General features: G+C 41.8%; 40 protein-coding genes, 2 pseudogenes and 1 CRISPR repeat array. Of the genes and pseudogenes, 16 read left to right on the top strand and 26 right to left on the bottom strand.

Translation table 11 applies throughout. The annotated features are described in order from the left end of the window. Positions 1-154: 154 nt before the first annotated feature. The 4 genes and pseudogenes from HWQ36_RS15775 to HWQ36_RS15760 form a co-directional block, all read right to left on the bottom strand. A complete protein-coding gene (locus tag HWQ36_RS15775) occupies positions 155-379 on the bottom strand; it encodes a type II toxin-antitoxin system HicB family antitoxin (RefSeq protein ID WP_292704487.1) in 225 nt (74 codons plus the stop codon). Between the two features lie 11 nt (positions 380-390). Next, the gene (locus HWQ36_RS15770; protein WP_366829105.1) at positions 391-636 is read right to left on the bottom strand and encodes a type II toxin-antitoxin system HicA family toxin; all 246 of its coding nucleotides are present in this window, start codon (positions 634-636) and stop codon (positions 391-393) included. A 63-nt stretch (positions 637-699) separates the two neighbouring features. Next, a complete protein-coding gene (locus HWQ36_RS15765) occupies positions 700-951 on the bottom strand; it encodes a type II toxin-antitoxin system HicB family antitoxin (protein WP_292704484.1) in 252 nt (83 codons plus the stop codon). Next, a pseudogene (locus tag HWQ36_RS15760) lies at positions 951-1,067 on the bottom strand (type II toxin-antitoxin system HicA family toxin); the annotation flags it as partial. The gene HWQ36_RS15765 and the pseudogene HWQ36_RS15760, both read right to left, overlap by 1 nt. A gap of 291 nt (positions 1,068-1,358) precedes the next feature. Between HWQ36_RS15760 and HWQ36_RS15755 the strand changes: the two are divergent. Next, positions 1,359-1,490: pseudogene (locus tag HWQ36_RS15755) on the top strand (RNA-guided endonuclease TnpB family protein); the annotation flags it as partial. Positions 1,491-1,634: 144 nt separating this feature from the next. Beyond that, positions 1,635-3,389, top strand: coding sequence for an arginine--tRNA ligase (gene argS / locus HWQ36_RS15750; RefSeq protein ID WP_292704481.1), 1,755 nt, complete (start codon positions 1,635-1,637; stop codon positions 3,387-3,389). A gap of 251 nt (positions 3,390-3,640) precedes the next feature. On the opposite strand, the gene HWQ36_RS15745 is transcribed toward argS, so the two are convergent. Further along, positions 3,641-3,763, bottom strand: a complete 123-nt coding sequence (locus tag HWQ36_RS15745; RefSeq protein WP_292704478.1) for a hypothetical protein — start codon at positions 3,761-3,763, stop codon at positions 3,641-3,643. Between the two features lie 51 nt (positions 3,764-3,814). Beyond that, positions 3,815-4,048: a hypothetical protein gene (locus HWQ36_RS15740; protein ID WP_292704476.1), complete on the bottom strand. Its 234-nt coding sequence runs from the start codon at positions 4,046-4,048 to the stop codon at positions 3,815-3,817. A 160-nt stretch (positions 4,049-4,208) separates the two neighbouring features. Here HWQ36_RS15740 and HWQ36_RS15735 point away from each other — a divergent pair, with 160 nt between their 5' ends. After that, entirely contained in the window at positions 4,209-6,416 is a 2,208-nt protein-coding gene (locus HWQ36_RS15735) for a flavin-dependent dehydrogenase (RefSeq protein ID WP_292704474.1), read from the top strand. A gap of 127 nt (positions 6,417-6,543) precedes the next feature. Here the strand turns inward: HWQ36_RS15735 and HWQ36_RS15730 are convergent, their stop codons facing one another. Beyond that, complete coding sequence (locus tag HWQ36_RS15730; RefSeq protein ID WP_292704472.1) at positions 6,544-8,091, bottom strand: hypothetical protein; 1,548 nt, start codon at positions 8,089-8,091, stop codon at positions 6,544-6,546. Positions 8,092-9,188: 1,097 nt separating this feature from the next. On the opposite strand from HWQ36_RS15730, the gene HWQ36_RS15725 reads away from it, so the two are divergent. Further along, positions 9,189-9,974: a cupin domain-containing protein gene (locus tag HWQ36_RS15725; protein WP_292704470.1), complete on the top strand. Its 786-nt coding sequence runs from the start codon at positions 9,189-9,191 to the stop codon at positions 9,972-9,974. A 549-nt stretch (positions 9,975-10,523) separates the two neighbouring features. Next, positions 10,524-11,576, top strand: coding sequence for a threonine aldolase family protein (locus HWQ36_RS15720; RefSeq protein ID WP_292704468.1), 1,053 nt, complete (start codon positions 10,524-10,526; stop codon positions 11,574-11,576). Positions 11,577-11,635: 59 nt separating this feature from the next. Here HWQ36_RS15720 and HWQ36_RS15715 read toward each other — a convergent pair whose 3' ends face one another. After that, a complete protein-coding gene (locus HWQ36_RS15715) occupies positions 11,636-13,135 on the bottom strand; it encodes an Ig-like domain-containing protein (protein ID WP_292704466.1) in 1,500 nt (499 codons plus the stop codon). Positions 13,136-13,221: 86 nt separating this feature from the next. Between HWQ36_RS15715 and HWQ36_RS15710 the strand changes: the two genes are divergently transcribed. Further along, positions 13,222-13,383: a hypothetical protein gene (locus HWQ36_RS15710; RefSeq protein WP_292698506.1), complete on the top strand. Its 162-nt coding sequence runs from the start codon at positions 13,222-13,224 to the stop codon at positions 13,381-13,383. Between the two features lie 10 nt (positions 13,384-13,393). On the opposite strand, the gene HWQ36_RS15705 is transcribed toward HWQ36_RS15710, so the two are convergent. From HWQ36_RS15705 to HWQ36_RS15685, 5 genes are all read right to left on the bottom strand, one after another. Further along, complete coding sequence (locus HWQ36_RS15705) at positions 13,394-14,152, bottom strand: TIGR03943 family protein (protein ID WP_292704458.1); 759 nt, start codon at positions 14,150-14,152, stop codon at positions 13,394-13,396. A 112-nt stretch (positions 14,153-14,264) separates the two neighbouring features. Continuing rightward, complete coding sequence (locus HWQ36_RS15700; protein WP_292704457.1) at positions 14,265-15,320, bottom strand: permease; 1,056 nt, start codon at positions 15,318-15,320, stop codon at positions 14,265-14,267. 654 nt (positions 15,321-15,974) lie between these two features. Further along, positions 15,975-17,042, bottom strand: a complete 1,068-nt coding sequence (locus HWQ36_RS15695) for a WD40 repeat domain-containing protein (RefSeq protein ID WP_292704456.1) — start codon at positions 17,040-17,042, stop codon at positions 15,975-15,977. A 96-nt stretch (positions 17,043-17,138) separates the two neighbouring features. Continuing rightward, the gene (locus tag HWQ36_RS15690) at positions 17,139-17,432 is read right to left on the bottom strand and encodes a hypothetical protein (RefSeq protein ID WP_012410339.1); all 294 of its coding nucleotides are present in this window, start codon (positions 17,430-17,432) and stop codon (positions 17,139-17,141) included. Positions 17,433-17,758: 326 nt separating this feature from the next. Then, positions 17,759-17,929: a chlorophyll a/b-binding protein gene (locus tag HWQ36_RS15685; protein WP_292704455.1), complete on the bottom strand. Its 171-nt coding sequence runs from the start codon at positions 17,927-17,929 to the stop codon at positions 17,759-17,761. 947 nt (positions 17,930-18,876) lie between these two features. Between HWQ36_RS15685 and ald the strand changes: the two genes are divergently transcribed. Further along, positions 18,877-19,968: an alanine dehydrogenase gene (gene ald, locus HWQ36_RS15680; RefSeq protein ID WP_292704454.1), complete on the top strand. Its 1,092-nt coding sequence runs from the start codon at positions 18,877-18,879 to the stop codon at positions 19,966-19,968. 301 nt (positions 19,969-20,269) lie between these two features. Continuing rightward, positions 20,270-21,867: direct repeats of the CRISPR family, unit length 37 nt; unit sequence ATTGCAATTCATCAAAATCCCTATTAGGGATTGAAAC. Between the two features lie 173 nt (positions 21,868-22,040). Here ald and dusB read toward each other — a convergent pair. The 3 genes from dusB to HWQ36_RS15665 all read right to left on the bottom strand — a co-directional run bounded on the left by dusB (position 22,041) and on the right by HWQ36_RS15665 (position 24,997). Further along, positions 22,041-23,096: a tRNA dihydrouridine synthase DusB gene (gene dusB / locus HWQ36_RS15675; protein ID WP_292704453.1), complete on the bottom strand. Its 1,056-nt coding sequence runs from the start codon at positions 23,094-23,096 to the stop codon at positions 22,041-22,043. 76 nt (positions 23,097-23,172) lie between these two features. Further along, on the bottom strand, positions 23,173-24,018 hold the full coding sequence (locus HWQ36_RS15670; protein ID WP_292704452.1) for an Rpn family recombination-promoting nuclease/putative transposase: 846 nt from the start codon (positions 24,016-24,018) through the stop codon (positions 23,173-23,175). A gap of 121 nt (positions 24,019-24,139) precedes the next feature. Further along, positions 24,140-24,997, bottom strand: coding sequence for a fatty acid desaturase (locus tag HWQ36_RS15665; RefSeq protein ID WP_292704451.1), 858 nt, complete (start codon positions 24,995-24,997; stop codon positions 24,140-24,142). Positions 24,998-25,225: 228 nt separating this feature from the next. Here HWQ36_RS15665 and HWQ36_RS15660 point away from each other — a divergent pair, with 228 nt between their 5' ends. Continuing rightward, entirely contained in the window at positions 25,226-26,455 is a 1,230-nt protein-coding gene (locus HWQ36_RS15660; RefSeq protein WP_292704450.1) for a TetR family transcriptional regulator, read from the top strand. Between the two features lie 132 nt (positions 26,456-26,587). Here HWQ36_RS15660 and HWQ36_RS15655 read toward each other — a convergent pair whose 3' ends face one another. The 3 genes from HWQ36_RS15655 to HWQ36_RS15645 are packed head-to-tail and all read right to left on the bottom strand — an operon-like array spanning position 26,588 to position 27,252. Continuing rightward, positions 26,588-26,872 carry a type II toxin-antitoxin system mRNA interferase toxin, RelE/StbE family gene (locus HWQ36_RS15655; protein ID WP_292704449.1) on the bottom strand — a complete coding sequence of 95 codons (285 nt, stop codon included), beginning with the start codon at positions 26,870-26,872 and terminating at the stop codon, positions 26,588-26,590. Next, complete coding sequence (locus tag HWQ36_RS15650) at positions 26,869-27,093, bottom strand: hypothetical protein (protein WP_292704448.1); 225 nt, start codon at positions 27,091-27,093, stop codon at positions 26,869-26,871. Before HWQ36_RS15650 ends, HWQ36_RS15655 begins: the two co-directional genes overlap by 4 nt. Positions 27,094-27,105: 12 nt before the next feature. Beyond that, the gene (locus HWQ36_RS15645) at positions 27,106-27,252 is read right to left on the bottom strand and encodes a hypothetical protein (RefSeq protein WP_292704447.1); all 147 of its coding nucleotides are present in this window, start codon (positions 27,250-27,252) and stop codon (positions 27,106-27,108) included. A 120-nt stretch (positions 27,253-27,372) separates the two neighbouring features. Here HWQ36_RS15645 and HWQ36_RS15640 point away from each other — a divergent pair, with 120 nt between their 5' ends. Both HWQ36_RS15640 and HWQ36_RS15635 read left to right on the top strand, forming a co-directional pair. After that, positions 27,373-27,702, top strand: a complete 330-nt coding sequence (locus HWQ36_RS15640) for a hypothetical protein (RefSeq protein WP_292704446.1) — start codon at positions 27,373-27,375, stop codon at positions 27,700-27,702. A gap of 85 nt (positions 27,703-27,787) precedes the next feature. Beyond that, positions 27,788-27,985 carry a hypothetical protein gene (locus HWQ36_RS15635; protein ID WP_292704445.1) on the top strand — a complete coding sequence of 66 codons (198 nt, stop codon included), beginning with the start codon at positions 27,788-27,790 and terminating at the stop codon, positions 27,983-27,985. Positions 27,986-28,051: 66 nt separating this feature from the next. On the opposite strand, the gene HWQ36_RS15630 is transcribed toward HWQ36_RS15635, so the two are convergent. Next, positions 28,052-29,887 (bottom strand): DUF1565 domain-containing protein, encoded by a 1,836-nt coding sequence (locus HWQ36_RS15630; RefSeq protein WP_292704444.1) that lies wholly within the window; start codon positions 29,885-29,887, stop codon positions 28,052-28,054. Positions 29,888-30,276: 389 nt separating this feature from the next. Here HWQ36_RS15630 and HWQ36_RS15625 point away from each other — a divergent pair, with 389 nt between their 5' ends. The 3 genes from HWQ36_RS15625 (at position 30,277) to thiS (ending at position 32,131) form a co-directional block, all read left to right on the top strand. Beyond that, positions 30,277-30,414 (top strand): hypothetical protein, encoded by a 138-nt coding sequence (locus HWQ36_RS15625; protein ID WP_292704443.1) that lies wholly within the window; start codon positions 30,277-30,279, stop codon positions 30,412-30,414. Positions 30,415-30,725: 311 nt separating this feature from the next. Next, positions 30,726-31,841 (top strand): thiamine phosphate synthase, encoded by a 1,116-nt coding sequence (locus HWQ36_RS15620; protein ID WP_292704442.1) that lies wholly within the window; start codon positions 30,726-30,728, stop codon positions 31,839-31,841. Positions 31,842-31,918: 77 nt separating this feature from the next. Next, entirely contained in the window at positions 31,919-32,131 is a 213-nt protein-coding gene (thiS, locus tag HWQ36_RS15615) for a sulfur carrier protein ThiS (protein ID WP_292704489.1), read from the top strand. Here the strand turns inward: thiS and blaOXA are convergent. Both blaOXA and HWQ36_RS15605 read right to left on the bottom strand, forming a co-directional pair. Next, on the bottom strand, positions 32,128-32,982 hold the full coding sequence (gene blaOXA / locus HWQ36_RS15610) for a class D beta-lactamase (RefSeq protein ID WP_366829107.1): 855 nt from the start codon (positions 32,980-32,982) through the stop codon (positions 32,128-32,130). The two genes, thiS and blaOXA, sit on opposite strands and share 4 nt — an antisense overlap. A 146-nt stretch (positions 32,983-33,128) precedes the next feature. Next, complete coding sequence (locus HWQ36_RS15605; protein WP_292704439.1) at positions 33,129-34,361, bottom strand: glycosyltransferase family 4 protein; 1,233 nt, start codon at positions 34,359-34,361, stop codon at positions 33,129-33,131. Between the two features lie 861 nt (positions 34,362-35,222). Between HWQ36_RS15605 and HWQ36_RS15600 the strand changes: the two genes are divergently transcribed. Both HWQ36_RS15600 and HWQ36_RS15595 read left to right on the top strand, forming a co-directional pair. Continuing rightward, positions 35,223-36,206, top strand: a complete 984-nt coding sequence (locus tag HWQ36_RS15600) for a DUF1517 domain-containing protein (RefSeq protein ID WP_292704437.1) — start codon at positions 35,223-35,225, stop codon at positions 36,204-36,206. A 329-nt stretch (positions 36,207-36,535) separates the two neighbouring features. Further along, positions 36,536-36,916, top strand: a complete 381-nt coding sequence (locus tag HWQ36_RS15595) for a calcium-binding protein (RefSeq protein ID WP_292704435.1) — start codon at positions 36,536-36,538, stop codon at positions 36,914-36,916. A 344-nt stretch (positions 36,917-37,260) separates the two neighbouring features. Here the strand turns inward: HWQ36_RS15595 and HWQ36_RS15590 are convergent, their stop codons facing one another. The 3 genes from HWQ36_RS15590 to folB all read right to left on the bottom strand — a co-directional run bounded on the left by HWQ36_RS15590 (position 37,261) and on the right by folB (position 40,803). After that, positions 37,261-37,821 carry a sugar O-acetyltransferase gene (locus HWQ36_RS15590; RefSeq protein ID WP_292704433.1) on the bottom strand — a complete coding sequence of 187 codons (561 nt, stop codon included), beginning with the start codon at positions 37,819-37,821 and terminating at the stop codon, positions 37,261-37,263. Positions 37,822-37,865: 44 nt separating this feature from the next. Beyond that, the gene (locus tag HWQ36_RS15585) at positions 37,866-39,149 is read right to left on the bottom strand and encodes a diguanylate cyclase (RefSeq protein WP_292704431.1); all 1,284 of its coding nucleotides are present in this window, start codon (positions 39,147-39,149) and stop codon (positions 37,866-37,868) included. 1,285 nt (positions 39,150-40,434) lie between these two features. After that, a complete protein-coding gene (gene folB, locus HWQ36_RS15580) occupies positions 40,435-40,803 on the bottom strand; it encodes a dihydroneopterin aldolase (RefSeq protein ID WP_163936207.1) in 369 nt (122 codons plus the stop codon). A gap of 266 nt (positions 40,804-41,069) precedes the next feature. Between folB and menD the strand changes: the two genes are divergently transcribed. Beyond that, positions 41,070-42,830, top strand: coding sequence for a 2-succinyl-5-enolpyruvyl-6-hydroxy-3-cyclohexene-1-carboxylic-acid synthase (gene menD / locus HWQ36_RS15575; RefSeq protein ID WP_292704425.1), 1,761 nt, complete (start codon positions 41,070-41,072; stop codon positions 42,828-42,830). A gap of 67 nt (positions 42,831-42,897) precedes the next feature. Here menD and HWQ36_RS15570 read toward each other — a convergent pair whose 3' ends face one another. Further along, positions 42,898-43,581: a DUF6615 family protein gene (locus HWQ36_RS15570; protein WP_292704422.1), complete on the bottom strand. Its 684-nt coding sequence runs from the start codon at positions 43,579-43,581 to the stop codon at positions 42,898-42,900. Positions 43,582-43,688: the final 107 nt, after the last annotated feature.

Raw genomic sequence — 43,688 nt, 5'->3', positions numbered from 1 at the left:
TTGGTTGGTCGTGGCTACCTGAATAAATCTCTACCCCGAAATTTTGAGCGGATACTGCTTAATGATGTTGTGAAAGTGCGGTGCGATCGCATCATCACATAGACTTAAATATTATAGAAGGATTGTTTAGAGCTAATTTAGTGGTTTTCTATAATTATGTTTTGCTGTAGTTTGCAACTTCAACCTCATGAGCGATACTTGTAGGTTTAGGGATAGGTAAACCATCTTCTAGCATTCCTTCTAGATGAAATTCAATAGCTTCTGCAATCATCTGCTTGACTTCTTCTAAGGTTGCACCTGTAGTTACACAACCTGGTAAATCAGGGACATAAGCAGAGTAATTACTATCCGCCTTTTCAATCACCACTACGTAATGCATTGCCGTTCTCCTTATAACTGTGCTTGCCTCCAGATACTACTGAGAGTACCAGGGGCTAAGTCGTCAGACAATTTACCTGGAACTGTAACTAAACCTGGTTTACCCTGATGCTTGAACTGTCGATGACTACCTTTAGTTCTAGCAAGATACCAACCATCAGCTTCCACTCGTTTGATTACATCACGTACTTTCATGTTACTACTTATCTGTACAGGGAAAATTTCTGTTACAGATAGAGTCGCTAATTGAGAAGTCAAAAGTCAATAAGATTTCCTATTTTCGGACAATTTTCTCATTTGGGAAATATTTTTTAGGGTTTTTTAACCTACGTTCGTGTAGCTTTCCGTAGGAAAGGTGCTGTAGTTTGCAACTTCAACCTCATGAGCGATGCTTATAGGTTTAGGGATAGGTAAACCATCTTCTAGCATTCCTTCTAGATGAAATTCAATAGCTTCTGCAATCATCTGCTTGACTTCTTCTAAAGTTTCACCCACAGCCACACAACCTGGTAAATCAGGGACATAAGCGCCGTAGCTAGTTTCTCCCTTTTCAATCACAACTGTATAATGCATCAGTCTTCCTCTAATTGAGCTTGTCTCCAGATATTTTTAAGAGTACCAATTGGCACATCCACATTTGGCTTACCAGACACTGTTACAATACTCGGTTTATCTGGATGTTTGAACTGTCAATGACTACCTTTGGTTCTAGCAAGATACCAACCATCAGCTTCTAGTCGTTTAATGACTTCGTGTACTTTCATGGTAGTACTTATCTGTAGAGTCTAAATTTCTGTTACAGATAGAGTCGCTAATTGAGAAGTCACAAGTCAATCAGATTTCCTATTTTCGGGAAATTTCCTCATTTTGGGAATATTTTATAGGGTGCGTTAACGAAGTGTAACGCACCTTCCTACTGGAAATGCAGCCCAATCAAACCATTGGAGCAGTTGAGTTTTTAGCAATGCCTGTGATAGTTTAGAAATAAATTGGCTCGAAAACGCTTCAAGGTAAGTCGCCAGCGTTAAAACTTTGCTGTAAAAACAGCAAGGTTATTGTTTATGTTTAGCGACCTCGTAGCGCATGAAGACTTGAAAGTGCAAAATATGGTCAGCTAAACACAGTTTTGTAAAAAAAGATACTTTTGCAAACAGCTTGTTGATTTTTCAACTCTCTTCAGAATCTCCAGATTTCTAAAGTGAATAATCAAGCTTTTCCAGAGCTACATTCCCTCTCTCAACAGATAAAATTTATATATGAACGCTACACAAGAAAAACTAAAAGTTCAGCTTGAACAGGCAATAGTTGCGGCTTTTGGCCCTGATTTCGCGGGAGTAGATCCAATTTTGGTTTCTGCTAGTAATCCTAAATTTGGTGATTATCAGGCGAATGTGGCTTTATCCCTGAGTAAAAAGAAAGGATTGCAACCAAGAGCGATCGCAGGTGCGATCGTTGATAAATTAGATGTATCCGAAATCTGTGAACCGCCGGAAATCGCTGGTCCAGGATTTATCAATCTCAAACTGAAAACACCATATTTAGAAGCACAACTAAATGCGATTCAAGCCGATCCCAGACTGGGAGTTCCAGCCGCGAAAACGCCGAAGCGGGAAATTGTGGATTTTTCCAGTCCGAATATTGCCAAAGAAATGCACGTTGGACACTTGCGTTCGACGATTATTGGTGATTCCATCGCTCGGATTTTAGAATTTCTTGGACACGATGTGCTGCGGTTAAATCATGTAGGTGATTGGGGTACGCAGTTTGGCATGTTAATCGCCTATCTGCGGGAAGTTTACCCAGATGCGCTTACCACCGCTAATGCTTTAGATATTGGTGATTTAGTCTCTTTTTATCGTAAAGCCAAACTGCGGTTTGATGAAGATGCAGCTTTTCAAGAAACAGCACGGCAAGAAGTTGTCAGATTACAAGCAGGTGCAGAAGATACACTCCATGCCTGGAAACTGCTATGCGAACAGTCACGGCGAGAGTTTCAAATAATTTATGAGTTGCTTGATATCAAATTAATTGAACGCGGAGAATCTTTCTATAACCCTTTGCTATCTGGCGTTGTGGAAGATTTAGATAAATCTGGCTTACTGGTAGAAAATCAGGGTGCAAAATGCGTTTTTCTGGAAGGATTTACAAATAGAGAAGGTGAACCTTTACCTTTAATTGTGCAGAAATCAGATGGCGGTTATAACTACGCCACAACTGATTTAGCATCCCTCCGCTACCGGATTCAGCAGGATGAAGCAAAGCGAATAATTTATGTAACCGATGCTGGACAAGGAAACCATTTTGCCCAATTTTTCCAGGTAGCACGCAAAGCCGGCTGGATTCCCGATGATGTGGAATTAGTACATGTGCCCTTTGGGTTGGTGCTTGGGGAAGATGGTAGAAGATACAGAACTCGTTCTGGGGATAGTGTGCGGTTGCGGGATTTATTAGATGAAGCTGTTTCTCGTGCCCATGCTGACCTAAAAAGTAGATTACAAAAAGAAGAACGTCAAGAAACTGAAGAATTTATTAATGAAGTTGCTAGAGTAGTTGGAATCAGTGCAGTTAAATATGCAGACTTAAGCCAAAATCGCACCAGTAACTACATTTTCAGCTACGACAAAATGCTGGATCTCAAAGGTAATACTGCGCCCTATATGCTGTATGTTTATGCGCGGATTCATGGGATTAGCCGCAAGGGTAATATTAACTTTAAAGAGTTGGGAAATAATGCCGTTTTGTTGCAGCATGAAACAGAATTAGCGCTAGCAAAATATTTACTTCAACTGGATGAAGTTATTAGTAGTGTAGAGCAAGACTTGCTGCCTAATCGTTTATGTGAGTATTTGTTTGAACTAAGTCAGAAGTTTAACCAATTCTACGATCGCTGTCCCATACTACAAGCCGAGGAACCGCAGAGGACATCCCGCTTGGTTTTATGTGATTTGACTGCTAGAACTCTGAAGTTGGGATTGTCTTTGTTGGGAATTCAGGTATTGGAGAGAATGTAATATACAGCAGTTTTCTTTTGCATGAAGTACAAGGAGCTACGGGTTTTGAGGCAGGAGGCAGGAGGCAGGTGGCAGGAGGTAGCAACTCTATATATAATGCGTGAGTCCTGCATTTGTACCTCACTTACTTGCAAAGTCCTGTATTTTTTAACTTATAGGCGCTTCACCTTCCCGCAGGGGCTTTCAGAACGTTGTAAAATTCATTAGCAACGTAAAACGCTGATATGGTTAATTTGGTGGCTTCTGCGCCATCAATACCAAAATAGCAAGCCAATTGCCAATTCCCTACTGACAATTATTGTTACTCCTATACCTAAAATGCGATGCCTACGGTGGGCAAAGCCAACGCCAATATTCCAAATATTTAGTTGCATACCTAAATATCTAATGCTGCGACAAAAATTTCCTTTATATTATGCAAGGTTTTAGGAGAACTTTTCCCAGGATTGGGCAACTAATTGGCTTAACCAGCGACGTTGTTGCTGATCCAGCAGTGGATCGTCTGCTAGCAACTGAGCGGTTAATTCTTCCAAAGATTGACCCTGAGCGCGGACAATTTTAATGACTCCAGCGATCGCAGCTGCAACGAGTTCTTCATCAATCGGCTGTTGTCGCAAGGCAACAATTTCTTGGGGACTGTCTGGAATGGGATAATTCATGGCGTGGGTTTACAGAAATACAAAATGAACAATAAATTCAACAAATTTTTAAAATTGCTTTACTGAATCTTTACGAAACTAATTGCGCGGAGTTTACCTTACTTTGTGCCTTCATAAAATCTGTCTTAGTGAGTAGATTGATCGGAGATGTCAGCAAACGATGAGAGAAATCCTTTATTTAGAAGTTCCAACCCCAGATATAGAAACCGTGCGTAGCTGGCTACAAACAGATTTTGAACCTGGAAATGGAGAAAAAGTGCTTACTTCGGAAGGCTTTCGCCTCAAAATCCCCAGTGCTAGTACACCTGCTGGGGCGGCTCTTTCCGAAAACTTGCCTGTGGAACTTTCGGTATTTGTCTGGTCGGTGCAACGAACTACCTATCTGAAAGTGTTTCGTTGGGCAGAACAACCCTTTCCTAATGAGGGACAAATTCTGCAACGCCTAACCAAAGAAATCAGAAGCCGTTTTCCGCATCATTATCCAGAACCGCCAGCGATTGATTTATCCCAACAATCGATTTTTGCTGCGCTAGCCTCTGCTTACCCCCTCACAGTCAAGTATTTTCAGAAAATGCCCAACGGTGAATACGATCTAACACGTGCCTACTGGTGGGAACAACGATGGCGCGAAGGGGTACGGAATCCGCAGCAGCCGCGTCAAGTTGTGTTTTCCAATCAAGGGGAAAGGGGAGTTGGGGAGCAGGGAGGACAAGGGGGACAAGGGGGAATTATTGAACAAGTCTCTCCCTTGTCTCCCCCCTCTTTCTTGTCTCCCTTGTCTCTTATTCATGCCCCATGCCCTATGCCCCATGCCCAGTACGACATCATCTACATCGGCGGCGCACTAGGCGCAATTCATGCAGCACTGATGGCAAAACTGGGATATAAAGTCCTGCTGGTGGAACGAATGCCCTTTGGCCGGATGAACCGAGAATGGAATATTTCTCGTGATGAGATTCAAAGCTTGGTTAACCTGGGTTTAGTCACCCCCGCTGAGTTAGAAACCATCATTGCTAGGGAATACAAAGATGGATTCAATAAGTTTTTTGATGCGAATAATCCATCCAAACTGCGATCGCCCGTTCTGCACACACCCACAGTCCTAAATTTAGGCTTAGATTCCGAAAAATGGCTCCAAATGTGTGGGCAAAAGCTGCAAGCCGCAGGCGGCGAAATCTGGGATGAAACAGAATTTATGCGTGCAGATATTGATATATCACAAGTTCTGTTGAAAGTAAAGCACTTACCTAGTCAGGTTGAAAAACAAGTAAGTGGACGACTGCTAATAGATGCAATGGGAACTGCGTCACCCATTGCTTGGCAGTTAAATGGTGGTCGTGCCTTTGATAGCGTCTGCCCGACAGTAGGAGCGGCAATTGAGAGCGGATTTGAGCCGGGAGTATGGGATTCTCAATATGGGGACGTTCTTTATAGTCATGGGGATATTTCGCGGGGAAGGCAGTTGATTTGGGAACTGTTTCCCGCAGCAGATGATGAATTGACGATTTATTTATTTCATTACCATGAAGTCAATGCTGAAAATCCTGGTTCCTTGCTAGAGATGTACGAGGACTTTTTCACGATTTTGCCAGAGTATCGCAGGTGCGATATGGACAAATTGGTATGGAAAAAGCCGACATTTGGGTATATACCAGGACATTTTAGTGTCGGAAGTAGCGATCGCACAGTTGCCTTCGATCGATTGATTGCGATCGGCGATGCCGCATCACTCCAATCTCCCCTCGTCTTCACCGGTTTTGGTTCGCTAGTTCGCAACTTAGAGCGCTTAACAACGCTTTTGGATACTGCTCTCAAACATGACTTATTGAGTTTCCGCCACTTGAATCAAATTCGGGCTTACCAAAGCAACGTTTCCGTCACTTGGCTATTTTCCAAAGGCATGATGGTACCCACTGGGAAATTCTTACCACCCCAGCGCATTAACTCCATGCTCAACACCTTCTTTGGACTGTTAGCAGACGAACCCCAAGAAGTAGCAGATAACTTCATCAAAGATAGGTGTGATTGGTTAACCTTTAACCGCCTAGCACTCAAAGCCGCTAGAAAAAATCCTGCCTTACTTTTATGGATTTGGGAACTGGCTGGGCCTAGAGATTTAATGAGATGGCTTGGTAGTTATTTCAACTTCGGTCGTCATGCCCTTGTTAGCGCTTTGCTAAGTCCGTGGTTCGGGCGCTTCTTAAACCGGGTAGGTTTTTGGCTAGAACCCCGAAATCCGGGCTTGTGGCTGTGGCTATTGGCGATTAATTATGCGATCGCCACAGGCAAACCGCGATCGCGCGCTCAAGTAGCCAAAGCCAACCCAGAAGCCATAATTCCGAAGTCAGAAGCAAGGATTCTTAATTAGTCATTGGGCATTGGGCATGAAGAAGAGACAAGAGAGACAAGGAAGAGGGGGGAGACAAGGGAGAGACTTGTTCAATAATTCCCCTTGTCCCCCTGCTCCCCTGCTCCCTCATCCCCACTCCCCACTCCTAACTCTTGGGGCGAAAATTCGGTAATTCCACAGATGCCAATGACTTACGCCCCTTGGGTGGACGCTGGGGATAAACCACAGGTGAAGGTGAATTGGCATCATCAGTGCTATCACCTAATGACTCTGGGGAAAAATCATTTTCTGATAATTCCAACTGTGACAATTGGGAAACTTCTGACCAGTAATCTTCAGTGTTTCCAACAGGCGGCTCAGTGTGCAAGGAAGTAGAGGAAACTAATAAGTCATTGGCTGGTGAAAGTACAGAATCTGTCGTCCCAGAAGTCGAGGTAGTTGCAGGGGGATTGATTTCTGCCTCTAAATCTTTCTCCTGTGGATTTTCTGTTTCCTCATCGTCTTCCAATATTGTTGCTAAAGTCTCCCAGATAGGGGCATTATTACCATCCACATCTGTTTTCGCAGCAGGCGGTGGTGATGCAGATTCAGACTGGGAGGTGAAAAACATTTGGATTAGACTATCTAATTGCTGATCTAAATTGGGTGATCCTGAAGTTGAAACAGCTTCAGGTGTATCTGGGGAATCGTCAATTTTTGCAGAGGGGGTAGGAGCTTCTGCTGGTTTTGGGGTATTTTGCTTAACTGACCAGTTCCAAGAAGATGATGGCGGTGGAGTCGATTCATTTTTTTGGAATGGGATTGGTGCTGACGGTTCGCCCCAAGAATCATCTTCATTTTCAGTCAAGGATTCTGATTCTGCTGACCAAGGTTGAATTGGCCGGGCGTTAGGAAACAAAGACCGAGCTTTTCTAGAAAATCTTCCTTGTCCGCTAGTTATGTCTTTGGGGTGTTGTGCAGTATCTTCTAAGGAGTCATAGCTAGGAACCGATGTATCTAAACATTTTTCTAGAGCTGCTTTAAATTGCAGCGTCTGGCGTTGTTGTCGCATCAGTCTAGTACGTAACTCCCGACAAACAGTTTCAGACTGCAATAACTGCTCAGACTGTTCGCTGTTATTAGTGTGTAACAACGTACATTCTCGCTCTAGCTGGGCAAGGCGTTGCTGGCTAATTTGTAGCTGTGCATTATAACTATCAGTGAAAATTTCCTGGCGTTGAACAGTTTGTACAGCAGTTTCTAATTGTTGAAATAAAGATTTTATCTGTTCTTGAGCCGCAGCCAGTTCCTGAGTATGTTGGTTGAGCATCGACTCAGTAACGCTAGAGCGCGTTTTCTGCCACTGCAAAACCTTTTCAGACTCAGCTAGATTGTCTTTTAGCTGCTCTACTTGTTCATACAAGTTATTGTTAGCTGCACGCAATTCTTCGTTCAATGCCAGCAGATTCTGAAATTCTGAATCAATAAGTGCTTGCTTGCCGCTTTCTGGCTCTGCAACCCAGTCCTGCTGGGTGGTATCTTTTGAAAATTGTGTATCTTCAGCCGGCATGAGGAGTGGCAGTTGTTTAACTACCATATTGTCATTAGGCACAACTGAGTAAAAGGGACAACTCGCCTGCTCGGATTGTGGCGAATTAGCAGAATTTAGGGATTCCATCACAGCCCCCTTATTTGAGGTGTCAGCTTCATTCATCACTATTGACCCACCTGCCTAAAAATATCAGCAGTGCTGGCATTAGCATTGCTTATCAACTTTGTCTAACCAGGGTTTGCTCTAGAAGCTAAGTTTAACTCTCTCCAAGCACCAGCAATTAGTTATCAATTGGTGTTCCCTATTTTGGATCTAGACTGATGCCGTTATAACACTACGATGCTCTGCCCCGTCAAGAAGAGGCGGGGGGAACAGGGCAGGCAGCAGGGAGATTAAAACAGTAGTGCCTCTGTCCCACGGAAGTTTTTTTACATGAAAAACTGTTTCACCATACACTTTATTTTCTATAATCGCATCTATCTTAAGATTTAAATTTAAAATGTCTTCTTCAATACATTTTTATACTGACTCATTTATTACTTAGGATAGATGTCAGTACAAGTATCTATTATTTAGATGATAATTCTGTTATTTTGAGCGATCGCTATTTAAGTGACTTCCAGTCAAAAAACACCCCATTATCGGATAGCACAGATGTGCTACCCGATAAATGTACAAATAATTTGGGATCATTTATTTTTTGTCAGTCCTAATGTCGGCAAACAACTAAGAGCTTCTGCCATAGCTACAATGTTAGGAAACCCTGACTAATACGAATAAATACTTACAAACTAAAGTTAAAGAAGTAACAACATCTATAAGTGAATTAATAAAACTTTTTTAAAGAGTAATCTCAGCTTAGTACGGGCTTTTTTATCAGTAAATACACTACTAGTAAGCAATTTCAGGTTTAATTAGTTATAAACTTTTCTATTAACTTGTCTTCAATATATCAAGTTTGTTTAATGACTACGAAAAAATTGTTTAAAGTATACTTAGCTACTTAAATTTTTTGTTTACAATGTATCTTATTTGAAATAGTAGCACTACAAAATAAGTGTTAATACGGATACCCTTTTTAATTGATTTATTAAAGAATAATTGGAATAACCGAGTTTTCTCTTAGAAACGAAGTAATTATAAAGACTATATTACTGGCGCTTGATATGATGACAGCGCCAAACAAAGCATTGTGGCAATTAGGCTTTTTCAAAGAAATCAAATATTAAGTAAAGCAACAAAAATAACACAGATAGATTATGCAGCACGTAACCGAAACGCCACTACAAAAACAAGTCCAAAACATTGCTCTTGAGTCCGAAGTATTTAGCATTCCGATGGAGGACTACCAAAAGTTTTACTGTCAACAATTCCTAGAGGCGACAAAACTTGACTACACGATGGCAGGGCATCCATCGAGTGCTTTTTGGGTTATCAATTCTATCAAAGTTAATGAGAGTGAAAAAGACACGCACTTTCTATTTGTTTCAGAGGGCGAAGTTACTCTCAACAGCAGTAACGGAGAGTTCTTATTGCGAAAAAACTGCTTTGCCGCAGTTCCAGGGAATTTTTCTTTAGATGGTAAAGCCCAAGTGTTAGTTGCAACGCGACTCAACTACACTGGACTTTTCACAATTGGGGGGCCTATTGAACCATTAGGGCGATTGAATTATATTGATGGCTGCTCTTCAACGGTTCTGATTAATCCTTTAAGACGTGGAGAACCATGCTTGAATTTCCTCTACGTTCCTCCTGGTGTATCGCAAACTCCCCATACCCATCCCTCATTGCGGATTGGGCTTGTCGCAGAGGGTAGTGGAACTTGTCAAGTGGAGGAAGGAACGTTCAAAATGGAGATGGGAACGGTCTTCTGTCTTCCAGAAAACAAGTTACATAGCTTCAGTGCAATTGATAATTCCTTAAGAATCATTATCTATCATCCAGATTCTGATGTAGGTCCAACTGATGATTCTCATACGATGCTGAATAATACTTTTGTTGGAGAAAAGTCAGCCAAAGTTCTGGATGCGATTAGAACAAAATAGGATTTACGCAAAACGGGGTAGGGGCAATGGACTCGCTCACCGCTTTGCGTCTACATAAAAGACTTCCAACAAATAAATTGCCCACCCCACAAGAAGTAGTTGAGTATTTTTTTATTTGTCAGTTCCTAAATTGCCCCTAGCATAAAATCTTTCTTTTCGGCTATTGTTTGCGTAAGTGCTACAAAATAACCACGCTCATCAGGATTGCCTTTTCATTCGAGTATTGTAAAGGCAATCTTGTGTTATTGATAGCGGTTTTCACCGAAGAAGCAGAGGGGAAGGGAGCTCTTAGCCGGGGGAGCAAGCCCAACACTCTGCGCGGAATGAAGGGGGAGCATGGGTACGAAGCCCCGCCCTGGAAGGGCGATTTGACGCAAGCCGCGAGTCCAAGCTCCGTCTCAGTCTCTCAAGAATAGCCCCCTGCCCCCTGCTCCCCTGCCTCTTTTGACATCAGTAGAACACAACTTTTCTGATGAAGCCAACTAGACTAAATGAGCATCTCTGATTTGTGCAACTGTAAACCACTATATACCTGCTTTAGGAGTGCTGATGATTCTGCTGACAAGCGATACTGAAACAAAGCCGACACAGGCCATGCGACAGGCGATCGCCACTGCTGAAGTTGGAGATGAACAAAAAGGAGAAGATCCGACTGTTAACCAATTACTAGAAAGGGTTGCAGATTTACTAGGCAAAGAAGCCGCTCTTTTCTTTGCCTGTGGAACCATTTGCAACTTTGTGTCAATCAAGACCCATACTCGCCCTGCTGATGTGGTGCTAGTAGAACAGATGGCACACATTATTCGAGCTGAATCGGGGGGTGCAGCGATGACTTCTGGTGTACTCATGGAACCGATCGCTAGCGATCGAGGAATTTTTACAGTCGATGCTCTGGCTCAATCACTTGAAAGAGTCGCAACTGCTCCTTACCTTTACTCTGCAATTCCCCGCTTATTGTGTGTTGAGCAAACGCACAATTTTGGAGGGGGTTCGGTTTGGCGGCTCAATGAACTACGTGAGGTTTGCGAGTTCTCCCGTCAAAAAGGTTTAGCTACCCACATGGACGGGGCACGACTTTTAAATGCAGTTGTTGCATCTCAAACTACAGCCAAAGATTTTGCTGCCTGTGTTGATTCTGTGTGGATTGACTTTACTAAAGGACTGGGCGCACCAATTGGTGCTGTTCTTGCGGGTACACGGGAATTCATCTCGGAAGCACGTCGATATAAACACATTTTTGGTGGCGCAATGCGTCAAGCTGGCATTGTCGCAGCAGGTTGTCTCTATGCACTTGACCATCATGTTGAACGTCTACAAGAAGACCACGACAACGCAGCTTATCTGGCTCAACGACTGAGTGAAATCGAAGGAATTACAGTTCGAGATCCAAAACCTGAGACAAACATTGTTTTCTTTGATGTTTCAAGACTAGGACTCGACAACGCCATGTTTCTCACTCTGTTACAACAGGGTGGTGTGAAAATGGGAGCCGTTGGTCATTCTATTCGGGCAGTCACTCATTTGGATGTTTCGCGGGCTGATCTCAATTTTGCGGTTGATGCTATTTCCAAAGTTGCGAAATCCTCGTCGTCACTAAAATAATGAAAAATTCTTAACCACTCTGTTTTATCCCCCTTGCTCCCTGCTCCCTTGCCTCTATTTCAAGGTAGCCATCGGGGACGAAATCCAGCTAAGGGGAGTTGTTCTGGTCTAATTTCAACAGTCGCAGCATCAGCGATGGGCAACAGAGGCATTAACCACAGGCTACTGGTAGCAATAACATCTCCATCATCAGTTTTTAAAGTGTTTGTGGGTAATGACGCTGGGGGGTTTGTCTGCGGGACTACTTGGTCAAATAACAAGCCTAAACCGTCAGAAGATAAACTCATTTGCACATTCCGTTGAGCGGGAGGCAGTACTAGCAGGGGTTTCTGTTGCCCGGTTTTCAGATCAATTGCCACCACATAAGGCTGTTCTATGTATTGTTCCTTAGATACTAGCTGTGTCAGCAGGCAGTAGAGGGTGGGTGAGGCGATGTCAAATTGGCAACTGAGAATTGAGCCTGTAGTTTTTAATAGTTGTTTCTGTACACCTTGGTTTGTCACTAAAAACAAATCTCGCGTGTAATCTGTATTAAACTTTACCATCGCTGCTTGAGAGCCATCTTTAGAGAAAGCCTGTACCAAACCAAACTGCGGCAGAAAATCTAAAGGTTTACTGGCATCACCTTGCAGTGGTAAGATTGCTGCTCCCTGTCCTTGGGCAACTGCTACGGCTTTACTATCTGGCGTAACCATAAAGTCTCCCCCTGGTTGGCTTTTCAGACGTTTAGGGGTGGGTTTTTCTGCTGAACCGTCGCTGGTTGCTGGCATGAACCACAGTCCAAAGTCGCCGGGATTTGTTTTGTTTCCGCGCTGGATGACAATAGTTTGCCCATCAGGTGATAAATCAAATTTCAGGTTTTGATAATCTTTACTATCTAAAACTAGGTCAACTTTGCCTCCTGGTTGTGCTTCTTGTCCAGATTTACTAGAAACACCTGTTGTCACTGTGTACAGTTGAGCAGAAAGTAAGTCTTCATTTTTGGTGGCGCGAGCCGAAAATAAAATTTTCTCTCCATCTGGAAATGACTCGAAGTCCATTGCTATCAAGTCTTTGGGGGTAAGTACCCTTTTTTGCTCTTGGGTTAAGTTGTATAGAACTAATCGCCCCTGTTCTTCTTGATTGGTTCCTATGTAAAGAATGACGCGATCGCGTGTGCGGAAGCTACTTGTAAAAGGCTGGATCAACCGATTTTTGCCCTCTTGCTGTGCAAACTTATCTTTGGCTCCCTGTAACTGCAATTTATAATTCGTGCCATAAGGTGCTGGTGTTAACAGCGTATAAACCATTCGCCGCCCTGCCCAACTGAATTTACCTACTAGGGGTGGCTCGATTTTTAAGTTATCCTCTACACTTTTTGTTTCCATTGGGCGGCTGAAGGTGAGGGTGAAGGAGTTATCTTCCGCCCCAATCTGTTGATTTTGCCAGGTAAAGTCCCGCACACGAGCAGTTACCACATCACCTTGCAATATGATTAACCCAATCAGCAAACTTAGCAGTAGCATCAGTGCGATCGCTATCCGATCCAGTGGTTGGATAAATGCTTTAGATTTTGTCATTTGTCATTTGTCATCAATAAATAACTAACGCTCTTTTATGACTCTCGTGGGATAAAAATCATCCACCCTTATTTTTAAGGACTTTGATGAACTTAGGCGTAGGTTGGGTTGAGGAACGAAACCCAACACCAACAATCTCTGATTTTGTTGGGGTTTCACTAAAGTTCAAACGCCACTTGCTTCAAGCCGGGAAACCCGGACAACGCAGTGGCTCCCCAACCTACGAATATTTTATTTTTTCGGAGTAATAAAAGAGCGCTAATAACTATAAGGATTCTGGGGTTGAGGAATCTTTTTGAGAAAAGTAGCGGCAATGGTAAGTTGGCGTTTACCTGCCAAATTTTCTGTCATCATTTGTCCTTCTACTTCCAGCCAAGTGTCAGGGGAATAAGGTTCTTGATTGGTTGGGATTTTGACAGGTAATCCCACAGGGTAAGCATCTGCTGCACAGCAGGTTAAGACAAATCGGGCTAAGAATAAATATTCTTTTCCTATATCTGGCGGGTGGATGACAAATCCCTGAACTTTGACTTTTTGACCTGTATATGTATCGGGTTCTGGATAGACATTGACAGTGCGTACCCAGTCTACAAGCGATCGCTCCTCTGGACGAACAGTAGCCCGAAAAGCTTGAGGTTTGACGCGTGTAGCTCCTAATAAATCAGCCGTTACACCCCTTTGGAGGGCTTTGTCACTAGCAAAAACTTGCGGTGTAATAATAAAACCTAGAATCGCTGTAATCAACAATAAAAAACTACCCCAACCAGGGGGAAATAAACTAATATGCTGGTTTGACGTAACATCACGGCGACGGCGCTGCCAAAGTTCCTGCATCTTGAAGAAACCAATAACAATCAAGCTGATACCAGTCACAACCACGAACCAAATGTAATTGGGGTGAATCAACAGATTCAGCTTGTTAGTTAGCCAATATCTCAACATCAAAATGCCCCAAGATGTAATTGCTAGGGCATCCAGCCAAGAAAGTAACAGATTTGGGATTTTAGATTTAGTCATTGGTCACTTGTCATTGGTCATTTGTCATTGGTCATTTGTGATTGGTCATTGGTCATTGGTCATTAGCAAAGGACAAAGAACGAATGACGAAGGACGAATGACAAAGATTTTTTTAAAAAACGTGCAAGTTGAGGAAAAGAGTTAACACAAATGTTAATTGTGCTGCTAAGGCAAATAAGTAAAAGACAGTTTTTGGTTTAAAAATAGATAACATCAAACCAACGCTTTTGATGTCAATCATTGGGCCAAATACCAGAAATGCCAACAATGAGCCACTACTAAAGGTGGAGGCAAAAGATAGGGCAAAGAAAGAATCGACTGTAGAACAAATTGACACCACTACTGCTAATATCAGCATGACCACAATCGAGCTAATAGGCCCAGCACCCAAACTGAGAATTAATTCACGGGGAGCTAATACTTGAATCGCAGCAGCGATCGCACTTCCTAAAATCATCACTCCGCCCAATTCCCTGAATTCTTGGACGCTATTATCTACCACTAGGCGCAGTTTATCTGCAAGGGGTTTATTGGTATTAGAAATTGGGGTAGTCGCCTGTACAAAATTAGCATCTATCCGCAGAGGTACACCTGCTTTTCCTCCTAAGATATAAGTCCCGGATTGCAAGATATTTGGTATCGCTTCTTGCTGTTCTACTTGGTAACGTTTACCACGGCGTTTGGTTTCAGGCTGCGCGGGTGGATTAAACTTCATATACCGAGCGATCGCAGGTTGGATTATCGGATTTAAGTCCTTTTGAAAACTGAAAGCAAAACCAATAATTGTGGCAATTGCTAGAGAAAATACGACTCGTAAGACCACTATTTCTGGCTGATCTCGAAATGCTGTCCAAGTTGACCAAATTACAATTGGGTTAATTGTTGGCGCTGCTAGCAAAAAACCAATGGCAACTGGTGTGGGTACTCCCTGAATCAGGAACCGCCGCGCTACCGGTACATTCCCGCACTCACACACCGGAAATAAAAAGCCGATCATGCTACCAACTAAAGCACCTAGTAGCGGATTTTTGGGCATTTTTTCTACTAATTTGCGCTCATCAACAAAAAATAGCAGCAAACTGGAGAATAAAACCCCAAGAAGCAAAAAAGGCATCGCCTCGACTAGCAGACTTAGAAATATCGTAAAACCATTGTTCAGTTGATTCATGTGCGTCGCAGTCAAAAGCGGTTTTTAGTTTTAGGGTTCTGCCTAGTCATTCTATCGAAATGGGGATCAAAAGCAGTTCGGGAAAATTAAACATCATTTAAGTAGCAAGTTATCTTACGTTTCAAATAGCGCTTAAACGCTACAAACCTTTGCTTCAGCCAAGATAGTAATTTTTACCTGAGTGCATTTACTGACGATGACCAGTTCTAAGATTGTCTAAGTTCAGAAATTGTTCCGATTATAGAGGGCAAGTAGCTGCATAGATGATTTGAAGTTACCTATGTTTATACTTACAGTAATTTGCTGGATAAGATATTAGCTCGGCTGTATTTTCATCAAGTATTCATAGTTATTCAACAATTGGCGATACCGAATAGCCCGTCGTAGACATCGCTCTTAGTTGCTACAATGACTGATTTTGGGTAGTTCTGGCAAAATCTAATCTGAGCTTTGCTTGATTTTTTACTATAAAAACTCTAAAAAGGCAAGACAAAAGTTTAGCGAACACGGTAAATGCTTGCAATACCTTGTGCTAATCGCTCTTTTGTATAAAAGTCGTTATTAGGCTAGCAGTCTGTCAACCGAAGTTTGAAGGATAAAGGAACGAACCGCAAAGACGCGAAGTACGCGAAGGAAGAAGAGAAATTGAAGAATTTATTTACGTTTTTGTGGAGTTCCCCAAATTTTGATTTGTTGATCGAATCCGCCACTGGCAAGAATTTTACCATTGGGACTAAAAGCGATCGCACTTACCCAGTCTGTATGTCCATTCAGTGTATTTATTAACTCACCTGTGGTTAAATTCCACAGTTTAATCCCATCTTTGCCGGCACTAGCAAGGGTTTGTCCATCGGGATTAATGGCGATCGCATTTACCCAGTTATTATGTCCTGTGAGGGTGCGGACTAATTCTCCAGTATTAATATTCCACAGTTTGACTGTGCGATCGCGGCTAGCACTCACTAATGTTTCTCCATCTGGTGTAAACATGACAGCGCTAACAACATTAGAATGAGCGACAAATTCACTGATTAATTTACCAGTACTCAAGCTCCATACCTTGATTACACCCTTACTATCACCACTAACCAAAGTCTGTCCATCAGGGCTAATGGCTAGAGTATAAATCAAATTATCGAAGCGTACTAGAGTCCCTAAAGGGCGCTGCTGTAGTAAATCCCATATCCGAATCCCATCCAAAGCTCCACTAATGAGAACTTTACTATCAGGAGACACCGCTAAAGATAATACATTACTGGTATGTCCGACAAAAGAGCGGCTAAATTTAAAATTTTTCAGGTTCCAGAGATTAATCGTGTTGTCATCACTACAACTAGCGAGGGTTTGTCCATCTGGTGAAATCACTAAAGACTCTACGGCTGCTTTGTGTGCTTTATTAATATCCGCCAACTTTTTGCCATTTGCTAGATTCCACAGGCGAATAATCCCCTCATTTTCTGCACCTCCACTCGCAAGAATTCTGTTATCTGGACTGAAAGCGAGAGATTTAACAGTTCCCTTATGTCCTGTGAGTGTGTAAAGCAGTTGGGCATTAGCAAAGCTGTTAGTAGTTTGGGAGTTTGGTGTTAACTCAATTGCAGCATGAGCTTGATGAATGTAAAACCCTTCCCAGATAGTCACTGGAAGGGCGACGGCTGCCATAAATGACAAGATAATATACGGACGCAGAAAATTATCCCCACCTCTTCCCTCACTACTCACACTTTTTCCTCACTTTTTATATACAAACAAACCACTTAGAACTATGAATTATCAACTCATAACGGGCTAAACCCTAGCTATCCGCTAACAGCACTCTTAAAGAGGTGGTTTTTTCTTAGAAACGCTTAACATTGGTAAAGGCGCACTAGAAGAACGAGAGGGCAAATAATGTTGCACCACAGGTTCCTCTGGTAGAGGACGGCGCTGCTGGAAACGCCACAACTTAAAGGCTAGCGCTATGCCTGTTGTTCCCAAACCAAAAGCGAACAACGACCAGCTATCATTCAATCCGCCAATCAGGGCATCTATAGCGCCCATCGTCACCAATACACTGATTAGTGGCTCTTTTCGGTAGGTTGACTTCAAAAAACGAGGTAATACAGCATTCATCACAGCTTGGTTGGTTCCAGTTCAGCTTTTGTGTATATTTACCAAGAATACCTCACCCTTAATTTGCCTTTCTCATCTAAGGCAGACACTAATTATGATTTTCTTTAGTAGGGGAGGAAGTATACTTATTAATTGCCTTGCATATACTAGTTGCAAGTCTATGATATTTCCATCACAAATAGGTATTTTGATTCCTCTCTTGCTTACATTCTAGTGCAAAGCCCTTCGCTATCAATTGCCAAAGTCAAAACCAACTGGTTGTTCCAGCTGGTTGAAACTCTTTTAACTACTAGCTTACAACTTGCACCTTGTGCTGGTTGGTGGCACTACTTCAGACCCAGCCATGATAGCACCCCTTGATTAGTGACATATTCAATCACCAGCATCAAAGCGAAGCCAATCATTGCGGCTCGACCATTCAAGCGTTCAGCATATTCGTTAAAGCCAAACTTCGGCTCTTGTAGTTTAGGTGTAATTGTTGGTTGTGTTTGTGTCATTTTTAAGAAACCTTTTTTTGCAAACGGGAGTTGATATGAGACTTCACAGGCAATACGGTTCTGTTAACGTTATTAATCTTTTGAAGATCCCCCCAACCCCCCCTTAAAAAGCTACCGTGTATACACAAGTCAGCAGACCTCTCCCCAAACCCCTCTCCGACGCGGAGAGGGGCTTTGAATCTTACTCCCCTTCCCTCGCAGGGAAGGGGCTGGGGGTTAGGTCTGGGAGCGCTTTGAGCAAAATAAGTCACTTGTGTGTACACGGTAGCCTTAAAAAGGGGGGCTTTTAACCCTCTTTTACCCCCTTTTTAAGGGGGTCGCCGCAGGCGGGGGGATCTTAACCGAACTGTATTGACTTCACAGTAATTGTCAGGTATAAGCGGTAAAGGTTAAAGGAATTGACTAATTTTTTGGGAGCATCCCGTTTTGGCAGATCGCCCTCAGACTAGAAGTCTGGGGCTATACAAACTAAACCCGCCTGCGCGGGTTTCAGAGAGTCCGCGTAGGCGGACTTCGTTTGTGTAGCCGCGTAAAGCCTTTGGCATAGCTTCGCTTAGCGCGTCAGCGTGCCGGAGGCTCTATTCCAATCGCCCAGTGTTTCTTGCCATTTGTGGATGCTCCCAATTTTTTCCCCTTCACCTTTACCCTAAACTTGGTAACTTATGAGCTAATTGCAGTGCTTGAATGCCAAGATGACTCGATCAATTCAGCAAAAGCTTCTTAGTAGGGAGCTATACAATCGCTCTTTTAATAAATTGTTACTATTCTTTATATATTGTATAAATACTGGGGTAATAGTCAAGGGCTTAAGTTTGGGGCTACTCAAATTAAATTCAGAAACTTAGAACCGAGATTAGCTATCTGTAATACAGCTATCTGCAATAGATCAGTAGCAAGCTTGAGATTCGCAGGCTAGAGTTAAACAAAAAAATTATCAGAGGCGATATATGGAAATCGGCGTTCCAAAGGAAAATAAGGATCAAGAATTTCGTGTAGGGTTAAGTCCTTCTAGTGTGCGGGTGCTGCGAGAAAATGGTCATAGCATCTTTGTAGAGACACAAGCAGGTAATGGTGCTGGATTCTCAGATGATGACTACAGAAGTGCTGGAGCCGAGATTGTCCCCACATCAGAAACGGCTTGGAATCGGGAATTGGTTGTGAAAGTCAAAGAGCCGTTGAAATCTGAGTATAAATTTTTGCAGAAAGGGCAAATATTATTTACTTATTTACATTTAGCCGCCGATCGCAAATTGACAGAGCATTTAATTGATTGTGGCACAACTGCGATCGCTTACGAAACTGTAGAACAACCTGGTGCAAACAAACTTCCTTTGCTCACCCCCATGAGCGTGATTGCCGGTCGGTTAGCAGTACAATTTGGGGCCAGATTTCTAGAACGTCAGCAAGGTGGTAAAGGATTACTTTTAGGCGGTGTCCCAGGAGTCAAAGCAGGTAAAGTAGTAATTTTAGGTGGCGGCGTTGTCGGCACAGAAGCAGCTAAAATTGCTGTGGGTATGGGTGCGATCGTGCAGATTTTAGATGTGAGTGTCGATCGCTTATCTTACCTAGAAACCTTGTTTGGCTCTAGGGTGGAATTGCTTTACAGCAACTCTGCTCATATTGAAGCCGCAGTCATTGAAGCCGATTTACTCATCGGTGCAGTTTTAGTGTTAGGACGTAGGGCCCCAACATTAGTATCGCGCGAATTAGTTAAACAAATGCGTCCTGGTTCGGTAATAGTTGATGTAGCTGTTGACCAAGGTGGTTGTATAGAAACTTTACGCGCCACATCTCACACAAATCCGGTATATGTTGAAGAGGGTGTGGTACATTATGGCGTTCCCAATATGCCAGGAGCAGTACCTTGGACAGCAACTCAGGCACTCAATAACAGTACATTACCTTATATCGTCCAGTTGGCGAACTTGGGAATTATGGCGCTAGAAGTTAACCCAGCTTTAGCGAAGGGTGTGAATGTGCAGAATCATCGCTTAGTGCATCCGGCTGTGCAAGAGGTATTCCCTGATTTGGTAAATTAAGGTGTGCAAGTATTAGGCGATCGCTTATTTTGATAGAGGTAGCGATCGGTAATTAGACTAATTTTCTTACCTTATGCGCGGATGGGTAGGTGTACAAAATGAGAAGGGGCAAAAAATGGCTGCTGCTCCATCTATACAATGCTTTCAGGGCAATAGTATTTTCAACCCATCCGCGCACCTTACGGGGACTGGCTTTCAGCGATTTGTATCTTGTGCTATTACTATTTGCTGTGTTATGATTCACTCATTCGCGCAACTGCACCTTGAAAACCAAATACAGCAGGGCTTTTAGACACCGGCGATTGCAATTCATCAAAATCCCTATTAGGGATTGAAACCAAGCCTACGCAAGGTAAGAGTACCTGTGCCAGATTGCAATTCATCAAAATCCCTATTAGGGATTGAAACGTAGAGTATACCCAGACGATGACGTGTATGTAAAATTGCAATTCATCAAAATCCCTATTAGGGATTGAAACGAATCTTGCGATTCCCCATCCAGCCGGAAAAAATTGCAATTCATCAAAATCCCTATTAGGGATTGAAACGGAAACAAAAAATTGGAAGTGGTGATTGATGATTGCAATTCATCAAAATCCCTATTAGGGATTGAAACAGGACTAAATCACCCATTCACCCCAATGAAATTGAGATTGCAATTCATCAAAATCCCTATTAGGGATTGAAACAAGATACGCAAACTTAGTTCTCTTTAGGAACGAATTGCAATTCATCAAAATCCCTATTAGGGATTGAAACGTCTCTGAAATACATTTAGAATATCCAGAGCAGATTGCAATTCATCAAAATCCCTATTAGGGATTGAAACTTGTTCCTGGGGGTATTAGAGTTTTTGGGCTACATTGCAATTCATCAAAATCCCTATTAGGGATTGAAACAAAAGCTTAACCATACTTATGATGAGAGTCAGATGGATTGCAATTCATCAAAATCCCTATTAGGGATTGAAACATCTGCTGGATGGGATGGTCAAAGTGGTGTTTGGATTGCAATTCATCAAAATCCCTATTAGGGATTGAAACAAGTTGACCCTAATTTATTCTGGCAGTTAATGATTGCAATTCATCAAAATCCCTATTAGGGATTGAAACCAATCAGATGTTATTGGCGTGGGTGCTAAGGTTACTATTGCAATTCATCAAAATCCCTATTAGGGATTGAAACCATTAGTGTTTATGTTGTATGTATTTAATATAGAATTGCAATTCATCAAAATCCCTATTAGGGATTGAAACATAATATTTTATTTATAAACTATACCTACATTATAATTGCAATTCATCAAAATCCCTATTAGGGATTGAAACGCAACTCTATCGCTGCTTTCATATCGTTTATTTGATTGCAATTCATCAAAATCCCTATTAGGGATTGAAACATCTAAAATATTGTTTAAGTTATTAATAATTCATTGCAATTCATCAAAATCCCTATTAGGGATTGAAACTACTAGGTAATAACAAAGCAATACCTGGGCAGAGATTGCAATTCATCAAAATCCCTATTAGGGATTGAAACACAAATCTATCATGATGAATTAGCGACTCAGCAAATTGCAATTCATCAAAATCCCTATTAGGGATTGAAACATGACATCCCACCTCTACCACATGAGCGTGGGATGATTGCAATTCATCAAAATCCCTATTAGGGATTGAAACACAAAAAAATTAACCTCTGCTCAACGAAAGCGCTATATTGCAATTCATCAAAATCCCTATTAGGGATTGAAACTTTGGGCGTGATGTGACAAAAACTGACTTTTGTCATTATTGCAATTAACTAAAATCCCTATTAGGGATTGAAACTAATAAACAAAGGGGAGATATTAAATCCGACTAATTGCTATTCATCAAAATCCTTATTAGGGATTGAAACAACTTATCACAGAGTCTCATATAAATAAGTAGAAGGATGCAAAATGCCGATTCTTCAGACTTCGCAGACTCGCTCTAAGCGAAGCCATGCCGGAGGCTTTACGCTGCGCTATGCGCCAGTCGTATAAAACTCATTCTGACTCCTGACTCCTGAATTCTGTTTCGATAAATTTTTCAAAACATCACCAAACTACCTTGAGTTTCTTCTTCTAATTCATAACCATCAGCCAGTTTTTCAATTGCTTGGTCAAGCATGGCCAAACCTTGATCTACCTTTTCAACCAAACTTAGCTGTCCTCGGAGTTCGGCAGCACCTACGAAACCCTTAGCATACCAAGTCATGTGCTTACGGGCTTGACGCACGCCGCGATCGCCTTTATATTCCCATAAGGCTTGTAAATGATCTCTTGCACATTCCAAACGCTGAATCGGAGTAGGTGTTGGTAATATCTCCCCAGTTTTCAGGAAGCGATCAATTTCTCCCACCAAAAACGGATAACCCAAAGTCCCACGGGAACACATCACACCATCAGCACCAGTTTGCTCTAAACATTTCACCGCCGCTTCAACGGAAAAAATATCTCCATTCCCAATTACTGGAATAGAAAGCACTTCTTTTACACGAGTAATCCATTCCCAACGAGCATTGCCATTGTATCCTTGAGCGCGGGTTCGTCCGTGGACTGTAATCATTTTTGCCCCAGCATCTTCCATCCGCTTGGCAAAGTCGAGAATAGTAATTTCGTTGTCATTCCAGCCAATACGGGTTTTGACTGTCACAGGTACATCAACAGCTTTTACCACTTCGCGTACAATTGCTTCTGCTACTTCTGGTTGCCGCAACAACGAAGAACCGCCACCATTTTTAGTGATTTTATTTACCGGACAACCCATATTAATATCAACAGTATCAGCACCTTCCGCCACTGCCTTTATTGCTGCTTCTGCCAAGAAATCTGGACGGCAATCAAATAGTTGAACGCTAATTGGGCGTTCGTTGGGATCTACCTCCATGATTTTGGGTAACTGCTTAACATAATGCAACCCCGTAGCATTCACCATTTCGGTATACATCATCGAATCTGGCGCATAGCGACGCACGAGACGGCGAAACACCATATCTGTCACCCCAGATAGAGGCGACTGGAGAACCCGACTTTTTACCTCAAAGGAGCCAATCTTTAAGGGTTGGGAGAGTCTAGCTTGAAGAATGGGAGAGAGCGAAATCATATAAAAAATTAAGAATTATGGGAATGGAAAATAACAGGAATATTTAGGGGTATCTGTGAGCAGTGGTAATTGTAGGTTAGGTATCCTGACTTGGAGGCTGTTTTTGCATTTCTTGCTGAACTTCCTCTAAACTCAAACCTAACTCTTTTGCTGTTTCTTCAAAACTCAATCCCAATTTCAATAACAAAGGTATCATTCTAAACTTTTCTTCACGCGCTCCTTCTTGTTTACCCTCTTTCTTGCCTTCTTCCTTGCCCTCTTGTTTACCCTCTTCCTTGCCTTCTTGATAAACTCGTGTTTGTTTCAAATCACTTAGCCCAAACATACCTTCAATCTCCTCTCGACTCATCGCCGGAAACTTATAAACCAAAATTGTCTCTATTAATTCTAGTAATTGCCGCCGTTGTGGTTCAATGTTGATTTCTTGCTGAGTTCTGTCTATTAACTGCCTAGCAGCTGTAATTGCTGTCTCCTCTTCATCGACCACTAATTTCATCGTAGCAATTCCAACTGGCAATGATGCAGTTTCACCTAATTCATTAAGATAAATACGACTGATACGCTTGCTAGTGAAAAATTCACTGTAATTCTTGATATCTGCTGTATCTAGACTGCGATTCGGATAGATAACTACTCCTCGCCAAGAATTTTTAGGTTTATTTTGGCGTAAGTATAAACAAATTTCGGAAAATAAGCGTGAATAAATTTCTGTGTCAGTTTGAAACTGGACTTCAACAAAATAAATTGGATTTTCTTCCCCTTGTGTTGGGAAAAAAACACCATCTATACGGAATGCAGTTTGCTTGATTTCAATTGAGGAGAATTTATAACCCTCTGCCGTTTGGGGTGGATTACCAATTAATTCAAAAAAGATGCCAGGAAGTTCTTGAAAAAAGCGGTAAAAAATGCTGTCAGTTTTCACGCTTGATGTATTACGGTGATTTAAACGGTTAGATTTTACCGTGAAATACTACTGATAAAAATTATTAAGCCGACTGCGGGAAGCAATCGGCATAACAAATTCCTGATAATTTAGTTGCAATTTAGCCGTGAGTTGCACCTTGAGGAGGACGCGAGACAACTTTTTTGGCTAAACCCAAAGTCTGCAATACTAAGATGCTCCACCAAGTAACATCAATTTCCCACCAAGACAACCCAGATTTTGCCATGTGGGGATAAGTATGATGGTTGTTGTGCCATCCTTCTCCATAAGTGACGAGAGATACCCACCAAAGATTACGAGCGCCATCATTAGCATCAAAGGTGCGATAACCCCACAGGTGTGATGCTGAGTTGACAAACCAGGTTGAGTGCCAAAGCAAGACACATCTGAGAAACACTCCGTAGAATACAAAAGGCCATCCTCCTAAAGCATATAGGAGTAGTGCGAAGGGTATTTGCAACAGCAAGAAGTAGCGATCTAGCCAGCAATAAAAGGGTTGTCTGGCTAAATCAGGGGCATATTTTTTATAGGTGTCATAGTCAAAAAATTCTGGGCGCGGGTAGAAAATCCACAATATATGGCTCCACCAAAACCCTCTTTGAGCAGAGTAGGGGTCTAAGTTGATATCTTCTGTGTGGGCGTGATGCTGGCGGTGTCCACCTACCCAAAAAATTGGCCCACCTTGCAAGGCCAGCGCTCCAATGAGGGCGATCGCATACTCTAACCACTTGGGGACTTGGAAACTCTTATGGCTCAGTAGTCTATGATATCCCAGGCAAATACCAATGCTCCCGAATAACCAGTGGAGAAACACTAGCAAACCTAATGCTGGCCAGGAGAAGAACCAAGGAGCCAGAAGTGCTAAGGCATGAAATGTAGCAAAAAATACTACATTTGTCCAACTGAGTTGAGGTGAGTTGCCTCTCTCAGGGGCGATCGCCCCAAAATTTGCGGTCATAAAAATTCCTGTTGATGGATGATGAAGCAATTTGCCTTTTCTCGGATGCCACCCCACAAGGGATTTACCCGCTCTGTATACTAGTTCGTTACAGTGAACCAGCGCGGTCTTGGGGGTTTCCCCCATTAGCGACTGGTGAACCCGTAGGGTAGAGTAAAGCAAGTATCACTTACATTTGTTATGCTAGCAGAACTCTGATACCCCTGCAAGTGCCACTTGCATTTTTCTATGTCGTCTCACCTCATCTCCACTCGTCAACGCCTAATTCAAGCTGCACTTGAGTTGTTTTCTGCTCAGGGAGTTAGCGCTACCACAACCCGGCAAATTGCTGAAAAAGCCGAAGTCAATGAAGTGACTCTATTTCGGAATTTTGGCAATAAGCATGGACTGCTTTTAGCTGTGCTGGAAGAGTCCGCAGCCTTTAAGGATTTAGGTGAATCCCTGGTGCGGCGGGCAACGCCTCCTGGCAATGTCTACCAAGCTTTGAAAGATTATGCAAGTGATAGCTTGCACGCATTAGAACGAGTACCAGAGTTTGTCCGGTCTGTGGTAGGTGAAGCCGACCAATTCCCGGCAGAAAATCGCCGCGCACTAGGCAGGGGAGTCACAGAGGCAAACCGTTATGTAGCTCAGTATTTAGCTACTGTAATCCAGCAAGGACACCTAAATACTTATTTACCCGCAGAAAAATTAGCTAGTTTGCTAAATGGGATGATCTTGGGATATGCCGTAATTGAGTTCACCAGCGAATTTCATGAACTTTGGGAGGATCGGGATGATTTTCTCGAAAATTTGGTGGAGTTGTTTTTACATGGAGCTATGTCATCCTCAGCAGAATCAGCAATAAACTGCTTACAAGGAGGCTTCAGCAGCACAGAAGTAGCGGATTTACCAGCTAGTTTAGTTCACGAAATTCTGCAACAAGCAAGGATTTCGGGAATCCGAGATTATGCCTTAGCTTATGTGTTATTCGGGGCTGGGTTATCCACCACAGAAATAATTCGCTTGGAGCGATCGCACCAAATCTACGATCCTCAAGGGCACTTCCTGCAAATTACAATCCCCGGATTTGTCCGTCAAGTGCCAGTAAATCAGTGGATTTTGGGCAAACGCTACGGTTCTTTTACCAATAATCCTTTAATTAAATGGCTGAAAAGTCGTAAAGATGCTCAAACAGCCATGTTTTTGAATGAAACAGGTAAACCCATGACAGAATCAGAGCTTGAGACACGCTGGCAAGTATGGAGTGAGAGACTATTAACTCCCCAAGGACAAGCGCCTGCGATCGCTCAGGCTCAACAAACCTGGCGCGTAGAAATGCTAATGCGGGGAATCACCTTGGAAAACCTGATTATTTTAACAGGTTGCGATCGCACCCAATTACAACCTTATGTCCGCCGAGCCAAAGAAAAATCCGCCCTAGAGCAAGCTACCCGTTTGGATCATAAGCCAGGATAGAGAGTGGGGATGAAGCAGATGGGTTTTTTTGCCAGTTTCCTCTATGTCAAGAAGTTGAATCTGGAGAGCTTGATCTGTGCCGAGGCCGATCCTTTGAGTAGGAAAAATTGCCAATCGATAAAAGAACCGTTTCTAATACACATCATCATGGTTGCCGAGATTTAGCAGGAGAATTGCCTCTTCGCCTTCCTCTGGGTGAGCTACAAATTCAAAAAGAATGCGATAGTTGTAGTCAATTGAGCAAGCCCAAATTCCAGCAAACTCACCTGAAAGCTTATGAGTTTTCAACGTGGGATGGAAAGGATCTGCGCCAAGTTGTTCTAGGGTTTCTTCAATCATGGAGCGTAGTTGAGGATTTTGACGCACCATGCGCTTAAAAGCACGCAGGGATTTTGAACTCCAGGCAATTTCTCTCAAGCATCCAACTCCGCTAAAAAGTCTTTCACAGAACCGTATTTGATTGCGCCTTCTGCAACCTCTTGGCGAATTTCTTGGACTTCTTCCAAAAGCTGCTCGCGTTGTTTACTATGCAACCGTTTTGCTAAAATTTCCAGCAATAACTGCTGTTCTTCTAACGATAAGGCTTCTGCAACATCTATCGCCTGTTGAAGTCGAGAGGTTTGGGAGATATCTGTCATCGTTTACGCCAACTAGGTTAGTAAGACTGATTCAATCATAGTTGCTGCTGTCTTGCGCGGTCGTGGTTTACTAAATTTCTTAGCGTACTTATTTTCCTTTTCTGGCACGGTGATGCCTTTACCTATTGTCCCTACTAGGCGATCGCATTTTCTACTCAATCCAAAATTTTAACGAGTATAACAGTAATGTAATCGAAATTTTAATCTGAGCTTCCCTTAAATAAAAACAACTAACTGTTGACATCTGACCTTTTTTAATTCAATGTATGGGCTATAAGTATGTTAAAAAGAAGAGGAAATAAAAGGATAATTTTTGGATTTTTTTTGCTAATAATATTCCATATAGTCGCCGCTATTTTAGCTTTGGGAATTGCCTCTATGATAGGAAGAAATCCTAGTGGTTATAAGTTAGCTCGTAATATTATAGTTTATGGAATATACGGATTTTTCCTTTGGCAGCTTATATATGTTATTCCACTATGTTTATGGCTGAAAAACAAAGGCAAAATTTATGTAATGAAAGGAGTAATCATCGCAGCAATTATTACTTTTTTAGTTTATTTTGGATGCTTTTTGTTAGTGACTGTAATATTGTTTAGGGTAAGATAATTACCGATTGCTATCAGATATAGAATAGACGATAGCTTTATTATGACAAATCTAGCGCGATCGCCTGACGCGTATCGCTGGTGTTATGGGGATTGCTGAGACTCAAAAAGTGACACTCAAAGCATTAGGAGCGATCGAAGCTTGTGAAATATCCTGGGAGCATCCACAAATGGCAAGAAACACTGGGCGATTGGAAATCGCGGCTACACAAACGAAGTCCGCCTACGCGGACTCTCTGAAACCCGCGCAGGCGGGTTTAGTTTGTATAGCCCCAGACTTCTAGTCTGAGGGCGATCTGCCAAAACGGGATGCTCCCAATATCCTCCGCCTCTTTTGCCCCATGCCTTACTCAATTCAACGGTTCCATAATGGCTCTTAAACCATTGCTAGAGAGTGTCTTGAGCATTTCTTTAGCGTTATATTCACTGCTAAATACTCCTGCTTGCATAACTCTTTGACCCTCCCAAACTGTGGGAAACGCACCAGGAGCAAGCGATCGCACTAAATCTTGATCCCTATCAGTGAAGAGTGGTACTACTACGCGATAACGGATACCAAATTGTGTTGCAGATTTACCGCCATAAGGAATAATTGCAGAACTTGTTTGCATATTGCGAGTATTATTAATGGCAATATTGTTATCAGGAAGTGGTAAAAGTGCTGACGCATTTGGGGCAGTAGCTTCTAGTATTGGTAATGGCTGCTGTGTTTGATTCCTCATGCTGGCAACTGAATTGGATGGGTACTTAGGGGCAGTAAATTCAATCGTATTAGGATCAATCCGCATATAATTCAACTGTGGTGTATTAGGCGGCTGTACTGGACTGGAAGTTGCAATTTGAGTGTCAGTTGGTATTTGTCTCGCCGACAAGCTACTAGGAGTCGGAAATCCGGCAACTTTAGATGTGGGTTGCTGTTGATTGGATATAGGCGTGGCAAGTGGTACATTGGCTGGCACTAATGGCAGTAGTTGACTGTTTAATTGTCCAGAAACAGGATTCTTTGCTGAAATGCTGTTGCTGATTTGCCCATTAGTAGTTTCAGAGATTTCGGGAGATGAGAAGGTGATTTCCCCAGTTGGTGGTATTTCTTGTAATACATTGTTGGGAGCCGATTGAGAATTTTGTGCTGCTAGTGCTATTGTCCCGTTAATATCTACCTTGCCAGTGATGCGATCGCTCACAAGATTATTTCCGCCAGCAGAAATCACCTGTTTAGCAGCGCTGGCGTTAATATCATAGCGGGCATTATTTTGAAATTGATTACCCCCAGGTTCCGATGCACTACCCAAATCTGGCATTGCTTGCGCGATCGCAACTAAACCATCTTCTTTATTATCTTGAATAATATTATTCCGTAAAATCGGGTGGGACTTTGCTTGCACTACAATTCCCGATCTATTGTTCTGAATTTGATTGCCTATGATTATCGGAGCGGCATTTTGGGCAATATTAATCCCAAAACCCGTTTGGTGAAAAACATTTTCCTTCACTTGAGGGCTGGAATTCCCGGCAATTGTGATGCCATTGGCTCCATTGCGATCGAAGTAATTCTTGCTAATGGTAGGTGCAGCATTACCACTGACAGAAATCCCATCTTGAGTACTGCCGGTAAATGTATTTTCCGCGATTACCGGATCGCTAGATTCAATCCATAAACCGTAACCCCGGCGATTGGGATTCGTCACCGTCACCCCAGTGAGCAAAGCTTTGCTTGCTCCCACAATTGTGACGTTTTGACCGGCAAAGCTGCGGCTCAGGTAATCACCACCTCCCTGAATGATAATGTCCTTACCTTGATTGCTAGGGTTGCCTTGAATTGAAACACCCGGTTTCAACATTAAGGGAAATTCCTCTCCAGTCTCGGCGCTATAAGTGCCCGTGGAGAGCATAATTACAGTATTGGCGTTAGCTAATAGCAACGCATGGGTAATAGTTTTCACAGGAGTGGATTCGCTGCCATTACCTGCGCTGTCATTTCCACTATTTGGGTTGACAAACAGCACGTTAGCCTGAGAATTTTTTGTCTCACCTAGAGGTGCTGAATTTGGTGTTGATGGGATCTGAGCGATGGCACTACCCAGGAACGCCATACTTGTCGCTCCCACACTTACGGTAAAAGATAATACTGATAAACTAAAAAATAAAAGTCTTGCTGATTCCAGAAACTTCAGCTTTGCAAGCATAATATCTACTCTACGGTACTTAGAAAACACACAATAGTGAATCATATTTAACATAACTCCTGAGAAGTAACAATAAATTCTTATACTCTTAGAGAATATTATGTCGATAATATTACTCACATATTGACCGATTAGCGATTTTTAATACAGGGTAATAAATGATCTTGTGTCTGTTCAACAATATGTCCGCCAAAATACCCTCACCGAAAAGAGCTTGTCATTATTCACATCTGACGATCCCCGCCTCAAAATAGAATTCCAAGGGTGATAGCTTGCATTCTTCTCAAAAGCAGGATTTACGCAAAAAATAGTCCAAACCTTTATTTTCTTCTTAGGGCAATTCATGAATTGCCCCTACACGTGCAATACGGTTCGGTTAGGGTTTTTTGATGAAAATTCTAAATCACAAAGACGCGATAAATCGCCATCTCTACAATAATCAATTCTTCGTCTTGACGGCGATTTATCGCGTCTCTTGGCTTAACCGAACCGTATTGCCTACACGTGTACTTTTGCGTAAGTCCTAAAAAGGACTAAACAAGAACAGGACTTACGCAAAAAATCTTCCTCAAAAGACAAATACCCTCTAAATAGTATCTATGCAGTCTCAATTTAATTTGCCCATTGGAGATTTTCTGATGTATCCCTTTCGGCTAGTCCTTTGTAAGCTCGTTGTTCACCCTAAAATACTTGACTAACCTTAGTGCAAAACTGTAGCCTCAAACTACCCTTATCACTGCCTATGAGAACATGGGATAATTTATCATAACCCTCACTAATACGTTTTTTTGCGTAGATTCAGCAAAAATTGAGTAAAAAAAAGCAAATTCATTAACTTATGGTTACTAAGAGATATGATAATTCGCATTTTGATGAAAGCACTAACGGGGTTGTTGTAATGGTCGAGCCTTACAGCCAAAAAGAGAAAGTCCAGCAAGTTGTTTACCGCATTTTAGATGCCAATTTAGACCGTGCCCGTGAAGGCTTGCGAATTATTGAAGAATGGTGTCGCTTTGGCTTGAATAATGCCCAGTTAGCTCTTGAATGCAAGGGACTGCGACAAGAAGTAGCTAAGTGGCATACTTCGGAATTACGGGTGGCGCGAGATACACCAGGCGATCCTGGGACTGAGTTAACTCATCCTCAAGAAGAAGAACGAGCTAGTATAAAATCGGTGTTGCAGGCTAACTTTTGCCGTGTCGAAGAAGCCTTGCGGGTCTTGGAAGAATACAGCAAGCTTTATCAGCCAAATATGTCTAAAGCTTGTAAGCAGATGCGTTATCAGGTTTATACCCTAGAAAGTAGTTTAATGGGTCATCAGCGCCATCAATTGTTATGGCGATCGCGTTTGTATCTTGTTACCTCCCCTAGTGAAAATTTGTTGAATAACGTCGAAGCTGCACTCAAAGGGGGATTAACGCTTTTACAATACCGCGACAAAACCGCCGATGATTCTTTGCGTCTGGAACAAGCCAGAAAATTACGGCAGTTATGCCACATCTACGGCGCTTTGTTCATTGTTAACGATCGCGTGGATCTAGCTTTAGCTGTCGATGCAGATGGGGTGCATTTGGGACAACAAGATATGCCTATTGCTGTTGCTCGGCAATTACTCGGTTCCCAGCGTTTGATAGGTCTATCTACCACAAATAAAGAAGAAATGCAAGGAGCAATTGCTGAAGGTGTAGATTACATTGGCGTGGGGCCAGTTTATGAAACTCCCACGAAAGTAGGTAAAGCTGCAACAGGTTTAGAATATGTCAGCTATGCTGCGAAAAATTGCTCAATTCCCTGGTTTGCCATTGGCGGAATCGATGCCAATAATATCAACGATGTGATCGATGCCGGAGCCGAACGGGTGGCGGTAGTGCGATCGCTCATGCAAGCTGAACAGCCTACCCTAGTAACACAATATTTGCTCTCCCAACTCAATCGCATTAAACCAGAACTTTAAAATAGTCATTTGTCATTCGTCATTTGTCATTTGTCCAAAGTGAGTAACCAATGCCCAATTCCCAATTCCCCACATTTATGTCTAATGAGATTACGATTCAGGTCAATGGGGAAACCCATAGCTGCTCATTTGAAACTTCTTTACCCGATTTGCTCCAAAAATTGGGTTTCAATCCCCGCTTGGTAGCTGTAGAATATAATGGCGAAATTTTACATCGCCAGTTTTGGACGCAAACAAAAGTGCAACCAGGCGATCGCTTAGAAGTGGTAACTATTGTTGGTGGTGGTTAGTTAGTTTGAGCTAGCAAGCCCAAATCCTTGAGGCTGCGTCGTGTAATCTCAATGCGGACGGGTGCATCTTCCGATTTTTGCATATCAAGGGTTGTTGCGAAAAAGTAGACGTTTTGGTTTTGCTCTAAATAACCCACAAACCAACCAACGTTTGGTTTAATACTCGTTAACCATCCCGTCTTTCCTCTCAGTGTGTAGTCTGGAGTTTGTTCGCGTACCATAATGTCTTTGACAAGATTTATTGTCCGTTGGGAGAAAGGCAAATCGCCTTGATACAACCGTTGCAAAAACTTAATTTGCTCTTTGGGTGTAATTTGCAATAGCTGCTGTTGTAGCCAAAAACGATCAATGTCTGCGGCGATGCCAATTTGACGATTCCCGTAACCTACTTTGTTAATAAATTGCTGCATTCGTCCATATCCAGCCTTACGCGCTAGTACTTGATAGAACCAAACAGTTGAATCTTTAAAGGCTTGACGCAAATTTGTATCATGATTCCAGGCATCAATCTCTCGATGAATTCCATCCCAAGTGAGAACCGCCACATCATCAGGAACTACACCTATTTCTAAAGCTACCAGCGCGTTAAAAATTTTGAATGTCGAAGCTGGAGCAATCGCAGTTACATTACGCTGAGGATTATGTTCATAGATGCGATTATTTTTTGAGTCGTAAATCAAGATTGAGCCTTCACGCCCAAATTCTTGAAAGTGTCGCCCAAAATTTGGCCCTTTAACAGCAGGGAGTTCAGATGAGTTTGAAGCCGGTTGAGCCAGAATATGCATTGTTCCAAAGCTAATTACACTCAATACAGCAACACATCCAATGAGTGGAAATATAATAGCTTGCATTCGGTAACGCTGAAGAGATTGCCACATCAGAAACAAGATATTTTTCATTACATATTTAATAAAATCACAACGAGATTCTACACTGTAATCTTGCTCATTTGCGGAGGGGCACATAGCTGTTCGCCCCTAGTCAATGCACATTCATTTTATAAAATCGCGTTTCTTCCCTCTGATTTGTAAAGCGTTCGATGAAGGGTTCTACGCTTGGCTAATTCTTTACCTTTGCGGCCGAGTCGCTCACGTAGCTGTTGGTCTTTGCACAACCGATTGAAAGCTTGAAACACTTCATAGCCAGAATTGGGATTAACCAGTATGCCATTTTCTCCATGCTCAACTGTGTCTAGAACACCGCCTAAACGAGGGGCAATTACAGGTTTACCGAAGTAACTTGCTTCTAAATAAACCATACCAAAACCTTCCATATTATTAGGTTTAGTATCCAATAAAGTCAGCATAGCAAAGATGTCGCAAGCGGCATAATAACCTGCCAATTCCCGCTCCGGCACATATCCAGCAAAGTGGACGCGCTTATCTACCCGCAAACGATGCGCCAGAGATTTCAGTTCCGATTCACTTGGCCCCTGACCGCAGATTATATAGTGGACATCAACCCCAAAAGTTAGCAATAGTGGGATGTTATCAATCACTCGGTCGAAACCTTTATGTTTTATTAGCCTTCCTATGGAGAGAATAACTATTGCTGAATCGGGAATGTTATGTGCCTGACGCACGCGCACACGTAAATCATCAAGGTTACTGAGACTTGCTACATTATTACCAAATTTTTCTGGTCTGATTACTGGGTTAATGATGTGGGTAGGAGTATCTAATCGTAAAGCAGTTCTGAGGTAGTCTTGTGTATAAGAACTGTTACAAACAATACCTTCGGCTCTATGAAGTGTTAATTTAAATAGCGATCGCAGCACAGGATTGTGTAAAGTAGAAAGAAAATCATTACCGTGTAGATAGATAAAAAAGCGAATAGGTAAGAAATAACTCAATAGCAACAGTGAAGGAAAATCATAGCCGTGGCCCCACTCTATATAACGGTAGTGATAGCGAAAATAGAGTTTGATTGCTAGCACAAATGAGCAGACAATATTCGCAAAAGGCTTCAGGATATTTCCCACAAAGCCACTACGCCAATATCTAGGATAAAACCAGCGATACACTGGAAACTGTTGACTTTCATCAAATACTTTATCTCCTGAGCAACTAGCCGCCAGCACAATAACTCGTTCTGGATCTTGGAGACAACGATTGTACATATATTCTCCAATTACAGCTTCTTTCGGCAAGAATATCCGCGATATAACTAGGATATCTGGGTATGCAGCTTTGTCTCTGATTTCGGCTGTTAGTTGAGAAATATGTTCCATAATCAAGTTGATAAATTTACTTCAAATAATTTTGAATTTATTTACAATTAGGATTACTTTCAAAGCCATAATTATTATTTTATTTCTTTTAAAACGAATGTGGTAGACAATCTTGAAGGCATTTTAGAAGATTAGCCAGTAAGATTATTTTTTTATTGTGTTGATTTTATTTTTGCAGCAAATTTCTCAACATTTGAGAATTTCTGTGCATGATGGACAATAAATAAAATCTAGCACTTGTAGTCCAATGTAGTCAAATTTCTCAATGGAGAACTGTTGCAAAAATTACGAAATTTACCTACGTTCACTAGAATATACTGAATAGTCTAAACTGTTGTGCCAAAATGCCAAAAGTTTAGATAAGTATTTGATAACTATCTGTGTCTGCTTAGTCGTTCTGACAAGCATTACGTCCACTTTTAACACTATCATATACACGTAATACGAAGGTGTCTAGCTGTAACTAATATCACTTGAAATAAAGAGATTTCCTCTTGTATTCTGACAGAACAAGTAGGGTGAAGTATTAAAAAATTAGTCAAAATAATCATCAAAAATGAGAATCATCTGTATAATCCAAGACTGTAGCCTAGAAGATGGCCCGTCTAAGACGTAGCCAAAATTGGCCGAGCGCAAATTTCTGTGATGATGAACATATCTTAAGGTACGGTTCCCCAGTCGAGAAATCCCCCCTGCGATCGCTGCCTACGCCAGATAAGACGCGGTAAATTGAATATGTAGCCTTTAAAAATGAATGCTACAAAGCTTGCTGGTTACAGACTAGCGTCAGCGACATAACCGCAAAACTCCTACCAACATGGGGAGAAATCATAAAAATTCTGTTTTCCAAGCGATTGTATTATGCGTAAAAAACTACAACAAATCATCAAACCACTGTTAAAAACCTTCTTAGCCCTAAGTTTGGTGTTAGCTTTGGCTCTTAGTCACGCCGATGGAGCATTAGCAGCCCGCAGTGGGGGCCGGATCGGTGGTGGCTCCTTTAGAGCGCCTTCCAGCCGCACCTATACACCGCGCACTTATGCACCTCCTGGTGGGGGCGGATACTATCCTGGCGGTGGTTTTGGTGGTGGTTTTGGCTTTCCCTTCCTACTTCCCTTCTGGGGTATTGGGGGAGGATTTGGTGGTCTATTTAGCATCTTAATCTTCTTTGCGATCGCTAATTTCTTATTGCAAACTTTCCGCCGCGTCTCTGGCGGTGAAACTCCAGAAGCAGATTACAGCAGTAACTCTCCTGTTTCTGTAACTCGTTTGCAAGTAGGTTTGTTAGCTCAAGCCCGTGAATTGCAAAATGAACTCAACCACATTGCCGAAACTGCTGATACTAACACCCCAGAGGGAAGAGCAGAAATTCTGCAAGAAGCCAGCCTAGCTTTACTCCGCCATCCCGAATACTTTGTATATGCAGGTGGTGGCACTCAACAAGCCAGTTTAAATTCAGCTGAAAGTCAATTTAATCGGCTGTCACTGGCAGAACGCAGCAAGTTTAGCGAAGAAACTCTTTCTAATGTCAACAACCAGCTAAAAGCAGCCCTTGCCAAAGAAGCTTTACCCCAGGCTGGTGAACTAGACAACCCCACTCGCCTATTTACTGAAGGCGCTGGAGAATATATCATCGTCACCTTGCTGGCGGCAACACTAGGCAAATTTGAAATCCCCACAGCGATTAACAGTGCTGATGATTTGCGTCAAGCTTTGCGCCAAATTGGTAGTATCCCTGGCGAAAAACTTCTGGCAATTGAAGTACTTTGGACTCCGCAAGCTGAAAATGATACGCTGACATCTGATGATGTACTGGCAAATTATCCTGATTTGAGACTTGTTTAACGCTTCGCACTCAAGCGCGAAGAAATAACTTGCATCTTGGTGCAACAAATAAGTTCTCCTTTGAGAGGAATAACTAGAAAACCGTTTGTCAATGACAAGCGGTTTTTTTGTATAACCTAGATATACCAGGAATTACGCACTGAGAACTAAAATCTAGATCCTCCCTAACCCGTCTTAAAAAGGGAAAAACTCTCAAAGCCTCCTTAAAAAGGGGGTTGGGGGATCTATTATGCGTAAGTCCTATATACTTAACTATCTTTTAGAAAAATTATTCTTAGCCAAGACTTTGCTAATATTATCAAAATGTTATACACGTAAAGCGTTATCTTATGCCTAATGTTGAAGCCGACGAAAACCGAGAGCATCGCATTAAAACAGAGATCCTTGTAGATGCTGAAGACAAAGAAGACCGAGCAATGGGTTGGTACTATTACCTCGAAGAGACTCTGAATTTTCCCTTTATGGCTAAATGGACTAAGAAGTCACGCAAATCAGGCTCTACGGAGGAGAAGCAAGTGGAAGTGCTGGGTATGGCCCCAGATGATGAGTGCTTAAAAGATATGTTGGTAGAAGTGGCTTATATTAATGGTAAGGATGATGATGTATTTTCTGCAAAGTTATCCGAAATAACAGCCATTGATACTGACAGCGAAACTCAAGAAGCGATCGCAGACTGGCTCTATTGGATTGCCAGAGGATATAAGTTTTGAAGAAGAATGCAGAATTCAGAATCAATTAGCGCTCTTTTATTACTCCGAAAAAATAAAATATTCGTAGGTTGGGTTGAACTTTAGTGAAACCCCAACAAAATCAGAGATTGTTGGTGTTGGGTTTCGTTCCTCAACCCAACCTACGCCTAAGTTCATCAAAGTCCTTAAAAATAAGGGTGGATGATTTTTATCCCACGAGAGTCATAAAAGAGCGTTAGTGGGAGACTTAAACCTATTTATTCAGCGTTCGCCGCAGTCCGCCATCACAGAATTCAATTCTGTTCGCGGATCGTGCCGGAGGCATTATTCTGGCTCCTGATTCCTGAATTCTGTTTTCTAAAATTTTAGGATAAATATCGAATGACGCGGCAGGGATTACCAGCAGCGACAACATTCTCAGGTATATCTTTGACAACTACACTGCCAGCACCAATGGTTGTGTTATCACCAATAGTCACACCTGGACAAATAATTGCACTGCCACCAATCCAAACATTATTACCGATGTTAATTGGCGCAGCTAATTCTCTACCAGAAAGGCGAATTTCTGGCTCTGTAGGATGATAAGCAGTATAAATTTGTACATAAGGAGCGCACAAAACATTTTCACCAATGTGAACAGTATTGCAGTCTAAAATTACACAGCCATAGTTCATATAAAATTTGTCGCCAGCAAAAATATTACTACCATAGTCACAGTGAAATGGTGGCACAATTAATACTTTGTCACCGATCTTTCCAAATAACTCTTGCAAAATTTGCTGCCGTTGATCTTGTTGTTCTTCAGTTGTAGAATTGTACCTTCGCAACAGACGACTAGCTCGTTTATTTTCGGCAGTCAATTCTGGATCTTCTGCCAGATATAATTCGCCTGCAAGCATTTTCTGTTTTTCGGTTTTTTCCATGACTAACTTATGAGGCTTTTCAGTTGTGCATGTAAGTCCTATAATTAACTAAATATGGCATAAGTGGCTTTTCCTTGCCGTTTAGCTCGGTACATCGCAATATCAGCGTCCCGTAGCAGAGTTGCAGGCTCTTCATAACTACTAAAATTCCAAGCAATACCAATACTAGCTGTAGTAGATAATTCACATCCGTTCAGATAAAGTGGCGATCGCAAGGATTCTTGAATCCGTTTGGCAACATTGGTAGCGTCGCTAATGTCTTTAATATCCTCTAAAAGAACTGTAAACTCATCACCACCAAATCGCGCTACAGTATCACCACCACGTAAGCACGACTCTAAACGTCTAGCGATCGCTACTAAAAAATCATCCCCTATTCCATGCCCAAAGCGATCGTTAATCTCTTTGAAGCCATCTAAATCCAAAAATAAAACTGCAAAATAATAATCGCTTCTGCGTTTGCTGCGCTCAATTGTTTGTCTGAGCCGATCTAGAAATAAAACACGATTTGGTAATGCTGTCAACCCATCATAAAACGCATTACGGATCAGTTGCGCCTCTGTCTGCTTACGTTTGGTGATATCTTGAAAAACTAAAACTGCACCAGTAATATTACCATTGCGATCGCGGATGGGTGCAACATTATCCCCAATCGCTATCTCTTTGCCATCTTTATTAATCAGTGTGCAGTTTTCTGGGAAATCCAAAATTTTACCTGTTTTGATTACATCTGTGGCTAAATTTTCAATTTTTTCTCCTACATCTTTGTCAACTAACTTAACGACTTCTACTAAATCTTTACCGAATGCTTCACTTTGCTTCCACCCCGTGATTAGTTCTGCTGTGGGATTCATCATTTGAATACAACCATTTGCATAAGTCACAATCACTGCACTGCCCATACTATTAATAATTGCTGCCAGCTTCTGTTTTTCTTCGTATAATATCTTTTTGCTCTGATGTTTGTATAGAGTCATTTCAATCGCAAAATGTAAATCACTTTCAATAAATGGTTTAACTATGTAACTAAAAGGCTCACTTAGCTGGTTTTTATATAATGTTTTATATTCCGAACACTCTGTTAAATATACTACAGGTACATGGAAGTGATTCTGGATGATATCTGCTACGTGTACACCGTCGATTTCCCCTGCTAGGCAGATATCAATTAATACTAAATGTGGATGAGTTTCTGCTACCTTTTTTATTGCTTCTTCACCAGACTTAGTGGTTTCTGATACGGAATAACCTAATTTTTGTAAACTTTTTCTAATATTTGAGGCTATGATGTTTTCATCCTCAACAACTAGGATTTTGCGGGCGAACATGGTGAAACAACCTGTTTGCTAAGGTTCAGATTTTTGTTGTCAGTGTCAACTCAATACAAAAGTTCTTATTTTATCATAAACAATCTTTTACGACTCTGTAGTATTGCTTGATATAAATACTTACTAATGAGCAAATAGCATCATGTTATTAACCTCCGATAATTTCTGTGTTTGTCAAAGCTAATTGTAATTACTCTATGCAGCTAATATCATGCCATTAACGTAAAATGCAAATTATCATATAATTACCAGCAATCCAAAATTTATTTTCAACAATATGCAAGCAATCATTCTCCTGAATAAAATAAATATTAAGTATAGTATTTATGTCAAAATTAATCAAGATTGAAGAAGAATTCAGCTATTTTGAATGGGCTAAACCCTAGCTATCCGCTAACAGGAGTCAGGAATCTTGACGCTCTCTACGAGACGCTCTTGCTAGCTTGCTTCTTTGTAAGAGGACGCGGACTCGCTATCAGTCGGGGATTCAGACGCGCGATGGTTACTGAGCGTAGCCGAAGTTCTGAATTGTTGTACCACCAAATTTTCTTGTTTTGTGGGGGTCTTAAACGCCGATTATTCATCCGCTTTTTTGTTTAGAATACCTTTCCTGTATTCTGTTAGCGGATAGCTAGGGTTTAGCCCATCATGACTCCTGAATTCTGTTCGATAAAAGTTAATTAAATCACAGTATATTACTTTCAAGTAAATTGAAAAAATTAATATAGTATGTTGTATCTAACATGATAAGAACAAGGAGATATTGCGCCTTGTTTCACCAAGTAATCTTGATTTTGTACAGTTTCACAAAGAATTGGGATGAAACTTTGAATTGTTAATGAAAGAGTATTACTTAAAAGTATTCATTGGTTTGAGTTAATACTTAATAATATAGGACTCCGATTTAATTTTTGAACAAATTAAGTACCAATCAAAAAGGCTTATTCCCTACTCCCCACTACTTCGGCTTACCTCGACTTCGCCCTTCGGCTACGCTCAGGACAGGCTCGGCACAAGTCGCTCAGTACAAGTCCCTATTCCCTACTCCCACCCTATGCAAGTCAGTTCAATAATCAAAGCGGATCACTATAAATTCTTTTAACTGAAAATATGCAAGTTAAATGCTCATCAGCAAATAACATGATTTTTTAGTGTTTTTTGATAAAGAGCAAGTGCTGGGGGCAATGGCAGGAAAGGTTCTCTTTGTGAGATATTTCCGCGCTCCATGTAAACCCCCTGTTTTTGCTAGTTTATAGATATTGACAAGAAAAACACGTTTTGTGATTTAGAGATTGGACTTACTTTTAGTAAGTTCAATACTAATTTTGCCACCGAAATCTGGAATAGGTGCAGCAGGTTTGCTCAAGATGACTTGGACTTGTGTTACACGATCGCACTCTTGGAGAATAGAATCTGCGATCGTTGCTACCAATTTCTCCACCAAAGCAAACTTAGACGTTTTGACCAGATGTTGTATCAAGCTAATGACGCTGCGATAATCTAAAGTGTCTTCGATCGCGTCAGTCTTGGCCGCTGTGGAGATATCTAACCATAACCTCACATCCACCTCAAACCATTGTCCTAGCACCTGTTCTTCTGGTAGATACCCAGTGTAGCCGTAGCAGCGAATTCCCGTTAAATGAATGCAGTCCATAAAAGTTTGAGAGCAAATTGGGCATTTTGTAGAAAGTGGAGCAAGTTTGCTTGGAGATTTTCTTTCCTCCAAACTCACGTCGGGATGTTGGGTTCCATGACCACATTTGTGAGGGTTGGTTTGCAACCCACCCTGACGCAAAGGTGATTCCAAAGTGTCGAGGATCGGCTTCCCTCCCTCGGACTTCTCTTCACCAAACTTTCCCAGATGGATTTTAAATTAAATTTCCCTAAACAAAATCTAAAATTTCAGATTGTTTTATAGCTATGTTTGATTTAATGCCGATCGCCTTTAGGAATGTTAATCAACTTTGGGCTTACATTTTAACAGAGACGCTAAAGCGGTTGGGATTGACTTGTGCCATCATTTGCCCTGGATCGCGCTCTACACCCTTAGCAGTAGCCTTTGCTCAACAAGTACCTGAGATTGAAGCGATTTCCATTCTCGATGAACGTTCCGCCGCCTTTTTCGCCTTGGGACAAGCTCAAGCAACCGGACGCGCTGTGGTGTTAGTTTGCACCTCTGGTACAGCAGGAGCAAATTTTTATTCAGCAGTCATTGAAGCCTCATATAGTCGCGTACCACTGTTGATATTAACCACCGATAGACCGCCAGAATTGCGAGATTGTCACTCTGGGCAAACTGTAGATCAGTTGAGATTATATGGAAACTACCCAAATTGGCAAACAGAGTTAGCCTTACCCTCTGCTGATTTGGGAATGCTAGCTTATCTGCGACAAATGGTAATTCATAGCTGGGAAAGGGCGCAAACTCCTACAAAGGGACCAGTACATTTAAATATTCCCTTTCGCGATCCCTTAGCGCCTCTTCCTGATGGAATTGACTTGAGTTATTTGCGATCGCAGTTTCAACCAGAAGATTTTTTTGCAGGAATAGCAAGTACTACCCCATTCCCCATGCCCTATGCTCCATTCCCCATTCTCCAAGAATGGAAAGAATGCGATCGCGGCATCATTATTGCAGGTGTTGCCCAACCGTCGCAACCAGAAGAGTATTGTAGAGCGATCGCGCACCTTTCCCAAACTCTCAAATGGCCAGTGCTAGCTGAGGGACTTTCTCCAGTCAGAAATTATGCCGAACTCAACCCTTATTTAATTTCCACTTATGATCTGATTTTGCGAAATCAGCAACTGGCAAAGCAATTAGCGCCTGAAATGGTTATTCAGGTGGGTGAAATGCCTACAAGTAAAGAACTGCGTACTTGGATAGATGCAACCCAACCCCGACGCTGGGTAATTGATCCTAGTGACCAAAACCTCGATCCTTTGCATGGGAGGACGACGCATTTACGGATATCTGTAGAAGACATAAAGGTAGAGCAAAGAAATTTATCTTTCTCCTCAGACTATTTGCAGCAATGGTGTGATGTGGAAGCAAAGGTTAGGTTCGCTGTTGACCAGACGATGGGGAAAATAAATGAAATAATTGAGAGTAAAGCAGCTTGGTTAATTTCTCAGATTTTACCGCCAGGAACGCCACTATTTCTTGCTAATAGTATGCCTGTGCGGGATGTGGAATATTTCTGGAAACCAAATAATTTAGGAGTGCGATCGCACTTTAACCGGGGTGCAAATGGTATAGATGGCACATTATCCACAGCTTTAGGAATTGCCCATCGCCAGCAAAGTAGTGTGATGTTAACGGGAGATTTAGCGCTGTTGCATGACACCAATGGTTTTTTAATCCGCAATAAATTTGTCGGACATTTGACGATTGTGTTAATCAATAACAATGGCGGTGGTATTTTTGAAATGTTACCTATTGCCAAATTTGACCCACCATTTGAAGAGTTTTTCGGCACTCCCCAGAATATCGATTTTGCTCAGTTGTGTGCTACTTATAATGTCGAGCATGAATTGATTACTTCTTGGCAGCAGTTGCAGCAAAGATTAAACCCACTTCCAGCTAATGGAATTCGGGTTTTGGAGGTGCAGACAAATCGCAAAGCAGATGCTAAGTGGCGACAGGATAATTTAAAAAACTTTGCCGCCGATATTGACATTTAAGTTTTTATTTCTGAATAGCATAATTAAATATAGCGATTAGGTTAAACTCTGATGCCTTCGTAGTTCGTTAAAAAAGTGTGTCTTGGTAATCAGAAATTTGGTGACGAAAATCGTAGACTAAAAGAGCATTGAAATCACGCATTTCAAGTTGAAACTCGTTTTCCCACCATTCAGGAACACCAACCTGCGCCTGGTCAATAAATAATGGCAAATACTCTGGAAGCTCATCATGAAGACCTCTAAATTTATTGTAATTTGGTGATACTGATGTCATTTCAAGTTGAAAATATTGTTTTAAATAGTGCTGTAATCCACCACCATTTGCTGTAATTAAGGGACAACAAGCAAAGCAAGAAAATGGTCTAGAGAGCTTGAGAATGTCAGTAGCTTTGATTTTAAGGGGATAACCTAAAATAAAAGCGTTATGGATTTGCTGACCACCTGCCAGAAAAACTCCATCATTTTGATTGCTCAGTTTTTTATTGCACATCTCATAGTTAATAGCTGGGCTATAGAGTGCATAAAGAGAAATTGCATTAGCTCGCTTAGAATCTTCTAAAAACTTATGAATTTGTAGACCATGCTTATTAGCATAGGCTATTTTGTCATAGTTATCATCAGTTGATAATTTCTTCGCCTGAATGCGGAAACGTACATAGTTCTGAGGAAATAAAATCCACCATTCCCAATCTGCCCCAGTTTCACGAGCCTCTTTAATCCGAGTAAAAGTATGATAGTGGATATTTGGCACTTTAGTAGATATATGAAATAACCAGGGTTAGCGCGTCTCAAACCCTATTGACAGAGGGATTATGGCAGAGGGTCTGAGTTTGGGAGAGCCGCAGCCAAAACAGAAAC

Origin of the sequence: Nostoc sp. NMS2, from assembly GCF_017115105.1 — a bacterium.
In the GTDB taxonomy this organism is placed as follows: Bacteria; Cyanobacteriota; Cyanobacteriia; order Cyanobacteriales; family Nostocaceae; genus Nostoc.
This window is presented reverse-complemented; position numbering and strand designations above follow the sequence as displayed.

Bases quoted from the DNA above. Each gene is read 5' to 3' on its own strand.
- HWQ36_RS15775 (WP_292704487.1), bottom strand. From the start codon at position 379: ATGCATTACGTAGTGGTGATTGAAAAGGCGGATAGTAATTACTCTGCT.
- HWQ36_RS15765 (WP_292704484.1), bottom strand. From the start codon at position 951: ATGCATTATACAGTTGTGATTGAAAAGGGAGAAACTAGCTACGGCGCT.
- argS (WP_292704481.1), top strand. From the start codon at position 1,635: ATGAACGCTACACAAGAAAAACTAAAAGTTCAGCTTGAACAGGCAATA.
- HWQ36_RS15745 (WP_292704478.1), bottom strand. From the start codon at position 3,763: ATGCAACTAAATATTTGGAATATTGGCGTTGGCTTTGCCCACCGTAGG.
- HWQ36_RS15740 (WP_292704476.1), bottom strand. From the start codon at position 4,048: ATGAATTATCCCATTCCAGACAGTCCCCAAGAAATTGTTGCCTTGCGA.
- HWQ36_RS15735 (WP_292704474.1), top strand. From the start codon at position 4,209: ATGAGAGAAATCCTTTATTTAGAAGTTCCAACCCCAGATATAGAAACC.
- HWQ36_RS15730 (WP_292704472.1), bottom strand. From the start codon at position 8,091: ATGAATGAAGCTGACACCTCAAATAAGGGGGCTGTGATGGAATCCCTA.
- HWQ36_RS15725 (WP_292704470.1), top strand. From the start codon at position 9,189: ATGCAGCACGTAACCGAAACGCCACTACAAAAACAAGTCCAAAACATT.
- HWQ36_RS15720 (WP_292704468.1), top strand. From the start codon at position 10,524: ATGATTCTGCTGACAAGCGATACTGAAACAAAGCCGACACAGGCCATG.
- HWQ36_RS15715 (WP_292704466.1), bottom strand. From the start codon at position 13,135: ATGACAAAATCTAAAGCATTTATCCAACCACTGGATCGGATAGCGATC.
- HWQ36_RS15710 (WP_292698506.1), top strand. From the start codon at position 13,222: ATGAACTTAGGCGTAGGTTGGGTTGAGGAACGAAACCCAACACCAACA.
- HWQ36_RS15705 (WP_292704458.1), bottom strand. From the start codon at position 14,152: ATGACTAAATCTAAAATCCCAAATCTGTTACTTTCTTGGCTGGATGCC.
- HWQ36_RS15700 (WP_292704457.1), bottom strand. From the start codon at position 15,320: ATGAATCAACTGAACAATGGTTTTACGATATTTCTAAGTCTGCTAGTC.
- HWQ36_RS15690 (WP_012410339.1), bottom strand. From the start codon at position 17,432: ATGAATGCTGTATTACCTCGTTTTTTGAAGTCAACCTACCGAAAAGAG.
- HWQ36_RS15685 (WP_292704455.1), bottom strand. From the start codon at position 17,929: ATGACACAAACACAACCAACAATTACACCTAAACTACAAGAGCCGAAG.
- ald (WP_292704454.1), top strand. From the start codon at position 18,877: ATGGAAATCGGCGTTCCAAAGGAAAATAAGGATCAAGAATTTCGTGTA.
- dusB (WP_292704453.1), bottom strand. From the start codon at position 23,096: ATGATTTCGCTCTCTCCCATTCTTCAAGCTAGACTCTCCCAACCCTTA.
- HWQ36_RS15665 (WP_292704451.1), bottom strand. From the start codon at position 24,997: ATGACCGCAAATTTTGGGGCGATCGCCCCTGAGAGAGGCAACTCACCT.
- HWQ36_RS15660 (WP_292704450.1), top strand. From the start codon at position 25,226: ATGTCGTCTCACCTCATCTCCACTCGTCAACGCCTAATTCAAGCTGCA.
- HWQ36_RS15650 (WP_292704448.1), bottom strand. From the start codon at position 27,093: ATGACAGATATCTCCCAAACCTCTCGACTTCAACAGGCGATAGATGTT.
- HWQ36_RS15640 (WP_292704446.1), top strand. From the start codon at position 27,373: ATGTTAAAAAGAAGAGGAAATAAAAGGATAATTTTTGGATTTTTTTTG.
- HWQ36_RS15635 (WP_292704445.1), top strand. From the start codon at position 27,788: ATGGGGATTGCTGAGACTCAAAAAGTGACACTCAAAGCATTAGGAGCG.
- HWQ36_RS15630 (WP_292704444.1), bottom strand. From the start codon at position 29,887: ATGCTTGCAAAGCTGAAGTTTCTGGAATCAGCAAGACTTTTATTTTTT.
- HWQ36_RS15625 (WP_292704443.1), top strand. From the start codon at position 30,277: ATGAAAATTCTAAATCACAAAGACGCGATAAATCGCCATCTCTACAAT.
- HWQ36_RS15620 (WP_292704442.1), top strand. From the start codon at position 30,726: ATGGTTACTAAGAGATATGATAATTCGCATTTTGATGAAAGCACTAAC.
- thiS (WP_292704489.1), top strand. From the start codon at position 31,919: ATGTCTAATGAGATTACGATTCAGGTCAATGGGGAAACCCATAGCTGC.
- blaOXA (WP_366829107.1), bottom strand. From the start codon at position 32,982: ATGCAAGCTATTATATTTCCACTCATTGGATGTGTTGCTGTATTGAGT.
- HWQ36_RS15605 (WP_292704439.1), bottom strand. From the start codon at position 34,361: ATGGAACATATTTCTCAACTAACAGCCGAAATCAGAGACAAAGCTGCA.
- HWQ36_RS15600 (WP_292704437.1), top strand. From the start codon at position 35,223: ATGCGTAAAAAACTACAACAAATCATCAAACCACTGTTAAAAACCTTC.
- HWQ36_RS15595 (WP_292704435.1), top strand. From the start codon at position 36,536: ATGCCTAATGTTGAAGCCGACGAAAACCGAGAGCATCGCATTAAAACA.
- HWQ36_RS15590 (WP_292704433.1), bottom strand. From the start codon at position 37,821: ATGGAAAAAACCGAAAAACAGAAAATGCTTGCAGGCGAATTATATCTG.
- HWQ36_RS15585 (WP_292704431.1), bottom strand. From the start codon at position 39,149: ATGTTCGCCCGCAAAATCCTAGTTGTTGAGGATGAAAACATCATAGCC.
- folB (WP_163936207.1), bottom strand. From the start codon at position 40,803: ATGGACTGCATTCATTTAACGGGAATTCGCTGCTACGGCTACACTGGG.
- menD (WP_292704425.1), top strand. From the start codon at position 41,070: ATGTTTGATTTAATGCCGATCGCCTTTAGGAATGTTAATCAACTTTGG.